Source organism: Streptomyces sp. GbtcB6 (genome assembly GCF_019091475.1).
GTDB lineage: Bacteria > Actinomycetota > Actinomycetes > Streptomycetales > Streptomycetaceae > Streptomyces > Streptomyces hyaluromycini.
This window is the reverse complement of record NZ_JAGXJL010000044.1, coordinates 17070-72716: the sequence shown is the minus strand read 5'-3', so window position 1 is coordinate 72716 and position 55647 is coordinate 17070. Positions and strand designations below refer to the sequence as shown.

Here is a 55647-nt window from a genome sequence, read left to right as displayed (position 1 = left end):
GCCGCCACCGCCGCCACCGCCGCCCTGATCGTCGCCGGCGTCGACAGGAACCTCGCCACCACCACGGTCCGCCACCTGCACGACGACCTCGGACCGACCCACTCCCCCCGATAAAGGACCCCCTATGCACCAGTCCCAGCCGCAACCCCCGTACGAATACAGCGACGAAGCCGCGCACGAGCCGCACCAGCCGCCGTACGCGACTTTCGACACCCACAACACCCACGACCCGCACGACACTTACGACCCGTACGACACTTACGACCCGCACGCCAGCTACGAGCCGCCCGCGCCGCGAAGGAGCCGGCGGCCGGTCGTCGTCGCCGTCGCCGCCCTGCTTCTGCTGGTCCTCGCCCCGGTGGCCGTCGACCGATTCATGGCCGTACAGGTGGAGGCCCGGACGGCGAAGGCGTTCCAGCAGGGCATGCACACCCCGTTGCCGCCCAAGGTCCGGGTGCACGGTTTCCCGGTCCTGACCCAGATCGCCTCCGACAGCCTGCGGGACGTGGACATCACCGCCCATGACATACCCGCCGCCGACTCGACCGGCCCCCTGCCGGTGAGCGAACTCTCCCTGCACCTGGCGGGGTTGACGAAGTCGGACGACGACCAGGAGGCGCGGGCCCGGTCGGCGGAGGCGACCGCCCTGCTGACCTACGCGGACGTGTCCGACGCCCTCGGCCTGGAGGTCTCCCGGGGCAGCCGCCCCGACCGGCTCAGGGCGACCGTCGCCCTCCCCCTCGGCAACAGCGTGACCGCGACGACCACCGTCTCGGCAGTCGCCGGCAACCGCATCGCGTTCAAGGACTTCAAGGTCACGGGCGGCCTGATGTCCGGGGCGGCGGAAACCGTCCTCGACAAGGCCTTCGAGCAGCCCATCCAGCTCCGGAACATCCCCGACGGCCTGCACCTGCGTTCGGTCACCGCCACGGAGAGCGGCCTCACCGCCCGCTTCTCGGGCACGTCGGTCACGTTCCACGCCGACAACTCAGCGCAGGGCACGACGACACAGGACAGCTCGTCGCGCCTGACCGCCCTGACCACGACGACGAGGTTCGCGACGGCCCGAGCGACACCGTGAGAAGCCTCTCGCTCTCACATCGCCCAAGATGGGGCGCCCCACATATCTCGCACGTCTCGGCCGTACCCCGGCCGCATCCCGGCCGCATCCCGGCCGCATTCCGGCCGCATTCCGGCGATGGGCGAACGCCGGCCATCGGTCATCTCCGCGCCGGGGGGCGGAACCCGACACCAGCGGATGAACGTATCCGGCGCACCGATACGGCCCCGGCCCGGACCTCCGATCCCATGTCGACGGGGCATCCCTGCGTGAGGTACCGGGCTCGGAGCCGCTCCTGGAGCCCGGCCGGGCGCTGGAGTTCACGGCCGAGGTCCTCAAGGCCCTCGCGCACTCGCACCGCCAGGGCATCGTGCGCCGGGACATCAAACCGGCCAACGCGATGCTGACCGGCACCATCGACAAGCGGGAGCCCTGCGCCGACCAGGCCGTGGGCCTCGTCTGCCGTCAGACCCCGGCCGGCGGACAGCTCGCGAAGGGCCGGCCGGTCACGGTCGTCGTCTCCACGGGCGCACCGAAGACCGAGGTACCGGACGTCACGGACAAGGACCAGTCCGACGCGCCCCGGACCCTGGAGGAGAAGGGCTTCGAAGTGCGCACCCGACGCATCGACTCGACACGGGCTCCCGGAACCGTCCTGGAACAGAACCCGCAGGCCGGCGAACAGGCGGCCAAGGGCACGGACATCACGCTCACCGCGGCCGAGGCACCCGAGCGCGTCACGGTCTCCGACCTCACGGGCCGGACGGTGAGCGAGGCCAGGAAGCTGCTGACCGAGAGCAACCTGAAACTGGGCACCACGACGGAGGTCACCAGCACCTCCCCAGCGGGTTCCGTCGTCGACCAGAGCATCACGGCAGGCGAGACGGCCGCGGCAGGCTCACCCATCGACGTACAGCTCGCCACCCCACGACACCGCACAACCCCGAACAGCACCCCCACCCTGCCCCCACCACCCACGTTCCCGCTCCCGTGATCTCTCTCCTCCCCCTCCCCCCGAGCCGCCGCGATGCCGTGGTCCCGCCCCGTCATGTGCGCCGCAAGCAAGCCCTCGCGATCACGACCACGGACCAGAGAGGCTCCACCTCAGCCCACCGCCATACGCTGATCCGCTAGGCTGTCAACGACCGCCCTCAACAGCGGTCCCCACCCTTGCGACAACGGGGGCGACTGCTCACCCAGAGTATTCACCCACGCTCCACGCAAGCCCCGCCTTCGTAGCTCAGGGGATAGAGCACCGCTCTCCTAAAGCGGGTGTCGCAGGTTCGAATCCTGCCGGGGGCACCAGGCAAAAGGCCCCGGACCGATCATGGTCCGGGGCCTTTGACATCTACTTTTGACATCAACGGGGGCGGTCAGCCGCGGCTGGGCCGCTTCTTCCTGTTCCTCAGCAGCCGGTCCATGTGGCTCATGGCTTCGCGCTGGGTGTCCTGGACGACGTGGGTGTACACGTCCATGGTGATGCTGATCTGGGAGTGCCCGAGGATTTCCATCACGATGCGGGGCGCGACTCCGGCAGCCGTGAGGAGGGTGGCGGTGCCCTGGCGTGCGTCGTGGAGTCCGATGACGCGGAGGCCGGCGGACTCGGCGACGCGGGTGAAGGAGCGGTAGAGGTTGCGCGGCTCGACCGGGTGGCCGGTGCGGGTGGCGAAGGCGTAGTCGGAGTGGTGCCACTTCTCCCCCGCCTTGGCACGGGCGCCCGCCTGCCGCATGCGGTGCCAGCGCAGGGGGGCGATGCAGAGGGCGGGCTGCGGGACGGCTCGGCGACGGCGGCTCTTGGGATCGTCGTCGTAGAGGACGCCACGGCGGCGAATGGAACGACCGCCACGCCCGAGGAGAGATCACCCTGGAGCTCGCCGAACTCCGCCGCGCCCTCGATGTCGGGCTCGCGCGGATCGACGGCCAACTCGCACTCCTGGTACAGCGTTCCGACCAGATCGACAAGGCCATCGAGGAACTGGACGGCCGCGTCACGGCTCAAGCGCTCCCGTTGGCCCCTCCCGGCCATCAGCGCGATCACGGGTGTCGCAGCGTTCGCTGTCGCCGCCTGGTCGGCACTCGGTCGGTGACCTGGCCGGGCCCACCTGTGTTCGAAACCGCGTCAGTGCGTGGCAGTAATCACGCCCTTGATCGGAGCAACACGTTCTTATGAAGATGCTATGAGATCACCTGTTCGATAAGTTGTGCCGCGACCATCACTTTCAGTCACACGGGGAACAACTTTGCGTACACGCAGGAGACTTGCGGCCCTCTTATCCATCGCAGGCGTGGGCATAGCCATGCCGCTCGCCGGAGCGGCACCAGCCCAGGCGGCCCCTCCAACGACCGCCTGCAACACCATGTACAGCGCCCAGATCACCTTCTGGGCCATGACGTGCAGCCGACCGGGCCAGCCCGTGATCGGCGGCTTCGCGACCTGGCGGAACGTACCGATCACCTACGACCAGGTCAGCACCGACGCGACCGTGCAGACGGCGAACTACCTGCGCGTGACGCCCAACACCGACGGCGACGAGTTCGGCCGGAACATCGAGATCGGCCTGTACGCCGAGAAGACCGGCAAGACCACGATGAAGTACGGGCCCCGCTGGACCGAACTCGGCAAGGACGGCGGACGCACCAAGGCCATCACCGCCGGCGTGAACCCGAGCAAACCGGACAAGCGGAACCACACGTACATGCTGGTTCGCCAGGACACCGGAAACCAGTGGGACGTCCTGTACGACTTCAACACCGTCGGCAGCACCACCGACCAGCTCAAGGTCATCGGGGGCGCCACCAACCGCGTCGACGTCGGTCTCGAGGTGACGGGCCCGCAGCACACGAACGTTCCGGACATCGCCAACCGCATGCAGTTCATGGACGGCAACCAGTCCTGACACCAGGTTGCCACGAACAACGTCGCCAAGGTTCTCTCGCTGCCCACCTGCAGCAGCACGAACAAACCGCCGTACTGCTTCACGAGCAAGCTGACGGACAACACCACGTTCACCCAGTGGACGGCGAGCAAGCCGCGTAAGCCCGCTCCCTCCGCCGCCGCAACGCGGGACGCAGACGACCCGACGTCATGGACCTCTCTGCTGGAAACCGAGGACGTACCAGCCACCTTCAACGGCGTCGACCAGAAGGCCCTGTCCGCGTGCTTGGACCAGGACCCTGACAGCTGCCTCCAGACGGTTCCCGGCCTGTCCGAGTGCGTGCAGACCGCCCACGTCTGCAACGCCGTCGCTCTGGAAGCCAAGCCACAGGTCATGGCCGCCCGCGCTGCCGGCGACACGCCCAGCGCAGCGTCCCTCCGCGAGCGCGCCGCGCACTCCTTCGCCGTCGACCCGCAACACATCGGCCTGGCCCGGTCGTCGACCACCGCGGAACGGTCCCTGGGCACCGGGACGGAGCCGACATGGACCGTCAGCTCCCATCAGATGACGCCGGGACTCGAGCACGACCACCGGCGCTATCGGGGCTTCACCGCCGTGTACTCGGCCCGGACCGGCCAGCTCCTCGAAGCCTGCTGGGGCGGGATGTGCCGTTCCTGAGCGGACGGAACCAGCAAGGCGCCACCCGCGACGGCCGCCACGAGCGATCCCGGCCGATGCCTTCCACCATCCGAGACTTCACCACGCTTCCCAGGGAGCAACTCCGTATGCAGCACCCCAACCACCGAATACGACTGGTCCGCTGGGCCCGCCGAGCGGCAGCCGCCTGCGCCGTGACCCTCCTGACCACTACCGCCGCGACCGCGGCGCCCACTCAGGCGCACACACCGCGACCCGCGACGGCCGCAGGGTTCGTGAACGCCGCGTCCGTTCCCAAGTCCGAGCTCCGAAAGCTGAACCACCCGGTTCCGTTCGCCGCCTACCGGCGCTCGCACAGCAAGCAGACGCGGCAGGGGCACACAGTCCGACGCGCACCCGCGGACGAACAGTCGGACCTGCGCCAGCAGTGCGAGAAGCAGGCGGCGGCCGCGAAGACCCAGGCCGGCTGGATCAAGAGCCGCTTCGAGAGCTGTCAGAAGAAGCCGTACGACCTGATCCTGCGCGACAAGAACGGCACCGAGGCCATCGGACGTCTCTGGTTCGACATGTGGACCCTGGGCTTCGCCTACGACGGAAGCCGCAGGGTCGACTACCTGGCCGGCGTCGAGAACATCCGCGTGCAGACCGCGCCTCCCGAGGACGCCACCAAGTGGAGCATCGCGCAGTCTTTCCGGGACGACGTCAACGCCAGTGCCAGCGACCCCAATCCGCAGGTCACGGCTCCCGGCACGGTCCAGCGCGACGAACTTCTCGGCGTCTGGAACGACAAGCCCACATGGACGCTCACGTACGCCTCTCCAGATCTGGGAGCCCAGTTCAACAACGGCAACCAGCAGAAGGTCGCGGCGACGGTCTTTATGGACCTCGGCGTCTCGTCGCCAAGTGTCTCCCCGTACAGCGAGGTCGACGCCTACCACTCCGGCGTCCGCTTCGACTACGCCGGACCCGTGGCAGGCAAGCACAGGGGTACCGTCTTCACCGGAGCCCGCGTGGAACTCGTGATGAGCCGCAAGGATCCCGAGGTCAACGAGAGTGCTCTACACATCTACGACGCCCTGAAGCACCCGGAGCGCACCTTCCCGTCCTTCGCGGGTAAGACCGTCCCCGGGGAGAAGGAGCCCCTTCACCGGCTGGTCGACCCAACCAAGCAGAACGAGAACCGCGACAAGTCCACCAAGGAGTGCAGGGCGGTGTGGGGCGACTACTCCGGAACCGGCCTGGAATGCGACGAGTACCCCTTCGCCAGTACAAAAGAAGGATCGACCAAGGGTGACAACCGGTACTCCGTCCGCCTGATCAGTGGCACGGACAACGGCGAAGGCGGCAAACGGATCTTGGCGATGTACACCACCAACCGGGTCCTGGACGGCGACCCCTTCTATGTGAAGATCACCGACTGACAGAGAGGCATCCCATGGCGCTCCTCGCCGAACACAGCGTTACAGCAAGCCCCGACCGCCGATTCGTCGAGGTCTACGACACCGACGCCTACCTAGGTGACGGAGCAGCCATGGCAGCCGCTGAGGTACAGGTCGTAGCTGGCAACGGCTACCACCTGTACCTGCTCAGCCTCCAACCCCGCATCAACGTACAAGTCACCGTCCGCATCTGGGACACACCCCCCAAGCCCCCCCGCCGACGCCGAAGGCCACACCCCGGTCAGCATCGAGTCCGAGACCGGCACCCTCGTCGTCAACCAGCTGACCATGGGCCCGGCCGGCGAGATCACCCTGCCCCGCCCGGGGGTGTACGAAGGCTACGCGTGGTGGACCGGACGCGAAGCGGCATCCACCTACTACGACGAGACCCTGACGAGCATCACCGACGACTGGACCCTCGAGCAGATCCAGCACGCCTGGTCCCAGTGCCCCGCTGACGAACGCTACGTCCTCGACCTAGCCTTCACCCGGGAGTCCGAACCGGACGACGATGATGACGAATGACAGCCCGCGCTCGCCGTACACCGCAACTCTTCGCGGAGAGACGAGCCATGCCAAGTAACTCTGCTTGACGCAGCCATAGACAGAGACAGCGGTCAGGATTCGGTGCCCGCTGTCACTGCCCGAGTCGAGCGGCCAGGAACACCGCCGCCACCGAGGGGCGGACCGCGTACGTTGCTCCTGTGCTCCCTTCAGGGGCCTCCCACCAGTAGAACGGGTAGCGCCGCCCACTGTTGTCGTATGCCTTGCTCATCCCTGACACCACACCCGCCACGCGGCGAGCGGGATCGCCCTCGTTCGGCCCGTCCAGAGCCTTGTCCACCAGCTCTGTGCAGTGAATCGCCCGGCCCGGGTTCCTCAGCAAGTAGTCGAGTACCCGCCCGGCCTGCGGCGGGAGTTCGGCCAGGAACACCGCGGCGCGATCCAAGTCCTCCGGGCCCCATTCCGGGGCACTGTAGTGCCCCTGTTCGCCAGAGTGCTCCGTCCATCGCAGATCAGCCTCAGCCAGATACACCGTCACGTCTGCCTCCACGGTCGTTCTTGGGCGCCCCATTCTGCCCGGCCACGAAAACACCTTGGGATGCTGATGCGCCCTTGCGGCACTGGACAAGCATGGTGATGTCAGTGGGATCGAATGACTTCCAGCCTTGGCTGACGCGTACACCACCCTGTGGACCAACGACCTCTGCAAGGCGCTCGTCGCCGACGGCTTCGAGGGTGAACGACTGAGCGTGCTTCGGCGGGCCGCATCACTCCCTGCCCAGCTTCGCGCGAGCGGGGGTCAAAGCCGAGGGATGCCACCTATCCGATACGCGTGTTCCGCAAGCAGTTGTGGATGCTCGGAGGCATGGAGGTCGGACGCCTGGTGGACTACGACACTGTCGGTGAGCACCTGGTAGCGGCGCAGCGAACGGCAGATCAAGCGCGTCGTGGACGGAGAGCTGCGCAGAGCGGCGAGTGTGCACGGGATATACCGCTTGGCGCCGCAGTCCACCCGCGAACTGCGCGCGCTCGTCAGCCAGGGTTTCGCCCGCCTGTGACCGTTCACCGCGATCGGGCCGTCCCACCCAGCAAACGGCATTGGCTGGTAGAACCACGGAGAGAAGCTTTCACAGGCGCACGAAGGACACCTCTTTCAGTGCCTCCCGTGCCAGGAGGGTCCCTGACAGCCTCGCCGACAGTCCTCGCCGGAACGGATTCAGCACACATGGGGACGGGAAATCCCGAGAACACGCGAGAACTACAGAGGGGTGTTTTCCCAAGCCAGGCACCCCGCAGTCGATGTTTCCGCAGGTCACAGCCCCGCCCAGAGAAAACTCCCAAAGCGGGTGTCGCAGGTTCGAATCCTGCCGGGGGCACCAGGCAAAAGGCCCCGGACCGATCGCGGTCCGGGGCCTTTGACATCCGCTTCTGACATCAACGCCGCGCGATCACTGGCCTTCGGGGCGCCTCCTGGGCGGCGTGGCATGCGATCACTCCGGGTCCGCAAACCCCGCATCGGTCACGAAGTCGGCCAGCCGGTCCGAGCAGGTTGGTGCACGCGTCGGAGCGCAGAGATACCGTGCCGGTGCTCTGCCGGGCGACGGTCTACGCTTTGTCGGGCACTACGCAGGTCCGCCCGACTCGTGGCCGGTGCTGCGAAGCGGCGCAGGCGGTGTTGAGCGCGAACAGGAACGCCGTCGGGAACACGCCAGCCGATGACCCTCCGTGAAGGAAGGGTATCCGCTTCGTAGCATGAGCCAATGATCAGGTCGACCGAACGGCGCCCCCGGCAGCGGTACGAGCGGCAGAAGCCGGTGCGCCGTCACCGCCTGCTCGCCCTCGGTCTGGTCGGGACCGGCGTGGTGGTGGTTGCGGCGTTCGTATTCCGCCCCGGCTCCCAGGACGCAGCCTCCATTGGTTCCGCCCGAACTCCCCTACGGACGACGGGGACCACGAGGTCCGGTGCACCGGCGCCACCGCACCACCCTGCCGGCACCGTGCGGATCGCCGCCGTGGGAGACATCGTCATGGGCTCGCTGCCGGACGACCTGCCGCCGGATGACGGCGCCTCGTTCTTCGACCCTGTCGAGGACCTGCTCGACGGCGACGTGGTGCTTGGGAACCTGGAGGGCACGCTCACCACCGGCGGTTCCAGCAAGTGCGACTACATCGACGGCCCGAACTGCTTCGCGTTCCACGTCCCGCCGTCCTATGGCCGCTGGTTGAAGAAGGCCGGGTTCACGGTCCTGAACACGGCGAACAACCACATCGACGACTTCGGGGCGGAGGGGCGGCGCGAGACGTTCGCCGCGCTGCGCTCCGTGAACCTGCCGTTCACCGGCCGCCTGGGCCAGATCACCATCCAGCGGGTACGGGGCATCAGGGTCGCGCTGATCGGGTTCGCTCCCGACCGAGGGGCGAACGACCTCACGGACATCCCCGAAGCACAGCGGCTCACCGCCCGCGCTGCAGCAATGGCGGACATCGTGATCGTCACGATGCATGCCGGTGCGGAGGGATCGGACCGCACCCACGTGGAACCCGGCACCGAGTACTTCCTCGGGGAGAACCGCGGCGACAGCTACCGCTTCAGCCGCGCGGTGATCGACGCCGGCGCCGACCTCGTCGTGGGCAGCGGCCCGCACGTGATGCGGGGAATGGAGTTCTACAAGGACCGTCTGATCGCCTACAGCCTGGGGAACTTCTCCGGCTACAAGGTGCTCGGCCTCGACGGCACACTCTCGACCAGCGGCGTGCTGCAAGTCACCCTCGGCGCCGACGGCACCTACGTGTCCGGGCGCCTGCGTCCGACCCAGATCGTGGAGCCCGGCACGCCGGAGCCGGGCGGCGAGGCGATCGACCTCACCTCCAGCCTGTCGGAGGAGGACTTCGGCTCGCACGCCGCCCACATCTCGGCGGACGGGACGATCCAGCGCCCGTAGACCGTCACGGGATCCTTTGCGCTGTGGGGGCTCGGGCTTGGCTCTGGGAGGGCACGCGGATCGAGGCGGGATGTGGTTTCGGCAGACGGCAGACGGCAGATCCTGGCAGTTGCTCATTTCGGCCCTCCCCTCGGACCCCTCGGAGCGCCTCGTACCGCCCGGCCCACCTCCGTGCGCAGCGCCACCAAGCCGGGAGAGCCGCAAGTGGTGATCTGGTCCCGGTCGCCGGGCAGGGCGATCGGGAGGTCGCGGGTGACGCGGGAGCCTGGCCCCGCGGAGAGGACGACAACGCGGTCGCCTACGTACACGCTCTCGTCGATGTCGTGGGTGCCCGCGTCCAGGGAGCCGAACGGCCCGTCCTTGAGGAGCAGGGAGGGCCAGCCGACGAGGGCATGTCGGCACGCCTGCCCGAATTTGTCACGATTACTAAACGTATGGGAGGAGTTCCAGGGTCTTCGGAGAAAGACGAACACGGCCACGCCCGCGGCGTCCATCAGGGCGTCCCGCACACCGCCCCCGGGGACTCCCGCCGCTACGAGCGCGGCCCCGCCGACCAGGGAGAACGGCACGCCGCTGCCGGGGTCGGTGCAGAGCGCGAGCAGCTCGCCGTGGGTGGATCCGGTGCCCCACAGGGTGTCGCAGGCGAGCAGAGCCGCCGCGCCGTCAGCGCTGCCGCCCGCCATGCCGCCGGCGACGGGATGTCCTTGGCGATGCGGAGGTGGACGTCGGGTTCGATGCCGTGCAGCCGGGCGAGGGCGGTGGCGGCGCGAGCGGCCGGGTTCGTCGCGTCAGTGGGGACCTGCGCGACGTCCGGCCCGGAGACGGTGATCCGCAGGCTCTCGGCGGGGGTGACCGTGACCTCGTCGTACAGCCCGAGGGCGAGGAAGACGTTCGCCAGGTCGTGGAAGCCGTCCGGGCGGAGCCCGCCGACCGCGAGCCGGACGTTCACCTTCGCGGGGACGCGCACGGTGCCGGCGCGGGCGGTGCTGCTCGCTGGCGTGGGGCTCCTTGGGCGGGCGGCGTAGGCAGCGTGGCCCAGGCGGCCGACAGCAGCCGATGCCGAGCCCCCGATGAGCTGATCGGGGGCTCGGCATCCGTCCACTTGGCGCTGGACCTTCGCCGCCCCCAAGGAGTCGGGGCGTTCGCCGCGCGCGCCGCCTCACCCGTCTCACCCAGGTCGAGGTGAGTGAAGGCCCGCACGGGTGAGGTGATCAGGGCAGCAGCTTGGAGATCATCCTCAGAGCTGCCAGGCAGATGTCGCTGCCGATCGTGACCGCCTTCCCGGGCCGGATTGCCGTACCTACGACATGTGCAGCACCTGCTCGCCCCAGATGGTCTTGCCGGTGCGGGTGTAGCGGGTGCCCCAGCGCTGAGTGAACTGGGCGACCATGAACAGGCCGCGGCCGCCCTCGTCGAACACTCGGGCCCGGCGCAGGTGAGGACTGACGCTGCTTCCGTCGCTGACCTCGCAGATCAGCGTCTCGCCCTTGATGAGCCGCAGCCGGATCGGCCCTCCGGCGTGCCGCATCGCGTTGGTGACCAGCTCGCTCACCACCAGCTGCGTGACGAACGCGGCCTCCGCGAGTCCCCACAGGGCGAGCTGTTCCGCTGCGAGCCGGCGAGCGTCGGCGACGACCGCGGGATTGCCGGGCAGGTCCCAGCTGGCGAGGCGGTCCTGGTCGAACATGCGGGGGCGGGCCAGGAGCAGGGTGACGTCGTCGGCGTGCGGTTCGGGGCACAGGGTGTCCAGGACGGTGTCGCACAGAGCGTCGAGCGAGGCGGCCGGGAGGGCGAGGGCACTGCGCAGGTCGGAGAACCCTTCGTCGATGTCGCGGTCCCAGGTGCTGAGGAGACCGTCGGTGAACAGTGCCAGCAGGCCCCCTTCAGGCACGATGACGTCCGCCGCTTCGAACGGCAGACTGCCGAGTCCCAGCGGGGGGCCACAGGGCATGTCGATGACACTGCTGGTGCCGTCCGGGTGGATCAGCACCGGGGCGGGGTGGCCGGCGCGGGCCAGGGAACAGGTGCCGGAGACCGGGTCGTAGACGGCGTACAGGCAGGTGGCACCGATGTCGCCGGGAATCTCACCGGTGGGCTCGCCGCCTTGCTCACCCGCGGTGTGGGTGATGATGTCGTCGAGGTGGGTGAGGAGTTCCTCGGGCGGCAGGTCGATGTCGGCAAGAGTGCGCACGGCGGTACGCAGGCGTCCCATGGTCGCGGAGGCGTTGATGCCGTGTCCTACGACGTCGCCGACTCGTGCCCCGGGCAGGGGAACCACGTCGAACCAGTCACCGCCCACCTGGGCTCCGCCGCCCGCGGGCAGGTAACGGGCTGCCGTCTCCACAGCGGGGTGCACGGCCGACTCCCGGGGCAGCAGGGCCCGCTGCAGTGCGAGCGCGATGCCGCGCTCCCGCGTGAACCGGCGAGCGTTGTCCAGACAGATCGCGAGCCGGTCGACGAGGTCCTCGCTGATCGCCGTGCAGTCCGGGCCGAAGGCTTCCTCGTGCGAGGCCGCGTACCTGACGAACAGGACCACCCCGAGGGAAACGCCCTGAGCACGGATCGGCACAGCGATGAGCGAGTGGGGGCCGAACGACTCCGCGAGTGACGCCTGAACGGGATCCTCGGCCAGCCAGCGGATGACCTCGGGATCCTTGGTGCTGTGGCGAACGGCCCGACTCTCGGCCAGACACCGGGCGACCGGCGACGACCACGGATGAGGGTGCACTTCCGTAGCGCTGATCACCGCATCGAGGGCGGGCACGTGCCCGGCGGCCCACCGGTGTGCCGCCCTGCGCAGGGCAGTGACACCCCGAGGAAGGCCGGGCGCGGGCAGCTCCCCCTGGAAGACGGGCTCCAGAAGATCCACGCTGACGAAGTCGGCGAAGCGGGGGACAGTGAGTTCGGCGAATTCTCGTGCGGTTCCCACGATGTCCAGGCTCGTACCCACCCGGGTCCTGGCCTCGCTGATCAAGGCGATGCGCTCCCTGGAGTCGTACTGCTGGGAGTAGTCGGATGCCGTAACGCCCACCGCACGCACCGAGCCGTCCGCGTCCTTGAGCGGGAAGACGTCCATGGCCCAGGCGTGAGCCTTGGATTCCCCGGGAAGCCTGACGATGGGCTCCGCCACTTCCGCTTTCCCGGTCCGGGCCACTCGCAGGACCCGCCGCTCCACCTCCTCGATGGCGTTGCCCTGGAGGATCTCGGTCAGGCGCCGACCGCGGGCCTCCTCTTCGGAAAGGCCCCCCACTCCGAGCATCGGCTCGTTCCCGCGCAGCAGGCGCGCGTCGAGGTCGCAGATGGCAACGGCAAGCGGCTGCTGTTCGAATATCCACTGCGGGAGCAAGGAATCCCGGGGTGTGTCCGTCGCGGCCTCGGACATGGCCGTCAGCAGAAGCAGGAAGCCGCCATCCCGATCGGTGTCCTGCAGCGGGCACAGGTGCACCTGCGCGTGCAGCGGGAGGCCGTCGCGGTGCCGCAGCGTTCCCTCGGCCGTCAGCAGGTCGTCCACCGGCCTGCCGATGATTTCGACAGGGGCGTATCCGAGCAGTTCCTGCGCACCACTGCTCCAGTGGGTGACGCAGCCGTCCCGGTCCAACACGCCTGTCGCGGCGGACACGTCCAAGCGAGCACCGGTGAATTGGCGAGTGTTCCGCCTGCCCCAGGTGTGCATGGTGGTCTCTGATCTCTTGTCGCAGGCAGTATCCACAGTGCTCCTGGCGCCATGGGATCGCAAGCTTCAGGCGACCTGCCTCGCCCCACCCTCGCCCCACCCGCGCACCATTCGGGCCCGTCCCGAATCCGCCGGCGAGCGGGCGGCCGAGGGCTTTCACGGCCGCACCGGCACATCAGCCGAGAATGCGCGGTATGTCCAAGCAGGCACCCGCTCTGGCCGTGCCTCGCCGGCGAAGCCCTGAACGCCGGCAAAGCGATCTTGCGGCGCCGGGAAACTACGAGCACCGGGACCAAGGAGGCACGGTGCTCGCAGTTCACCCGCACCGTGTTCCCTGGGCAGATCAACGCGTACCGATCACCAGTGGCGCTGCTGCGCAGACGCTCCGCGAACGGATTCAGCACACATGAGGCCGGGAAGCGCCGTGAACACGCGAGAACTACGGAGGAGTGTTTCCCCAGGTCAGACACCTCAACGTCGAAGTTTCCGCAGGTCACAGCCCCGCCCAGGGAAAACTCCCAAAGCGGGTGTCGCAGGTTCGAATCCTGCCGGGGGCACAACTCGTTGCGCTGCTGACCTGGGACTTCTCCGCCAGGGAGGCGCCCTATTCGGCCTCGGACCCCTCCTCCGAGACCGTTTGCGTGAGCGGGCGGGGAGTTGATCTCCCCAATGGCGCCCGACGAATCAGCGCCATCCGGCACGGACTCCGGGCCGGGCACCTCGTGACTGACGCGCTTCGGCCCCGACTGGGCCGCGTCGTTCTCAGAGGCGGCGTCGGCGCGGGGTACAAGCCGGGCGGCGGTCTCGGTGATCGCCCGATCCGCCTCGGGCAGCAGACGCGTACCGAACGGGACGAGGTCCTCGCCGCGCCGTATCCTCACCAGCTGCCGCACTGGGTCAGTGGTGCCGCTGGCCTTGACGAGGCCACCGTGCCGGCTCCTCACTCTTGTCGTGGGCGCGCTGGTCGGATGGCGGCCGGCGGCGAGGGTGCGTGGGCGGGATAAGCGTGCCGGACGGGGGCAGACAGTACGCTGAATCCAGCGGGATCGGGCCCGCAGCACAGTGTCCGGGAGGTGCTTCATGACGGCCGAGATGGTTGCCCCGGCGTGGATGCATGAACAGATCACGGCGGAGGAGTACGAGTCCTGGTCCGAGGAGCAGTGCGCCGGTATCGAGATCGTGGACGGGATGGTCGTCGTGAGTCCGAGTGCGTCCAAGCGGCACAACCGGCTGGCCCGGATTGTGGCGAACGCCCTGGATGCCGCCGCGGGCCCGGAGTGGAACGCCGACACTGACTTCGACGTCCGACTTCAGGACGTCCCGCTCACCAATCGACGCCCGGACATTGTCGTATACCGCGCAGACACGATCGACGTCACCCCCACCCGCCCTGAGCACGTGCTGCTGGTCGCGGAGGTGGTCTCGCCAGGCTCGGAGACCACCGACCGGATCGTGAAGGTCGACCAGTACGCCAAGGCAGGCATCGGCTTCTACTGGAGGATCGAGCAGGCCGCGACAGGCGTTCCTCTCGTGTACACCTACATCCTCGACCCCGCGACGAAGACCTACCGGGACGGAGATGTGTTCACCGGCGTCCTCAAGGCAGCGGCCCCCTTCCCGGTGGAGATCGACCTCGGCCAGATCTGACCCACGCGCTGCTCAGCAGCCGGCAGCGCGTGAGCAAGACGTGAGCGATGCGTGAGCGGACAGTCTGATGCAGGGCGGCGTGAGCCGGAATCAAGTGGCTCGCCGTGCGGTTCTGACCAGGGGAAACAGCATCGCGCGGCAGCGCCGGGCACTACCCGGCAAGGACTCGACCCCACTTCTGCAGCGGGTGTCGCAGTTCCGAATCCTGCCGGGGGCACAGTATTGAGCAGGGCTAAGGCCCCGGAACTCCCAGGTCAGGGGGGCCGGGGCCTTTTTCTTGGGCCGATCAGAGGGAAACCGCAGGTCACTCCGGACGCCCCCGCACGCCGTCAGTGGCGCTGTTGGTCAATTCGAGGCCTTGCGTGACGTCGGCTTCCAAGACCGGGTTGGGGTTTTCAAGGCCGAAGTTGTCCCATGGGGCGGCTGCGAATGTCCATACAGCCAGAGAGGGCCGGGGTTGACCAACGGCATAGAGCACCTCAGGAAGCAAGGTCGCCACACACCCGGCCTTCGACGCCTCATCCTCCCTGGGCTGTGACGTCGGTGATCTCCACGGACACATTGGTGCCGGCCGAAGCAGTGCTGATCATGGACGCCGTGTAGTTCAGGCTCGTCCGGTCCGACAGCTCGGCTGTCTCGATGACCGGGCCGGACTCGTCGCCGTGGATCTCGTAAGTGATCTCGTACACGGCGTCAGGGTCGATCGACCAGCGGAGGGCGCCGGATGACGGCGTTGTGGTTGCGGTCGGTCCGGATCACCGCGAGTGGGGTGCCGTGACCGTACGTGATCAGACGGTGTCTCGATCCGGCTCGGCCATGGGAGCGCCGGGGCTCGTCAGAGCTTCCCGCCGATCTCGCAGGCCCGGCACGGCGGTCGCCCGCAGGTGCACTGCATGATGGCGTCGAGGACCTGGCGGTCGTGGTAGAGGCACTCGTCCTTGCAGGTGTGGCGCGGGATGAATCCTGCCGGGATCTCGCCGGGCCACGGCTCGTGGCCGTCCCGGCAGCGGACGAACCGTTCGGGGTCGGCGGAGTGCAGCTCGTGCATGCTCGACCGTGCCTCGTCCTCCAGCTCACGCACTCGCTCCACCAGAGCCTTGAGCTCGGCGGCGATCCCGGAGTACCGGTCGGCGCCGGTCCTTACGTGCGCGGCCCGCAGTGCCATCGCTGCGTTGCCCAGAAACCTGCCGGCGTCCTGAAGGTCGGTCACGTGGTGCATCTGAATTCCGGTCACGCCCCGGACCCACACTGCGTCCATGCTCACTGATCCACCTTCCCGGCGTTCGCCTGGTTCCCTTAAGAGAGATTAGGCGCGGCGCCGGTATCTCTGCATAATGAAAAGCAATATATTTATGGACGCTAAGGGTTTCACCCGGGCCCGTCCAGTAAATCGTGGGTGAATCGGCTCACAGCCGGGTGGTGGATCTTCTATTCAATCTGCAGCTTATTTCTTGCCCGCCGGGCGTCACCCCTGCCCGTGTCATCTGGCGACCGTGTAGGAACTCGCTCCCGTCCCGGCGAGCGCACCCCCTTCGACGATCAGGTACTCCGGGCGGATGGGGCGACCGTCGAGCCAGCACTCCAGGATCTCCCGCGTACCGGCCGCGTAGCGCGCCTGCGCCGAGAGGGTCGACCCGGACACGTGCGGCGTCATCGCCTCGTGGGGCATGGTGCGCCAGGGATGGTCGGGCGGTGGCGGCTGCGGGTACCAGACGTCACCGGCGTAACCGGCCAGCTGGCCGCTGTCGAGAGCCCGCACCACGGCGTCCCGGTCGACGATGAGCGCCCGCGCGGTGTTGACGATGTACGAACCGCGCCTCATGGCCCCGATCATGTCGTCGTCGAAGAGGTTCTGCGTCTGCGGATGCAGCGGAGTGTGGATCGAGAGCACATCGACCGAGGAGGCCAGCGAACGGGCGTCGGGATGCCAGGTCAGCTCCAGCTCCTCCTCGACCTCCTTGGCCAGCCGGCGCACGTCGTAGTAGTGCAGCCTGACGTCGAACGGCTTGAGGCGGCGCAGCACCGCCTGGCCGATGCGGCCGGAGCCGAGGACGCCGACGGCCATGCCTTCGAGGTCGTAGGAGCGCGAGACGCTGTCGGCGATGTTCCAGCCCTTCTTGGCGGTCACCCACTCGTGGGCCGGCATGTAGTTGTGCACCAGGGTGAGAATCTGCATCACGGCGTGCTCCGACACACTGATGCTGTTGCTGAACGTCACCTCGGCCACGGTCATGCCGTGGGCGATGGCGCTCGGCAGGTCGACGTGGTCCGACCCGATCCCCGCGGTGATCGCGAGTCTGAGCCGAGGGGCCGCGGCGATGCGTTCGGCGGTCAGATAGGCGGGCCAGAACGGCTGCGAGACGACCACGTCGGTGTCGGGAAGCTCGCGGTCCAGGGTGGAGTCCGCCCCTTCCTTGTCGCTCGTGACGACAAGGATGTGACCCCGGTCCTCCAGGAACCGGCGCAGCCCCAGTTCTCCTGAGACGCAGCCGAGGAGCTGCCCCGGGGTGAAATCGACAGCCTGCGGGGTCGGTGTGGTCTGACCGCCCGGATAGCCGCCGATGGTGGGAATCTCGTCGCGGGCGTAGTCGGGAGGATAACCACCCACGGGGTCCGGATAGAGCACCGCAAGGATTTTTGCCATGACGTCCTCCATCGGTGGAACACCGATGATCTTGAATTTTAGTCGAGTGCGCGTCGACACTGCAACGCCTGGGATAATGGGGAGGTGTTCCGGCGGACAGGGATACGGCTATTTCGATGAGGTCCGTGACGGGAGTTCGGGAGCCGTTCCGCGCACGGCTGCCCCCGGGGCGGCGTTCCCGTGGACGACGTTCGCCGTCGATGTGTCCGGGTCGTTCCTGCCGGCACTGCTGCTCGTGTACGTGTTCGAGATCTGGCCGCCGACCCGGTACGTGCGGCCCTTCGCCGCCGTCGGCTTCCTCGGCGCCTTCACCACCTTCTCGACCTGGACGGTCGACACCGATCGGCTGCTGGGCCACGACCACTGCACGGCCGCGGCGCCGAACATCTTCGGGAGCCTCTTCGCCGGCCTGGCCGCCATCGTTCTGGGCCTGGCCATCGGCAGGGAGTCAGCGGCCCGGCGCATTCGGCTCGACGCCCGGCGAGGGCGCTGGGGCTGCTGGTGGGCCTCGGCGCACGGCACGCGCTGCCGGAACAGGTCGTGACCATCGGCGGCGTCGGTTTCTGCGGCGGCCACACCACGTTCTCCACATTCAGTTACGCCGTTTCGAGTATTGCGGTGGGGCTTGCGGCGGCAGCGTCGGCGTTCGCCATCGGGTCGCCAGAGGTCGCCATGAGGTCGCCATGAGGAAGTCCCCAGGAGAAGGTCCACGTCCGGTCGTCCGGTACTTGACACCGGGATTTGCGAGACGTCTCCTTGAAGGTAAGAGATGTGCTGTGGCGTGCGCTGGTCGCGTGTGCGCGCACGCACTCGGGTTTGTCAGCGTCCACCGGCGTCCGGAGGCTGCTGATGGCGACCTACGAATATCTGTGCAGCCGATGTGGGCCCTTCGACGTGAGGTTGGCGATCGGGACGGCGCCCAGGACATACGGCTGTCCTGACTGTGCAGGCGCTGCGAGACGTGTGTACTCCTCGCCCGGCATCACGCAGACCTCGAAAGCGGTAGCCGCCCTCCATGTCCGGGAGGAGCAGGCGCGTGAAGCCCCGGCAGTGGTCTCCCAACTGCCGCCACGCAGAAGGGCGCAACCACACCCCGCACTCTCGCGGCTGCCGCGTCCCTGAAGGCGGTGGTCGGCACGGCAGAACGTCTCATGCGGGTTCGGCACCGGAACACGACGTCGTTCCCGTAGCGGTGTGCGGATTGCGGAATCAAGCAACGCGGGCCGGGAGCCGAGCCGTGTCCTCGGCAGCTCATCGGCGGCTCCGGCGCCACGCGATTCCACTCCCCACGCGGACTGAGGAGGTGTGTCCCCGTGGGAAACGTGGGACTGCTCTTTGTCGGTGCGGTGCTCTTCATGAACGGACTGCTACTGCTCGGGAAGGTCGATACCCGAGCCGGCGCGGTGTTCAACCTTTTCATAGGAGCACTGCAGGTACTGACGCCGACTTACCTTATCTTCACCGCCAACGACGACCCCTTGAAGATCCTGGCCGCATCCGGCATCTACCTCTTCGGGTTCACCTACCTCTATGTAGGTGTCAGCCTGCTCGCCGATCTCGACAGCACCGGCGTCGGCTACTATTCGCTGTTTGTGGCAATTGCCGCCCTGGGATATTCGTTCGCCAATTTCCGGCTCTTGAAGGATTACCCCTTCGGAGTCATCTGGCTCTACTGGGCCTACCTGTGGTTCCTGTTCTTCCTGCTGCTCGGTCTCAAGAAGGACGACCTCAAGATCTACACCGGTTGGGTCACGGCGATCGAAGGCTGGGTCACCGGTGTGATTCCCGCCGGGCTGCTGCTTTCCGGCTACTGGAAGCACCCCACCGAGATCGCCATCGCACTGGCGGTCTTCGGCGTCGTGGTGTTCGCGGGGCTGTGGCCGCGCACCCACAGAACGCCCCGGCCGACCTCAGCGGCTCCGCGGGTCGGAGGTGCGGGCGCACCAACGTGACCGGATCAGAATCTAGGAGTTCTCATGCCTGAAATTCTCTTCAGCGTGGACCAGAGCAAGTCGATGCGTGACCAGGATGTTCCCGGACACAACAGGTGGCACCCGGACGTCCCCACCGTCGCCATGGTGAAGCCGGGAGCAGAGTTCCGCATGGAGTGCCGCGACTGGACCGACTGCCAGGTCGGCAACAACGACACCGCCAACGACGTACGCGACATCGACCTGACCATCCCCCACATGCTCAGCGGCCCGGTAGGCGTGGAAGGCGCCGAACCCGGCGACCTGCTCGTCGTCGACATCCTCGACCTCGGCCCCGTGCCGCAGCAGACCGGGGACGCGGCGGGACAGGGCTGGGGCTATACCGGCATCTTCGCCAAGGCCAACGGCGGAGGCTTCCTGACCGACTACTTCCCGGACGCCTACAAAGCGATATGGGACTTCCACGGACAGCAGGCCGTCTCCCGCCACCTTCCCGGGATCCGCTTCACCGGAATCACCCACCCCGGGCTGTTCGGAACCGCCCCGTCCACCGAGATGCTCGCCCGTTGGAACGCTCGCGAGCAGGCGCTGATCGACACAGACCCGAACCGGGTCCCGCCGCTCGCCGTACCCCCGGACACCGCCAACGCACTCGCGGGCACGGCCACCGGGGACCTCGCCAAGCGCATCGCCGCGGAAGGCGCGCGCACGGTGCCGGCCCGCGAGAACGGAGGCAACCAGGACATCAAGAACTTCACGCGCGGTTCGCGGGTCTTCTACCCCGTACACGTCAAGGACGCCAAGCTCTCCGGAGGCGACCTGCACTTCAGCCAGGGCGACGGAGAGATCACTTTCTGCGGCGCCATCGAGATGGGCGGATTCATCGACTTCCACGTCGACCTGATCAAGGGCGGCATGGAGACCTATGGCATTTCCACCAACCCCGTGTTCATTCCGGGCAACGTCGAGCCGAGGTACACGGAGTTCCTCACCTTCATCGGAATCTCCGTCGACCACGACACGGACACGAACTACTACCTCGACGCGACGCTGGCCTACCGCCGGGCCTGCCTCAACGCCGTCGAGTACTTCAAGAGGTTCGGCTACAGCGGAGAGCAGGCCTACCTGCTGCTCGGCTCCTCTCCCATAGAGGGACGTATCAGCGGCATCGTCGACATCCCCAACGCCTGCTGCTCGTTGTACGTGCCTACCGCCATGTTCGACTTCGAGGTCCGTCCCAGCGCCGCCGGACCGGCGAAGGCCGACCGAGGCCAGTGCGCGCTGGCCACCGCCTGACCTGATCCCGGCTGCGGCCCCGCGGTCCCGGCCGCGACTCGGCCCGCATCAGCGCCGTTCGCCGGATCCGAGACGGCGGGCCGCGGCGTCGGCGCACGGGTCGGGCTGTCCGCTTGCCGGGCAGCCCGACCCGTGCGCCGCGGAGGATCAGTCGGGCAGCCGGTCCAGCAGCCACTCGCCGAGTTCCTGGGTGGTGGCGGTGTGCGCCGTCGTGTCCGAGGAGCAGATGAACTCGCCGAACTCGCTCTCCTCCGGATTCAGGCTGTCGATGTTCGCGTAGAGGTCCTTCTGCTGGTCGATGCCGCGGATCGCGACCGCGCTGACCGACATCAACGCGGGTGATCACTCACGACCGGGGCGCCGCTTCCCGTTCCGAAGCAGCCGGTCCATGTGGCTCATGGCCTCTCGCTGGGTGTCCTGGACGACGTGGGTGCAGACGTCCATGGTGATGCTGATCCGGGAGTGCCCCAGGATCTCCATCACGACGTGGGGAGCCGCCCCAGCCGCCGTGAGGAGGGTGGCGGTGCCGTGCCGGGCGTCGGGCAGCCGGATACCGCGGAGGCCGGCGGACTCGGCGACGACGGACGGGACGAGACGCAGGCCCAGGCAACTCGGAGAACTTACCGATGCGTACGACTTCCTGGAGGAAGTCCGACTCCGCACCACCAACCACCAACTCCGGCCCCAGGCAGGCTCGCCTGCATGAGTGCTGCAGCAGCGACCAGGACTTGAACGTCACCGACGCCCGCGGAACCGGTGTCGAGAACCCGTACACCTGCCGTACGGTCGCCGCATGACTGAACTGGTGTTGCGGGGGCGCCGGGTCACGGCGCGCTTCAAGCGGGACGCCGTGCTGTTGGAGCGGGCGTGGAGACGATCGAGAATCCGTATTCCGCTCGCAGCCATAGAGACGGTCCGTACGCGAGGACGTGCCGGACAGGACTCGCGAGCAAGTACGACGGGTGGGTTCAAGCCGCGCGTCACTGAGATCGTTCTGACCTCCGCCTCCGCGAGCACGGATCCCGTTGTCTACACCCTCAGTTCACTGAGCGCCGAGGCCGCCCAGGCCTTCGTCTCGGCGGTCACGGCGGCACTGCCGGTACGCGATGCCGCGCAACCGCGCACGGACGGCGCGGAGTTGGTGACGACGGAGCCCCGGCTCTCCGCTGAGACACGCAAGGACCGCTGGCAGACAGTGGCCCAGGACCGGGCGCATCTCCTGGGCTTGGGCGCCCTGTTCGTCCTCGGGCTCGCGCTGGCTTCGGCAACCGGAGACTGGGTACTCGTCACGTTCTGGGTGGCCTTCTTCACACCGTTCCTCGTCGGGTGCGCGATCGCCCTGATCGTGTGCCGAACCACGGTGGACTGGTGGCTGCTTCGCCACCGGGGAATCACGGTCGTGGCCACCTTCAAGGAGAAGGTCTACGGGACCGGCACCGACGGCGAGACCACGGTCACCAAGGTCTATACGTTCACCGACGCTTCGGGCACCGAGCGGACGTACCGCGGTGGCCGCGGCAGGCTGGTCGCCACAGACCCGGCCCGCATCGAGGTGACGTACGACCCGTACGACCAAGATCGGATCGCTGCCCGCAACGGGCCCGCGGTCCGGGCCTTCTCGTTCCTCGCATACGCCCTCCTCGGCCTGCCCGCCAGCGCGCTGGCCGTCGCATATCCGCTCGTCTTCTTCGCCGTCATGCTCATGAACCTCTGAGGTCCGCGTGCAGCCGGTACCCCCGGATGCGCATACGGCATCGCACCACAAGCGCACCAGAACGAGTGCCGGCAGGCGTAATGCCGGCTTTGCGAGTCCGACGCTCCTACGGTCAGGCCAGCGCAGGCATGAAGCCGCCGCGGGCCGTGCCCGAGGACAGCAGGGCAGACCAGTCGAGTGTCTCGGGCAGGTGGTCCAAAGACAGAACGACTGCTCCGCCGGCCTGCTCGGCATCCGCGCACCAGTCGCCCATGCCGCCAGATGCCGTGCCGTCGTCGGCCCCGCCGACCACCGGCGCAGCGAGAGCAGGGACGACGAGCCCGTGGTCCCCAGGTCCGTCCACCACGCACAGGGTGAGTCGGGGAACGATGCTCCAGCCCTCGCACAAAGGCACCGCCCCGTCCGGCGCGGTCAGGAACGGCAAGGCATCGTGGACAGGCGCGTCGGCCAGCAGGAGCACGGGCGTGGCACCACGGACGAACAGCGTGTTCTCAGGATCCAGCAGCACGGGACCACTCTCTCAGGGCGGGGCACCGGAGCGGCAGCGGGGTGCCGAGGCGGCCAACGAGTACGCGTCGGCCATGGTCACCGAACCAACGCCCGGCAGCAACGCGCCGAGTCCGCAGAAGTCCGATCGGACCCCTAAAGCGGGTGTCGCAGGTTCGAATCCTGCCGGGGCACAGCAAAACGCCTGGTCAGAGGCCATTTCGTCCGACGGACGGGAGGGCCCTCGTACTCGCAGCACATCTATGGCACACATGCGGCTGCGGGCAGCGGTGGGGAGCTGTGCGAGATGCCCGCGAAGGACGAGCCGGCCCGGCGCCGGTACGAGAAGCTGGTCGACCGCTTGGAGGGCCTGATGCGGGCTTCACTGAAGCCTCGCTACCGGGGGCTACCACGGGCAGTTGATCCTGAACAGCGGCGATCTTGAGGAGATGGGCGAACCGAAGGGCGTCCGTCGTGCTGCACGCGCGGCGGGCCGTCGTCTCGGCTGGCACCCGAAGACCCATGTCGTGGACGCAAGACTCTTCGTGTATGACGACCGCGGGGTCCCCAGGGAGATCAGCGAGCCGGCCGCGCGGGATGCCGCTGACGCCATCAACGCAGAACTCCGAGGCGGCGAGTAGAAGCAAGTATGGTCGGCCGTCGCTGCCCCACCTCTGCTGAAGAGCCTGTGCAGCATGCCGGAAACCTGTCGAACCCGCCCCTGTGGTGGCTCTACCCTTCCCGCATGGCCCATGGAAAGACCTCGTACGTCTGCCTGCCCTGCCGGGCCTCGTACAAGCAGCCCTACCCCGGCTACCACGACCACGACCGGGTCTGTCCACGCTGCGCCGAACAACTGATCCACGTCGGCTCCGCCTTCGCGGCACCCAAGAGGCGGGACGACGCCGCTTGGCGCACCCTCTCCGTGCTGCTGCACGCCGGTGTGCGCTTCCACAAGAGCTGCTGCGGCGGCCCCGGGTACCGCCCACGCACCCTCAGCGAGGTGCGCGAGCGGATGGCCTACGCCCGGGCCACCGGAGAACCGTTCGCTCAGGCGCTGGTCCGCCGCGACCTGCCCTAGCAGCTCGATAGCAGGGGTCGCTCCGCCGCGCCGGCGAAGCGAGGGTGCGAATTCCCGGAGGGGAAGAGGGTTGACCAAGGGGGATTTCGGCGGGCTCATCGTCGCCGCCTGGACACTGTCGATCTTGTTGCTGGTAACGACTGCGACGTCCCAGAGCCACAGTAACCGCACCCTGTTGGAGCGCTTGTGGTGGAAGTGGGCAACCGGCCGGGCGAGAGGACGCCGTGCCGATCTTGAGCGGATGATTGATGCGAGTGACCACGCCGCTCGCCCGGATCCACCCACGCTGGACTACCTGCAACGAGAAGACGTTCTATTTCAGGCATCACAGAGAGTATTCCGCGCGAAGTTTCCAATTCCTCAGCGAGCGCGTCCAGTTCACTCCGGCGAGCCGTGATCCGCGCCAGCTCCTGCATACCCACACCAGACCCACGACCAGCAACTTCACGATCCATACCCCTCAGTGGTCACAGGGGCCGCCGACGACCGTGGACTGCATCGGTGCGAGCCATACCGCGATACGATTGGCAGGGCTTCTCGCATCTGCCGCACAGGGCAGGCGGGCGACGGCAGCGGACAGCGTCCGCCAGAACGGATTCAGCACACAGGGGACCGGGAAACGCCGTGAACACGTGAGAATTAGCGACGTGGGCAGACAGTGCGCTCTCGGGGATGCGCACATGCCGCCCCGCCTTGACGAAGGTGATCCGGCGTTCCTCGATCAGGCGCCGAGGGAAGCGAACGCCCGTCCCGAGCACTTCGTGCGCGGAGGTGCTCCCATGCCGCCTGCCATCGCCCCAGGCGGAGCCGAGCAGACGCGGCCGACGGCAGACGAGGTGAGGCCGCGCCCCGGAAAGAGAGGACGTGCCGAGAGTGGCCATGGCCCGGATTCGAACCGGGGTTTCCACATCGGGGCGAACCCGAGTGCGACGTCCTGGGCCGCTGAACGACTCATGGCCAGGCGGATCGTACTGACTCAGAGACCGGCGAGCCCACCTCTTTTCAAGGGGTGGCGCCTCAGGGCTCCGGCCCAGGTCGAGCCCGTCGCCGCTCCTGGATGGCCACTGCACCCATGATCCTCAAATGAGGCTAAATCGCGATCTACTACGACCCGGTCACATTCGCTCACACTCGAATGCATGGGGGCGACCGGCGATCGTGACGAGCACTTATGCCAGCGCTGCGGGGAGTCCGGGCCGACGGTCCGCAGCCGAGGGCGCATTGATCTCATGGCCGTGTTGTGCGACGGCTGTTGGAATCGGTTCGCCAACGAAATGGCGGAAAGAGAGGGCGCGACGGCGGCGCCCCGGCCCGAGTTCGACCCCGACGACGTGACGTTTGTGGAGCCGCCGACCTGCCGCCTGTGCGGCGCTGACGTGCGGGTCTATCCCACTGTCTATGATCGATGGGTCCATTTGGCCATGACGGACCTACCGGCGAAGGATGTTCCCCGTCCTTTCCGGTGGCGTCTGGTCAAGATCACACCCACTCACTCTCCCGTCGTGATCGATATCGTGGCGGTCCGAGTGCGCGGTATTGAGCCGATTCCGGGTGAGCTGGTGACACCGGCTCATCAGTTCCTGTGCGCCGCGGAGCAGGCCGAGCGATCGGTTGTCAAGGGATCGCTTGATCGGTGACGTCAACGGTTGAACACCAACAGCCGCGAACGCGGCTGGATTCCGGCGTACTTCAACGGCCGGCGGCGTTGAGCCGCTTTCCCGGCGGAATGCAGGGTCCGGAAGGCGCCGTGATCGACCTGACAAGGATGAGGCCACATCCTCAATCTCTGCTTGCCGTGCCGGCGCGCCCCCCTGAGGGGCGTCTTGAGCCACCTTGAGCGCCGCGTTAGCATCCCGCATGCCCATTCCATGGAGTGCCGGCTCAGACGCGTTCTCGCAGATCTTGAGACGGCGTGCGATCGAGCCCGATGCAGTACGCGACGTCGCCGCCGCCTGGGATGCCTTCGGCGAGTTTCTCCAGATCGAGGTCGAGGGGATCGAGAACGATGGCGACGGCTTCATCGTCGAATGGGGCAAGTGGGATTGGAACGCCGACCAGCCCTCGCTGTCCTTCGGGCGACTGCTCGCGGTCAACGATGCCGGCGACCGTGATGCCCCCGACTGGCAGCCGGAGTACTGGAAAGTGGAGCTGCAACTCGTCTTCGCCGAGGACCCGGCATGGGCAGATCTCGACACCCTCGGGCATCAGGACACCGGTTTCGACTACGACGAGATCGGCGCGCCCAGGATCGCCGCGTTGGGAGAGACGCGCCGGTTCATCGAGTCCTACCCCCAACTGGCGGCCATGTGGCGAGCCGAGCCCACTGGCAGCCGCTTGACTCTTGAGCGAGCGGGGTAGCTGCCGTGCCCCGTACAGCGCGGAAGACAGCAACCGCTGCGACCGCAGCCGACCGTCACCGGTCCCAGTCGACCACCCGACCAGCCTGACCGACCTCAGCGAGCGCCCCGCCCGTAGTTCGCATCGAGGGGATGTGGCACGGTCCGCGGGCCGTGCCACTCTCGTGCCGGAACGGACGGCGAAGCACGGCGAATCACGGGGAATCAGGGGGAACCGCGGTGCGCCACGGCACTCGGCGCCATACGCGCGTGAGACGGCAAAGTCGCTGGTCACCCGGGCGCCTGCCCACCCTCGCTCCTGACGCGGTGTTGTTCCCGTCCCGGCCGACGCCGGGCGGGACGGTGCCCCAGCCCCAGCCCCAGGCGACGCCCCGCTGTTGGGGCTGCGCAGCGCCGCGCAGGGCGCGGTGGCGGTCCGGGCTTCGGACGCACAGGGTCATGGAGTCGGCGCCGCTCGGGAGAGCAGGCTGAGTGTGGCCGAATCGCCGGGCCGCAAAAACAGTTGATCGCTTTGCGGTCAACTCGTAGAGTCCTCGCGGTAGTTGATGCTTCTAGGGAGGTTCCGTGGAAGAGCAGACAAGCGAGCCGTACGTCCCTCCGATGCTGGTCGAGGTCGGCGAGTTCAGCGAAGACACGCTCGGGTTCGGCGGCTTCCATCTCGACTCGATCTTCGGGCTTTACACCTGATTGACGTGTCGGCGTTTGTGATCTTGCCGGATACGGCAGCTGCTGCGGCGATGCGGGCGCGGATCGCGCTCGCATCGCCGCGGGCGGTTTCGCACGTATCAGGTCGGCCGTGGTTGGTGGGTTCCTGGGCGGACGACCAGATCACGGTGGCCACGGCGGGCCCGTTACGCGTAGCGGTGATCGGTGAGTGCCCGATCGGCGAGGAGCGGCTCGCGGAGCTGTCCGCGGCGATCACGACCGTCGCGGACGTGGACAGACTGGCCTCGCTGATGCCGGGTTCCGCCCACCTGATGGCGTCGATGGACGGGCAGGTGCGTGCGCAGGGCAGCATCAGCGGGCTGAGCCGCATTTTCTACGCTCGTCTCGACGGCGTCGATGTGGCGTCCGACCGGGCCGATGTACTCGCCGAGATGCTCGACGCCGCGGTCGACGAGCAGTCCCTGGCCGTGCGGATGGCCGGCGGTATCGCCCTGGCACCTCCGCTGAACGAGCGGTGCCTGTGGGCAGGGATCTCCTCGCTGTCGCCGGAGCGGTGTCTGATGTGGACCCGGGATCGGGCCGGCGAGAGAGTGTGGTGGAACCCTCCTGCGCCGCATCTGTCCCTGCGGGACGGCGCAGCCGGCGTGCGAGAGGCGCTCACCGCGGCGGTTGGGGATCGTCCACCGGTCAGCGGGCGTATGAGCGCCGATCTGTCCGGCGGAATGGATTCGACGTCGCTGTGTTTTCTGGCTGCCCGCCACACACCGAGGTTGCTGACACTGCGCTGGGCCGAGGCCGATACGGCCAACGATGACGCCGACTTCGCGAGCCAGGCCATCAAGGCACTGGACCGTGCCGAGCACCTGGTGGTCACGCAGCGCGAACTTCCCTCGATTTTCAGCGTCGAGGGCATACCGGTCGAGACCGAACAGCCCGTGGTCACCACCCGCGCGGTTGCCCGATTGCGCCACAACGCGCAGCTGCTGGCCCACCGCGGATCTCGCCGGCATCTGGCAGGTCACGGCGCAGACGAGTTGTTCGTGCCCTCGCCGGGCCACCTGGCTCCGCTGCTGCGGCACCACCCCGTGCTCGCGCTCCGGCGGCTGCGCCAGAACCGGGCGCTCAAGCGCTGGCCGCTGCGCCCGGCGCTCGCGGGGTTGCTGCGGCCGGGAACCGTGGCCGACTGGTGGCACGCCCAGGCGAACAACCTCGGCATGCCCCGCGCACAACGGGCACCGGCCATGGGCTGGGGCCTGCACGCCATACACGTTCCGGAATGGATCACCCCGGCGGGCCTCGACCTGATCCGCCAGGCGCTGAGGCACACCGCGCAGCAGGCCCAACCGCTGAGCGACGACCTCGGCCAGCACCAGACTCTGCTCGCGGTGCGCACCACCGCAGCCCACTACCGGTTGATAGCGCGGATCTTCGCCGACGCCGGCGTGCACCTGGACCTGCCCTACTACGACCAGCGCGTGATCGACGCCGTCCTACGGGTTCGGATTCATGAACAGGCCGATCCACAGCGCTACAAACCACTGCTGGCCGAGGCGATGCACGGCATCGTCCCGTCGACGATCCTGGGCCGGGCCACCAAGGGCGAATTCGGTCAGGACCTGCGCCGCGGACTCGCCGACAACCTTCCCGCGATCCTGGACCTCTTCGCCGACTCCGCACTGGCCGAGCGCGGACTCATCAATGTCGACACCCTCCGCAACCGCCTCCTGGCGCCCCAACGCGACCTCACCGCGGTCTTCGCGCTGGAAGCGCTGATCGGCTGCGAGCTCTGGCTGCGCGCTCTGGCTGCGCGCCATCAACTGCCCCGCCACCCAGCCTAGGGAACACGATGCCCCTGCACCTGCACCCTGACGTGGTCACCACCGAAACCGACGACGGCACCGTCCTGTTGAACCTGCACACCGGACGCTACTTCCAGCTCAACACCACCGGTGCGGGCGTGCTGCGGCGGCTGCTCGACGGCTGCGCGCCCGACGGCATCGCGGCCGAACTCGCCGACCGTCACAAGATCCCGTCCGAGCGGGCCGAACACGATGTGCGCGCCATCCTCGACCAGTTGAGTGCGGCGGGCCTGGTGGTGGCCTCGTGAGCGTGCCTGTCACCCTGGCGGAACGGCGACGGCTCCCCCCGCACCGACGAGCGCTGCCGCTGCTGGCCGTCGCTCTTGCCCGCCCCTTGGGCACCATCCGACCAGCACGGTTGCGCCGGATTCTGGAGTTCACCCGCCGCGGCGCCAAGCCCGCCACCGCCGACCAGGCACTCGCCGCACGCCAGGCGGTGGTATCGGTCAGCCTGCGCTGCGCCGGGCAGCACTGCCTGCAACGCTCCATCGCCACTGCCCTGCTCTGCCGGTTCCGGGGCGTGTGGCCGACGTGGTGCACCGGGGTGCGTACACAGCCCTTCGCCGCCCACGCCTGGGTGGAAGCCGAAGACCAACTCATCGGCGAGCCCCATCCCAAAGGCCACTACCGGCCGCTTCTGACCATCGGCCCCGCACCCAGCAAACGCCGCGATCTCTGAGAACGCCTGACAAAAAGACGCTTCCGCCCTCGGGATGCCGGCATCTGACGGAGTGCCTGCCTTCATCTGAGAAGTGGTGGGCAGCCGCCATCGCGAACGAGGCCGCACTCCACCCGTTCGCGGTCACCGGGTGTCGGGCTGTACGACGGCGGCCGGGAATCCGGGGCGGCTCCTACTGCCAGCCACCGGTGAAGTCGCTGCTGAGCTGGGCGTCGCAGATGTTGTAGCCGCCCGACGCGTGCGCGGACTTCGTTTGCCCGTCCACGGTCACGCTGCAGTTGATGTCCCCCGAACCCTGCAGCTGGGCGTTCAGCGTGTAGTACATCGCCCCCTTCTTGAGGGGCAGGGTGGCCTCGAACTCGCCGTCCCTGAACACGCCCTTGCGGGTGTCGCTGTCGGAGCCGTAGTTGATGTCGAGACCCCCGAGCGCTCCGGCCGGGGCGGTCCCCCAGACTCTGAAGACGACGGTCTTCGGGGCGCCGGCCTTCTTGTTTTCGTCCTTGGCGCCGGCGGCCGCCTTGTCGCCGGTCGCGGTGGTGGACGTGGTCTTCGAGGCACTGCTGCCGGAACCGTTCGAGCCGCTGCCACCGACGGCCGCGGCGGCGATGCCAAGGACGACGGCCACGCCGACAAGGCCGAGACAGCCGAGACCGATGACCTTCCCTGCGCCAGGCCCCTTTTCCGGCGGCTGCGGCGGGAACGGCGGCTGCCCGTAAGGCTGTTGGCCGTACGGTGCCTGGCCGTGGGGCTGCTGCGGGCCGGCCCATCCGGGCTGCTGCGGCTGCTGGTTGCTCATGAGTCCCCCAGATGCGTCTGCTGCCGAAAGCGATATGTGTGACATGCAGAGATGGCGTCCGGTTGCCGCTGATCGGAGGGATTCACCCGATCGGGCCCCTGACAGCCTCGCCAACAGTCCTCGCCACACAACGGATTCAGCCCGCACGAGGACGGGATACACCCGAGTCCTGCCGGGGACCGGGGAATGGAGAGAAGGCCCGGCTCGGGAGGGGGTTTCCTCCCGAGCCGGGCCTCAGTCGTGTGGGCTTGACTCGACCGTGCGTGCGGTGAGGGTCCGCGAGGGGCCTGTCACGGGCGCCCGTCGTGTACGGGCGGATCCGCGCGGTTTGTGCGCCGCCGCGGCTCCCGCACCTTGCCGGCTCAGGTGACCGTGAGGGTGACCGGTCCGCCGGGCGTCGGCTGGCTGCCGCTGCCGCTGCCGGGCAGGCCGTAGCTCACGGTCTTGTAGCCCTGGTCCTGGAGCCGGAATCCGATGGTGTACTGGCCGGGTGCGGTGCCCTCCGGCAGCGTGAAGTACTCGTCGATCGGCCCCGAGAAGGTGACGGGCACACCACCGAACTGGATCGAGGTGGCGTGTCCGGAGGCGTCGACCAGGTACAGGTCGAGGGCGTTCACCCCGGCGGTGGAGGCGGACACGTCGATCGTCAGCCTGATCGATGTCTGGGTGTCGCCGGCCGCGATCGTGTCCGGGGTGACGGTGACCGTGTCCACCGTGGGCAGCACGGTGTCGGGGATGTTGGTGAGCGTGGCATCGATGTCCGGGGCGCCCAGCGACGAACCGTAGACGGCCTGGTCGCCGTGACCGTCGGTGATGATCACACCGGTGAGCTGGCAGCTGAACTGGCCCCGCAGCCCGCGCACCGGCACGGTGATCGTGCCGTCGTCCTGCACGGTCGGGGTGGTGGACAGCTGGGTGCACTCGTTGGCGTTGTTCCCCCAGTTCGTCAGCTGAACGGAGCTGACCCCGCCCACGGCACCGGAAGGCCGCAGCGAGAGCTGTGCGGTCGGGACGGGCGAGTGCCAGCTGTCGATCTGGCCCGGGGTGAACGCGAAGCCGGTCGCCGACAGCACGCTGTCGGAGGTCACGTGCACCGCGGCTCCGGTCAGCCCGGTGTAGGCATGGGTGACTCCGGCGTTGCTGGTCAGGTCCACCTCGGTGGCCTTCCAGTCGCCCTCCGGCAAGCCGGCCGGCAGCGGCACGGTCACGGCGCAGTCGAGCACCTGCCGTTGCATCCAGTCGATGTAGCCGCAGCCCTGGTAGCCCTCGCTCCAGTCCCAGCCGATGGCGAACGATCCACGGGCGGTACGGCCGTCCGGACCGGTGATCACGACCGTTCCGCCGTACACGCCGGACCTGCTCTCCTGGCTGTCGAGCCGGTAGCTCAGCGTGGCCCCCTGGCCGGGGGCTTCGTAGACGGTGGCCTGCGTTCCCTGCGCCAGGGCGATCTGGTCGAGGCTCGGGGTGCCCTGGTCCGCGGTGGTCTTGGCGGTGAAGGTGCGTGGGAACGCGGACAGTTGGGGCGCGGTCCAGTCGATCGAGTCGCCGGCGCCGTCGGCACCCCGGATCTCCGAGACCGCCCAGGTCGTCTTCGTCGTGGCTCCGTACTGCGGCACGGCGACGGTCCATGTGTAGGTGGTCGAGGCGGGGGTGGCTCCGGACCCGACGGTGACGCCGCCGGACGGCGAACCCTGGGAGTCGAAATCCACGGCGAGTTCGGTGCCGAGGTAGGCGCCGGTCTTCGGATTCATCCGGCGCAGGTGGATGTCGCCGCCGAAGCCGGAGGCGTTCGGGTTGGACGAGGTCATCGTCCAGTCGAGATCGATGGTGGCCGACCCCGAGGTGGCATCGACCGACTTGGCGCTGAACGACAGTGCCGAAACGCCCACCGCCGACGCGGCGCCCGGGGCCACCGCATGGTGCTCTGCCGCGGGGGCCGCGGGGGCCGCAGCGGCCGCGGGAACCGCGCCCAGCAGGCACGCGACTCCGGCGGCGGTCATCGACGCCAGCAGGCGTCTGAGTACGATCACTCTCTTCTCCTCTCCAGATGCTGATGTGCGAGGTCACTAGACATCAACTCCCCTGCTCCGGCAACGGAGTTATCGACCGGCGACGGCAGAGTTCTCCGGTGCGCGGCCGGGGAACAGGCCGGTGGGCTCCGGTACCCGGACCGCAAGCGGATCCGCCGGCAGGAGGCGGTGGCCGGATCCGGTGATGGCGTGGCGGCGGGCGGGGAGTTGATTCATGTCTGGGGCGTGGGCGGCGGGGCGGGCGGCCCGAAGGGGTTCGTAGCGGGCCGGAAGCGGATCGGAAGCAGCTCGGTTCTGGCCACGGAAGCGGTGGCGCTGGTCGCATCGGAGGCGTCAACCGCCTTGTCGCGCACCGCTGTTCACCATCGACCCAGGACAGGTCCGGCACCGTGCGGACCTGCTGCCAGGCCGGCCGGAGCGGAGCGCGGTGCACTGCCGTGACCGCTGGAGAACCCCATGACCGACCCAGGGCTGACGCCGCCCGCCGAGCGTCCCGACCCGCCGTCCACCCACCGTGCACCGCCCTCCTACAGCGCTCCGGGGCTGATACCGCCGGGCGGCCCCGCCCGTACCTGGGGGCTCGTGGTCATCGCCACGCCCCTGCTGCTCGCCCTGCTCCTGACCCTGATCGGCAGCCTGGCCGGCGGCTCCGGATCGTCCGGATCCTCCGGCGCATTCGGGTCGTCCGGCTCCGGCCTGTACGGCTCGGGCACCTCGGGGTCGGACAGCGGCGGCACGGGCGGCCAGCCGACCTATGCGGACCCGACGACGGCGTCCGCATGGCCGTACGGCGACACCGCCACACCGACGGACGCCTACGGCACACCCGAGACCACCACGACCACGACCGACGGGTTCGGCTACCCGTCGGAGACCGCCGCCGGCACTCCGAGCGCGAGCCCGAGCGGTGGACCGGGCGGAGTCGTCACCGCCTACTTCGCGGCGATCTCCGCCCACGACTACCAGACCGCCTGGGTCCTCGGCGGCAAGAACCTCGACTCCAGCTACGACAGCTTCGTCTCGGGTTACTCCACCACCGAGCAGGACACCGTCGCCATCGTCTCCGTGACCGGCACCAAGGTGCGGCTGACCATCGAGGCCCTTCAGACGGACGGCACGACGCACTCGTACGACGCCACCTACACCGTCCAGGACGGCGTGATCACCAGCGGCACGGCCACCCAGACCGGCTGACACCCACCGGGGCGTGCCCGCAGGGGTGCGCCCGCACGAGCGGAGCGCTGAACCACCATGGCCACACAAGTTCTCGACCCCAGTCCACCCGGCCCGGCACCGCAGGAGCCGCCGGAGCACCGCGCGTACGCGCGCACCAGAGCCACCCGGCTGCTGTCCGCCGGCACCTACCTCCATCCCGGCTACCGCCGCGCCGTCATCCGGGAGCTGCTCCACCGGCGGTGGCGGGTCGTCGCGCCCTCCTACGGCTACGACGCCGTGTCGGTCCTCGCCCACGCCCTCGCCGCACGCCGGCTGCGCCGCATCCAGTGGGCGGTCGCGGTCGGCGTGGACGTCCTGGTCCTCGTCCTGCTGGGCAACGGGGTGCTCAACCCGTTCCTCGGCGTCGTCCTGCTGTTCTGGGTGCCGTGGGCTGCGGCCTATCTGCGCCGGATCGTCACCCTGCACGTGCTGATGACCCGGGTGCGGGAGAGCGGCCCGGACGGCGGCTTCGACGGCGCCTGCCCGTCGCACCCCAGGCTGACCGACGCACTCGCCCGCAAGATCGACCACGAGCAGGCCGGCCGCAGCGGACTGGTCTTCTACGGCGGCTACCGGCCGTTCGTCGGAGCGGGCCTGCCGCTGCGGGACTGGTCCAACGCGCAGTTGCTGCTCGGCGCCCCGAAGACCCGGATCATGGCGCGCAAGAGCACGGACGGCACCCCGCCCGACCTCGACACCGTCGAGCGCAGGCGGGTCGTCCCGTTCACCGTGGACGAGATCACCAGCGAGGTCGCCGCCCGGCTGCGGGCCGTCCTGCGCGACGAGATCCGCCCCGACGAGCGGATCGAGGGGCTGACCGTCGAGCAGCGCCGCTACACCACCGCGATCCGCACCAACGACCGCACCACCGGCGCCGGCTGGTCCGAACTGCCCGGCGCGGACGACCTGTCCGGCATCCACTGGCGGGAGGACTACGACGCGGCCCGCGAGTACCTGTGCGTGCGCGTCGGGTCGTGGGACGAGGAGCTGGTGACCTCGATCTTCGTCGGGTTCGACCTCAAGGGCGACACGCTGCACACCGAGTTCTACACCTATGTGCTCGGGCCGCTCGTGGCGGACTTCCATCTCGTGGACCAGCTGCCGAGCGCCGTCGACGGCCGGCTGGCGGTGCGGGTGGCGTGGGACATGTTCACAGCCATGGTGCGCTGGTGGATGTCGCTGTGGCTGTGGCCGCTGCTGCTGGTCCCGGAGCGGTTCCTGCCGGGGTGGGCGGTCCGGTGGACGCAGCCCTGGCGGGTCAGCAGGGCCAGGCGGGCCGCGATCGCGCTGCTGCTCTCGGACCGCGCGACGGACACCAGCGAGTTCCGGATCGGCCGTTACGTCAACCGCTGGCGCAACTGCGGTGCGCTGGCGAGCGTCCGGGAACTGGCCACCAGCGAGACGTACCACCACTTCTTCCAGCAGTCCGACGCGGTGAAGTACATGCAGATCGTCGAGCGCCGGCTGCTCGAGACCATCGGCGCATTCCTCTACGAGCACGACGTGGACCTCGTCGAGCACAACCGCGCGCAGACCAACATCCTGCTGGGCGACAACAGCCAGAACATCTTCGGCGGCGAGAACAGCGGGTTCGGGTACAACTACCAGCCGTCGGACGGCGGTTCATCGGGAAAGGCGGGTAAGTGACCATGAGCCAGGGCCACACCTTCGGCGACAACAACCAGAACATCGTCGACGGGCAGAACAGCGGCTTCGGGTACAACGTCTACAACACCCCGCCGCAGGACCGGGCGGCCGCCGAGCAGGAGGCGGCGGCGCTCGCGGACCGGGCGCGCGCGGAGCACGGCCGCAGGCGCAGCGTCTTCGTCGTGCACGGCCGCGACGAGGAGGTCCGCACGGCCATGTTCGGGCTGCTGCGCCGGCTCGACCTGCGCCCGCTGGAGTGGGAGCGGCTGGTGCGGAGCACCGGGGGGACCGCGCCGTTCCTCGGCGAGGTCATCGAGACGGCGCTGTCGCAGGCGCAGGCGGCGCTCGTGCTGCTCACCCCGGACGACGTCGCCAAGCTCCATCCGCACCTGCTGGGCGACAACGAGCAGCCCTACGAGACCCAGTACACCGGCCAGCCCCGCCAGAACGTGCTGATCGAACTCGGCATGGCGCTGATGGCCTACCCGGAGCGGACGATCATCGTGGAGGTCGGCCAGGTGCGGCCCGCCGCGGACCTCGGGGGGCGCAACGTGATCCGCTTCGACGGTTCCGAGACCGCCGTCTCGAAGATCGTCGAACGGCTCAAGGGCGCCGACTGCGACCTCGACGACACCCGGCCCGACTGGCGTGACACCTCGTACTTCACGAATCTGGCGGCCTACCGGCGGCTGGCCTGACGGACGGCACGGGTGAGGGGGCGGGGGCCGCGGGCCGCCCGCCCCCTCACCCGTGCCGCGCTACCGTTCCGGGCCCGACGCCAACGCGTCCAGGAACGCGGCCAGTTCGCGCATGTCGATGCCCTCCAGTTCCTCGGGCCGTATGACCAGGCGCAGTTCGCGGCAGATCGCGCCCTCCCGGGAGCGGGCCACGAAGGACATCAGGATCAGCCGGAGCAGGCTGTCCCGGTCGAGGTGGCCGAGCCGTGCCAGCCCGGAGCCGACCAACGGCATGGCCACCCTCTCCAGTTGGGCGTGCGCGCGCAGCGCGTCCCACAGTCCGCCCAGGCCCCGCCACAGGTCCTCCACGCCGGAGGAGGCCACGTAGTCGTTGCCGATCCGGCTGTAGGCGACGCCGAACACCAGCCGGGGCCGGGTGCCCAGCACCGCCACCGTGCCGACCGGGTAGCGGTCGAGCTTGCCGAGCGGCTTGTCCGCCCGCTCCTCCCGCGCGACGGGCCGGGCGGAGGCGAGCGCCGCGCCCAGCTCCGCGTCCAGGCGGTCCACGTCGCCGCCGTAGCGGCGGTCCAGCAGTTGCGCCTGCACACTGTCGCCGTTGATGACCCGGCCGCCGGCCGACAGGGTGTCGAAGGTGTCGCAGAACCCGACGACGAGATGGGCCGGCTGGTCGAACACGTCGCCCGTCTCGACGACCACCGTCATGTCGGGCCGCCGGAACACCTGCCGTACCCGGGCCGCCGGACGTGACCGCAGCAGCCCCCAGCCCAGGCAGGCCCCCACCGACAGCCCGACGACCGCGCCGGAAGCGCTGTGCGGCACGAACGGGCCCACGACCTGGGACACGGCGGACAGCCCGCCGAACGCCACCATCGTGTCGCGCACGAAGACCTGCCGGGCGCGCCGCGTGCCCCGTGGCAGACGCAGACGCAGACGCGGGCCCGGGTGGGGGTCGGGGTGGGGGCGTGGGGGGCGTGGCCGGATCGCGTCCGGGGGCCGTATCGGGCTCATCGGGTCCAGCCCGCCGGAATCACCCGAACTCATGGATTCCCCAAGGCATCATGATAATCTTTCAGTCACTATGGCTGACGCAGAGTGACGCAAAACCGCCGGGGGGCGACGCGGATGGCCGGTGCAAGAGCACGTATCCGGGTGAAGGTACTGGGCCCGGTCCAGCTCGAGGTCGACGGGGTTCCGGTCCGGCTGACCCCGCTGACGGTACGGCTGCTGGTCCGTCTGGTGGCGGCCGAGGGCGAGGCGGTGCCGGTACGGCAGCTGCGCCGCGACGTGTGGGGACTCGCGGACGAGCCGCGCCATCTGGACCAGCGCAACCGCAACGAGGTGCAGAAACGGGTCCTGGAGCTGCGGCGGGCGCTGGCCCCCGGCCAGGACAGCGCGGGAACGCATGTCCTGCGCACCGAGCAGCAGGTCACCGTGCAGGGCCCGGAGACCGCCTACCGTCTGGTGCTGCGGCCCGAGGAGCTGGACAGCGCGCGCTTCACCGCGATCGTCGGCGAGGCCCTGCACGCACCGCCGGCCACCGCCGCGCACCGGCTGGCCGAGGCGCTGTCCCTGGTGCGCGGCCGGCCGCTGGCCGAGGTCAACGGCGAGGGGTTCGCGGCGCCCTTCGTACGCCGCCTGACCGCCCTTCAGGACTCCGCGCGACGCGAACTGGTCCGCGTGCAGACCGACCTGGGACGGCCCGAACTCGCCCTGCCGGTCGCCGAACTGATGGCCCACGAGCATCCCGACGACGCCGAGGCCGCGCGTGTCCTCGACGCGCTGCGCGCGGAGCTGCGCGCCCGGCACGGGGCCGAACTGCTGCGGCACCGGGTGCCGTTGCCCGGCCAGCGGGCCGATGTGGTGCTGGTGCGCGGCGACTTGTTCGACCAGGTGGACTGCAACCTGGTGATCGGGTTCTCCGACACCTTCGACACGGAGACCGCGGAAGACCTGGTGATCAGCCGGGAGAGCCTGCAGAGCCAGCTCGTCGACCGGCTGTTCGCCGGGCGGCGACGCCTGCTGGACGACCGGCTGCGGGCGGGGCTGCGGGCGGTGAAGGCGGCGGGCACCGAGACCGTGCGGACCAAGCCGCTGGGCCGGCGGGTCCGTTATCCGGTGGGCACGACCGTGATGGTGCCGGTCGAGGGCCGCCGGGTGTTCGCCACGGCCTATTCGCGGCTCGGCAACGATCTGGTGGCCAGGTCCAACCACCTCGACCTGCGGCTGAGCCTGGAGCACCTGTGGGCCTCGGTGGCGGTGCACGGCCTGTTCAAGCCGGTCGCCGTCCCGCTGATCGGCTCCGGCCTTGCCCGTGTCACCGACCTGGACCGGGGCCAGCTGGCCGCGCTGATCGTGGACTCGTTCATCGACGCCTGCGGCCGCTACCCCGCGCTGACCCCCGAACTGCGGATCGTCATCCTGCCCCAGGAGCTGGCCCGGACCGACCTGGCCCCGGTGGAGAAGCGGTTCGAGGACCTGGTGCTCGGGCTGCGCGCGGCGGACTGACGGCGAAGGTGGGGCCGGGCGGAGGCCCGGGCGTGTCCCCCGGGCCGGCGGGCTGCTCCGCATCTCTCCGTTCCCCCTTCGCGGCATCGTCCCGCCGGCCACGCCTCGCGCCGCTTCGCCCGGCCTCACCGCTGTCCACGAGACCACCCCGGGCGCTTCCGCCGGTACCCGCCAACCGCTTCCGATCCGATTCCGGGACGCCCCCGCCGGCGGGCTCAGTGATGGACCATGGTGCAGGCGACCGTGGCCTTCCCGTCGGCCGTGTTGACGACGAACCTGCTTCCGCTGAGGCCGCCGATGTCGAACCGCCCCGTCCGGTCCGTGGAGACGGTGCCCGAGGCGGAACCGGAGTAGGTCACCTTCGCACCGCCGGGGAACCCCACACCCCAGAGGTGGTAGTTGCCGTCGGACTCCGTTTCGACATGGCACACCGCGCGGGACGGGGCGTGCGGCGCGGCGGCGGCAGAGGCGTGTGCGGTCATCGTGGGGCCCACCGCGAGCGCGGGGGCGGCAAGGAGGGCGAGCGCTGCGAGACGACGAGTTCGGTTCATCATTCAACCTGCTTTGGATGCCGTTCTTTGGATGCCATGGGATGCCATGGCATCCCATGGATGCGACCGGTGGGACGTGACGGCTCCGCCACGTCGCGCACATGTCGCCCCGCAGGGGGGATCCATCCCGCCCACCATGCGGGCAACTGTGCGTAGCCTGACAGCATTTACACCGTATCGTCCTTCATTTCGCACGGCATCTCACCGGTCAGGACAGCGAGCGGGCCGGGGGCCGGGAGCGGCTTCGGCGGCCCCGTCCCGCCGGCCGGGCGGCCGATGGCGCAGGACCGGTCCCCCCTGACCGTTGGGTCCCGCACGGAACGGGTCTATCGTCGGAATCATCGGGCCAGAACGAGGGGGAACGAGGAGGACGGCCGGTGATGCCGCAGGACGAGGCCGTGATCGGCTGCACGGGGACGGTGCTCATCGGAACCCGCGGTTCCACAGGACCCGGCGAAGTCCTGGTGCGGGTCAGAGGCGGTTCGGAGACGTTCCTCGCCTGGTCGGAGGAGCCCCTGCCGGTCGGCGCGACGGTGCTCGTGATCGAATCACGAGGATGCCGCGAGGTCGGCGTCATCGAGTGGGTGGATCCATTGGACGCGCTCGGCGACAGCGCCGAGGCCGGCTGAGGAGTAACAGGAATGTTCGGATACCGCGTACCCGCTCCCGACGAGGCGATGTTGATCTCGGGGGGCAGGCGGGGACTGGGGGGCGCGCCGTTCCGAGTGGTCACGGGGCATGGAAAGTTCGTGCTGCCGGTCTTCCGGAAGGTCCGGTTCCTCACCCTGTCCATGTGTGAGTCCGAGGTCACCGAGACCTGCGTGACCAAGCAGGGCATCGCGTTGCACGTCCGCGCGGTCATCGCCTTCAAGGTCGGCAACGACCACGAGAGCATCATCAACGCGGGCCAGCGGTTCCTCTCCGACCAGGAGCAGATGTCGGTGCTCACCGGCCGGATCTTCGCCGGGCACCTGCGGGCCATCATCGGCTCGATGACGGTCGAGGAGATCGTCACCGAGCGGCAGAAGCTCGCCGCGGAGGTGCTGGACACCTCGAAGACGGAGATGGCGAAGATCGGGCTGATCGTCGACTCGCTGCAGATCCAGTCCATCGACGACGGCGACACCGGCTACATCGACGCCATGTCCGCCCCGCACAAGGCGGCCATCCAGCGGCAGGCGCAGATCGCCCAGGCCCAGGCCACCCAGGCCTCGGTCGAGGCGGAGCAGGTGGCGGCCCGCAACCAGGCCGAGTACGCCCGGCAGACCGCGATCGTCAGGGCCGAGTACTCGGCCGAGGTGGACCGCGCCCAGGCGCAGGCCGCGCAGGCGGGACCGCTGGCGCAGGCGCACGCCCAGCAGGAGGTGCTCGCCGCCCAGACGGAGCTGGCCCAGCGCCAGGCCAAGCTGCGCCAGGAGCAGCTGGTCGCCGAGATCGTGCGGCCCGCCGAGGCCGAGGCCGAGCGGGTCAGGATCCTCGCGGCCGCCGAGGCGGAGCGGATGAAGATCCAGGCGGAGGCGGCGGCGTCGTACGACCGGGTCGCGCTCGACCGGATGCTGATCGACCAGCTCCCGCAGATCGTCAAGGAGGCCGCCGGCGGTCTCGCGGGCGCCAACGTCAACGTCCTCAACGGCGCGGACGGCCTCGGCGAGCTCGCCGCCGGTCTGGTGTCCCAGGGCCTGACCATCCTCGACTCGGTCCGGCAGAACCTGGGCGGCCAGGACTCCGACGGGCAGCGCCCCGACGGCCGCCGCTCCGGCGAGAGCGAGAACGGCGGCCTGCTCCAGCTGCCCACCAGCAAGGGGCGGAAGTCGGACGACGGTCCGGTGGACGTCGACTAGTCCGCCTACGGGCACCTGCCAGACCGACCGGACCAGCGCGTTCGCCCTCGCGAGGGCGGGCGCGCTGGTCTTCAGCCCTTCCGCGGTGCGTGAGTCCGTCGGCTTACAGGCCGCTGACCTTGACCGGGAACTTCTGGATCGTCGCGACGACGGTGTCGGGGTTTCCCAGGTCGCTGAGGTCGACCGGATTCTGTAGCTGGAACTCGTCGCCCTTCGGGGGGTACTGGGTCAGCTGCCCGATGAGCGTGAACTGGTTCTTCGTGTACAGGACCAGCGGCTCGCTGCCCGGCTGTTGGATGACCATGGTGAAGGGGCTCATGACCAGGGAGCACTCGTACCCGAGCTGGGACCGCTTCAGCAGGCTGACCGCATCGGCTTCGCCGTCACTCTGCTCGATGGTGATGGTGCCGCCCTTGGCCTTCCCCTCCAGCGCGGGGAATTCCGCGGTCATCTGGAAGCCGATCAGCCGCAGCCGGACGCTGTTGATCGGGTCGTTCGGGTTGGGTTCGACGCGGTGCTGCCAGCCCCCGCGGAAGTCCACGGAGACGGGCTTGTTCCGGATCTGCAAGGGGACGTTGATGGCAAGCGAGTTGCACGGGATCTGGGCGCCGGTCGGGGGAAGAGCAGGCATGCGGCGTTCCTTCGGGTAGCGGGGCGGGACGGGGATCCGTCACTCCCACCCTTGGGCCGGGGACGCCCCCACGCGAGCGGTGCCGTCCGTACAGACCACAGGCTCCCCCAGCGCACACCTGGGAGCGGAGGTCTGCCTGTGACGCGGCCTGAGTGCTTCAGTCGGCCGGCCGCGCGGTCAAGCTGCGCCTGCCAGGGCTGAGGGTCGCCGGCGACGCCGATACGGCCGCCCGGATCGAGGGGTCTTCGGGAAGCGATACGGGGCCGCTGGTGGTGCAGGACGGGCGACATCGCGAGCACTCCGAGTAGCCGTCTGCGCACATTCTGCGACCATGGTGTCGGGCGGTCGCCATCTCGCGATGACGGCGTGACGGGACCGGCCATCCGGCGAACCCGTGAAACACGCAAGGAGTCGATCGATCATGTCCGCACCCGTCGTTGACGTCTGGGGCCCGGTCGCCCCCGGGGCCCGCTCCTCGTATCCCCCCGCTCCGGAACCCCATGACGAGTGGCCCCTCGCCGGCGGAACGGCCTGGGTCTACTACAGCCCGCTGAACCGCAGGCAGCTCATCAGGCCCGTCATCCTCTCCGACGGCTTCTCCAGCGGGTCGAGCAACCTCGACCAGCTCTGGCACGGCCTGGAGGAGAGCGGCGACTACCGCTTCATCTCCGAACTGCACGCGGCCGGCCGGGACGTGATCATCCTCGGCTACCACGACCGGACGGCCTCGATCACGGCCAACGCCGACACCGCCATCGAATGCATCCGCCGGGCCGTCGCCGAGCGAGCAGGCAGGGCGAAGCTGGTCGTGGGCGGATTCAGCATGGGCGGACTGGTCACCCGCTACGCGCTGGCCAAGATGGAGCAGGACCCCGAGCCTCCCGGCCACGAGACGTCGGTCTACCTCTCCTACGACACCCCGCACAACGGTGCGTGGTTCCCCATCGCCCTCCAGGCGTTCACGCACTTCGCGACGGACAAGTGGGGGGACGCTCCCGCCGTGGGCCCCGTCCTGCGCCAGTTCTCCGGGCTGCTCAACAGCACCGCCGCGAAGCAGATGGCGCGGTGGCACATCGAGAAGGTCGGCGACACCCCGGAGCAGGCACCGGAGCGGGTGGCGTTCCTCCGGGCGCTCGACGAGGTCGGGGGATGGCCGCGGACCGTCCGCACGATCGGTGTCGCCAACGGCGTGGGCACCGGCGCCGGCAACGGTGTCAAGGCCGGCGCGACCGCGGTGAGGTGCGACGGTGACACGCTGCACGACACGTGGCTCAAGACCCAGGCACAGGGCGAGCAGGTCGTCGCACGCCTGCAGAAGGCAGGCGAGGAGCCGGTGTCGGTTCGCACCAACGGGCTGCCCGAGATCGACGGTGCTCCCGGGGGCCTGTTCACCATGCCGTCCCCTGCGGGCGACACCGGCAGCTTCGGCCTGGCCGCCCTCCTCATGGCCCTCATCGGCAACGAGGTGGACCAGGACGCCATCACCACGTCCTGCTTCATCCCCAGCATCAGCGCCGTCGCCGCCGGTGACATCAAGGACCCGAAGGCGCTCTACCGGCCGATCACACCGGACCACAGCGCACTCGACGCCTTCGCGTGCGCCAGCCGCAACGAAGGACACACCACCATGACCGAAGAACTCGGCACGTGGATCGTGAACGAGATCGTCGCGGCCGGGTGACCATCCGGGGCGGGCGGGCCGTACCGGCAGAAGCCCGCCCGCCCCGGTACCTCGGCCCACGTCTCCGGGAGTCAAGCCGAGGGTTTGCGCTGGTACCGGATAACGTGACTGCCTGACAGCCGTGCCTCCCTTTGGAATGAAGTTCAGGATGCACATCCTGGAAGACCCGTCCGAGCTCTCGGCGCGCGCACAGGACCTCCTGCGTCGGACAGGCCGTCGTGAGTGCCCCTCGCGGTTCTCGCTGCCGATAGAGCTCTGGCAAGTGCACGACCATGCCAGGAACCTCGTCCCCGCCCCCATGGATCTCATCATCCGATGCGAGGGATTCGAGAGGAAGTTCGGAGGCCTGCGCTACGAGGTACGCCGTAGCCGGGTCGTGAACGGGGACCGGTACGAGACCGTCCGCGGGTGGGAGTACGACCACCTCGGTATGAAGACGCGCGCATGGCAGGACCCCGCAAGAGGTGGCTGGTATTTCGAATGGACCGGCGAGCGGGTGTCGAAGCCGTGCCGGGACTTGATCCACACCGACGGCAGTGTGGGCACCGACGTCGATGGCGCCAGTCCCTACCTGCCCATCGCGCCGTCCCTCCTGCATCTGATCGAATCGCATGCCCTCACGGACACCGTCGCGACGTGGAAGCCATGGCCCGCAGGCAGTCTCGCGGCCTCGGCCGTCACACTCCTCGACGGCCTGGTGGAAGTGCCTGAAGCCTCGTGGAGTTCCTCGCGGTGGCGGCTGTCGGACACCGTTGCCGTCATGGACCACGACACTTGGGATCGCGAGAACCCGCGCCGCCTGACGCTCGTCTGGTCTCGCGAAGAAGCCGGTCACCGCCAGGTGCAGGCGGTCCTGGACGGTTTGCGGCATGTGCCCACGATCAGGGAGACGCCGTGACCGGCGATGGCACGACTTCGTAGAGGCGCCGGGCGACCAGGTCGTCAGGGGGCACCGGGCGACCGAGCCACTCCGGCCACGGACGGCAGCCCATCGCCGCGAGTCACACGCCCCCGTCGTCGATGGACTCAAAAATCGAACACGTGCTTGAATTCGGGCATGCGATCGTTTCCCGCGGACCTGGCCCGGGCGCAGCAGGAATGGAGCGCCATCTACCGGCAGCTCGCCGAGCGGCCCGGGCGTACCGAGCTGCGCCGGCGGCTGCACCTGCTGTCGGCGCAGGTGTTCTTCCATCCCTACTGGCAGCAACGGCGCCCGAGCCCCGCCGCATGGTGGGAGCTGCGTGCCCTCGGACGATCGGACAGGGCAGGGAGCGGAGGAGCCTCGGATGACGGGCTGGAGTGCGGGACCGTACGTCCCGGATGATCCTGAAGGCATGTCCGGACCGATACGGGTGACCGTGCATCCACCGTCGCCGACGGGTGGCCGGCGCGTGCGTGTGGACGGCGAGATCCTCGGGCTGGCGCACAGCGTGACCGACGTCGCCGAGTTCCTTCGCCGCGCCGGGCTGGAGATCGACCCGGCGGAGGTCGCGCAGGCGCCGTGGATCGACTGGCGGGGCGGTGGGCCGGAGCGCTGGGGGCCGGAGATGTGAGGGCCCCGGCGCCGGGCAACGCGCGAGGCCCGTCCACACAGTGGACGGGCCTCGGGATGGAGCGCCGGGCAGGCCTTGCACCTGCATTTCCCCGCAGGAAGCGGGGCGTCTTTCCTTGGACGACCAACGCAGCACCGGGCGACCCCGATCGGGCCGGCCAGCTCTGAATTGATCATAGCCCATGCGGGTGGGGCGTGCCCGCACCGGACGGTGACCTGGTCGCGAAGCCCGGGGGCCGCGGGGAGCGGGGGCGGAAGCGGTCCAGGTAGTAGGCGCGGCGGGTGTCCGGCTGTCCGTCCGGGGTGCCGGCGGTCCGGGCGGCGGTGACGGTCCGCCAGCAGACGGCGACCGCCGCCTTGAAGAACGCGGACGCGGATTCGGGTTCGTGGTCGGCGGCGGTGACCTCGACCAGCAACCGCTCGGGTTCGTGGACGTTCTCGGGGGCCGGGGCGCGCTCGGCGGCGGCCTCCGGCGCGGAATGGCCGGGTGACGCTGGCCGGTTGGGCAGGGTCGTGCCCGGTTCGGCCTGCGGGCCGTGGGGGGCACGCAGGGTGGTCGCGGCGACGATGATCTCCAGGTGTTCCGCGAAGTTCGGTCCCGGTACCGGGATTTCGAGGTCCGGGTGGAGGTCGTAGCCGATGGCCACGGCGGTGGCCACGAAGTCTATGACCGCGGCCGCGGTCGGGGTGTGCCGGCGGGGGGTGGCCCGGGTGAGGCGGCTGAGTATGCGCAGGACCGTGGGCAGGCTGGTGTCGGCGGTCACCATCCGGTACGCCGGGGCGTCCCCGCAGGCCGCACCGTCGCCGTCCGGCGCGTGGGATCCCGCCTGGGCCTGCCACAGGGCGGCGGCATGGGTGTCACCGCGGGCGAGGTGCTGCAGGTAGAGGCAGTACGACGGGGGCTCGTCCCCGGCGCCGGCGGCGTACTGCCACCAGAAGCGGGCCCCGTCGTCGGCACCGGCGAGCTGGAGGGCGCAGCCGAGGATCCAGGCGGCCCGCGGCTGCGGCAGCTGGTCGGTGAGGAAGTCGGCGAGCTGGTCCGGCGTGCAGTGCGCGACGACGGCCTCGCACAGGGCGGCGAGGCTCTGTGCGGCGGCGTTGTCGGCCAGGTCGGGTCCGTCGCCGTCCCACAGCAGCCGGCCGTCGTCGGTGAAGGCGGGGTAGGCCATGTCGTCGTACGGCACGACGTCGGCGGGGACGTGCGGATCGGGCAGCAGCAGGGACTGGGCGAGAAGGTCGTCGATGATGCTCATGGCCGTGGTGATCACTCCAGGGTGTCGGTGCGGAGGTAGAGACCGGTCAGCGCCCCTCGGGCGTGGTGGTCCAGGGTGTGGGTCATGGCCGGGGTCAGGCCGACGATGCCGGGCACGGCATCGGGACGGACGCCGCACAGGTGGCGCAGCACGATGACGTCCATCTGGTCCTGGGGCAGCCGGGCGATCGCGCCGAAGAAGTCCGCCATCGTGTCGATACGGGTCTTGCGCTCGCCCAGGTCGGCGATGCCCGCCTGGGCGACGGTGGCGAAGGCCGCCTGCCGCAGGTCGGGGTGCCCGTCCTGCTGGGCGGCCCGGGACATGACCCGGGCGCGCAGCAACTGCCAGGCGTGGCGCGGGGTGTCGGGGACGGCGATCGCCTCGTCCCAGGTGAGCCAGAGGATGTCGAAGGTCTCCCCGACCGCGCGCTGGGCCCGGTTCTCGGACTGCAGGAAGGCCCGCGCGTAGGCGGTGTAGGGCCGGCGCATGATCTGGGTGAGGCCCAGGTGCGCGACGGGCGGCTGCTCGGGGCCCAGCGGCTGCACGGCGCGGATGCGGTTCTCGATCCAGCCCTGGTTCTTGTCCGCCTCCCGGGCGGCCGCGGTCCACAGCCGGCGCAGCGGCCACGGCGGCAGGTCCAGGGCCTTCACCACGCTGTAGGTGATCTCCCAGCCGGGGTAGTAGCCCTTGCCGCGCAGGAGTTCCGACAGCCGTGTCTTGGAGTAGCCGGAGCGGCCGACGAGTTCGTCGAGGGTCAGCCCGCTGGCGACGAGCCGGTCGCGGACCGGCTCCAGCCAGGTGCGGTGGGCGACGCCGACGTCCTCGCCGATCGGCTCCGGCGGGCGGCCGCGGCGACTGGGAGGGTCTCCGCCGGGCTGTTCGGGCACCTCTGGCTTCTTCACCGCGACGGCTCCTCGCTCCCGGCCGGGACCGCCGGGGAAGGGGCCGCCGGTGCGGGAGGCGTCGGCGCGGGGAGCACCGATGCGGGGAGCACCGATGCGGGGAGCGCCGGTGCGGGAGGCGTCGGGCCCTGTCCGGGGTTCGTGCCGCCGGGGCCGCCCAGCGCGGCGCCGATCTGCTGGACGAGGAGTCCGAGCGAGGGCAACAGCGCGGCGACCGCCGCGAGTTGCCCCAGCACGGTCATCACCGTGCTCCACACGAGGACCGCCGCCAGTACGGCCACGGTCATCATCTGCCTGTTGGTCATCTCACCTTCCCTGGAAGGAAGAAGCGTCTGGAAGCCGCTCCCCCGCGGCGGTGCTGAGGCGCCGCGGAGGAGTTGGACGACAGCATGGTGGGACGACCGGTCGACACTCAATGTGATCATGGGATTACGGAACAATCACACCGCAAGCCTCATGGGGTCCGGTGCGCCCGTTACTCCATGACGGCCGCCCGCGGGGGCAACTCGGCGCCTAATGAACGCCTTTGGGGGCGAACCCGTACGTGACGTTGCGGCGCGGGCGGGATGGCGCACCATGGAAATCGGACGCCTCCCCCGGCGTCGCACCTTCCGGTCTGGAAGGTCACGCGGGCCCCTTGTGCTGAGGAACGACCGAAGGGGACCGCCTCCGCTTCCGTCCGGCCGAGCACGCGCCGGACGGAAGCCGGGGGTGATGGCGACCAGGCCAGCCCGGCGCGGGCTAGGCGGTGTCCGGGCGGCGGGGTGCCTTGGCCAGGTCGCGGGCCTGAGATCTCTCCTCGGGGGAGGAGAACAGGGGTGCTTCTGCCCCGGGCGACGGCTCGGCCCCGGAGGCTCGCAGGGTCCCCGGGCTCGGCAGGCCCTGTCCGCCGCCGGTGACGGGCAGGGGCGGGCGGTGGCCGGGGACGCCGGGGGGCGGGGACGCGGGGCCGCCGGGGAAGGCGGGTCTGGTACGCGGGCCCCTGGCACCGGTGACCGCGTCCAGCAGGGCGGCACGCGCCTGCTGCTCGTCCAGACCGTGCAGGGTCCTGCGGATCAGCGGGGCCAGCAGAGCGGGCACGTCGGTGTCGTCGAGCGGCTCGATCACCAGCGGGACGAGACGCTCGCGCCGCGCCACCACCGACGACCACTCCTCCCGGGTCCACCGCGAGTCGTCGAAGTAGTGCCGGGAGAACAGGGCCACCACCGCGGTCGCGCTGTTCAGCGCCTCGTCCATGCGCGCCACGAAGTTGTCGCCGGCCGACCAGTCCCATACGTCCAGCACCACGCGATGGCCGGCATCGTGCAGATGCCAGGCCACCCACTCCGCCCAGACCCGGTCCGGTCCGGCGTAACTGATGAAGACCGACCCGCCGCCCGCCGCAGTCACTCTGCCTCCCCCACCGACGTCCCGTCACCCCCATGATTCCCCAAGTGCGCCGAGTACCGTGCGCTGGTTTTCTTTACGCACTCCTGACGCCGGCACCCGCATCCCGGGAGGGCCGGGAAGTGTCCTCATCCTTGTCCGGATTCTTGTCCGGATCACGTCGAGAATGGAGTGTGTGCCCATGGACGGCGCCGTTGTAGGGGTCGTGCTGGTGGTCGTGGCGGCCCTGCTCGTGCTGCGCAGCGGGATGCGGGTGGTCAACCAGGTCGAGCGTGGGGTCGTGTTCCGCCTGGGCAGGGCGCAGCCGGAGTTCCGGCGCCCCGGGATCACCTTCCTCATCCCCTTCGTCGACCGGATGCGCAAGGTGAACGTGCAGGTGGTCACCATGCCGGTGCCCACGCAGGAGGGCATCACCAAGGACAACGTGTCGGTGAAGGTGGACGCCGTCGTCTACTTCCGGGTCACCGACCCGGTCCGCGCGGCCATCGAGGTGCAGGACTACATGTTCGCCGTCGGGCAGGTCGCCCAGTCCTCGCTCCGCTCCATCATCGGCAAGAGCGACCTGGACGACCTGCTGACCGACCGCGAGCGGCTGCACGAGGGGCTCGCCCTGATGATCGACAGCCCGGCCGCCGAGTGGGGCATCCACATCGACCGCGTCGAGATCAAGGACGTACAGCTCCCGGAGTCGCTGAAGCGGTCCATGTCCCGGCAGGCCGAGGCCGAGCGGGAGCGGCGGGCCCGGGTCATCACGGCGGACGGTGAGTTCCAGGCCGCGCAGCAGCTCGCCAACGCCTCCAGGATCATGGCGGAGACCCCGGAGGCGATGCAGCTGCGCCTCCTGCAGACCGTCGTCGAGGTCGCCGCCGAGAAGAACTCCACGCTCGTCATGCCCTTCCCGGTGGAGTTGCTGCGCTACTTCGAGCGGGCGACCAAGCGGCTCGACCAGGAGGTCGAGAAGAACGAGCGGACGGCGGCGGACGAGCTCGGCACGGGTCTGAAGGCCGGGATCGAGCAGATCGCCGCCGTCGCCGACAAGTTCGGGCCGGCCGCGGAACTCACGGCTTCGCCGGAGCCGTCGCCGGAGCCGGTTCCGTCACCGGCGACGGAACCCTCCGCTCCCGCCGAGCGGCCGTAGCCAGCGACAGCGTCACCGCGAGGGACGCGGCCGCGACGATCGTCATCGCGCGGGCGGGCGAGGTGAGTTGCGCCACCGAGCCCGCCAGCGTGGCGCCGACGCCCTGCATGGTCAGCATGCCGGCCGAGTGCAACCCGAGGGCGTGGCCGCTGAGTTCGTCGGGGGTGAGAGACATCAGCCGCTCCTGCAGGACCAGGCTCGCGGCGAAGCCGACCGCGGCGAGGGTCACGCAGACCGCGGCGAGCGCGACGGGCGGGTGCAGGGCGAACACCAGGTACGGCGCGGCCAGCAGCAGCCGCAGCGGGATGTCGAGGCGGGGCCGCAGCGCGGGCGGCACGAACCGGCCGACGGTCACGTCACCGGCGAACATGCCGAGCGCCCCGCAGGCGAACAGGGCGCCGGCGGCGTGCGGGTCGTAGGAGACGTAGAGGGAGTCGCAGCCGACGACGAGCCCGTTGGGCACCCACAGGCCCAGGTAGGTGAGGCGGCGGGGGCGGGAGGACCACAGGAAGGCGTTGGTGCGCCAGGTCGCCGCGACGGACGGGCGGCCCGCGGCGCGCGGCGGCCGGGCGGTCAGCCCGAAGCGGGTGCCGAGGGCCGACGCGGCGTACAGGGCGGCCGACAGGAGCAGACAGGACCGCGGGGACAGGACCGCCAGCAGGGCACCGCCGGCCGCGAAGCCGGTGATCTGCATCAGCCCGTTGGCCATGTTGAACACCGAACGGCCCAGCAGGTAGCCGTCCTTGGAGAGGATCTCGTTGAGCAGTCCGCCGCGGACCCCGCCGCCCAGCGAGGCGACCAGGCCCTGCAGGACGACGACGCCGAAGACGGCGGCGACCGGCAGACCGGGCAGCGCCAGGGCCGCCGTGACGGCCGCGTAGGCGAGGCCCATGCCGGTGAGGGTGGCGCGCGGCGGCAGCCGGTCCGCGCCGGAGAGCAGGAACGTGGCGCCGAGGACCTGCGCGAGCTGCGGTCCGAACATGCTCACCGCCGACAGCAGGGGCGAGCCGGTGAGCCGGTAGACCAGGGTGCCGAGGGCCAGGGCTCCGATCGTCTGGGCCGCGGAGAAGGCGGCGAAAGTCAGTAAGAACGGGGGGAATTCGGGGGTGCGGAAGAGCTCGCGGTAGCTGCGCATGCAGGGAGTCTCGGAGCGGGCGGCACCCGGTCGTTAATGTTTCGCGCAGGCGCGAAAGGCCGATGCGGAGGGCCGACACGAAAGGGCCGGCGCCAAGGGCAGAAACGGGAGGTCGTCGTCATGGGCTGGTGGCTGGTCAACGCCGACACCCTGGCGCGCAGCCGGTTCGTGCTCTCGCCGTTCGCCGAGACCTTCGCGGCCCTGAAGCTGCTGCACGCGGGGGCCGGCGCGCACCCGGGCGAGGAGGCCTGGCTGCGCACGCACCTGCCGGGCTACCGCGCCTTCCTCGCGGCCGACCCGGTGACCGCGCGGCTGGTCCGCGCCGGGCTCGGCAGGGCCTGGATCGCCGACTTCCTGTCGCCCGCCCCGCGCGAGGGACAGACCGTCGCGGACGCCGCCGCCACGGTGCGCGCGACCGACCCCGCGCAGGCCCGCGCCGACCTGCGCGTCTCCCTCGCCGGACCGCTCCCGGCCGCCCTGGACCGCGACGACCTGCCCGAGCGGGCGGCCACGCTGCTGGAGTACGTCTGGGCCGAGACCGTACGGCCGGACTGGGACCGGCGCCGGCGGGTCCTGGCGGCGGACGTGGCCGCCCGGACCGCGCGGGCCAGCCAGGCGGGCTGGGCGGCCGTACTGGACTCGCTGAAGCCCGGCCAGACCCGCTGGCTCGGCGGCAACCGGCTCCAGGTGAACATGCACGAGTACCCGCCCCGCGAGATCTCCGGCGCCGACCTGCTCCTGGTCCCGGTCACACCGCAGCGCGGCTGGGTCTCCTGGCAGGAACCGGACCGGTACGCGCTGATCTACCCCTGTGCCGGGGCGCTCGCCGACCCCTCCGGGCGGGCGGTTCCGGCGGGTCTGGAGGCGCTGCTGGGGGCCGCGCGGGCCGGGGTGCTGGTGCTGCTGGACGCCCCGCTGAGCACCACCCACCTGACGGCGGTGACCGGGCAGGGCCTGGGTTCGGTCGGCCGGCATCTGCGGGTGCTGCTCGACGCCGGGCTGGTGGAGCGGCGGCGGGCCGGACGGTCGGTGCTGTACGCGCGGACGGCGGCCGGTGACGTGCTCGTGGAGGCCGGAACCCGGACCGCCACCCGGCGGGGTTAGCATCCGCTCATGACGACTTCTGAGAACAACGGGTCCGTGCTCGACGTGGAGATCGGTGCGCTGCAGGGCGGCTCCGCCGACCTGCCGGGCTACGGCGGCAAGGCCGTGCTCATTGTCAACGTGGCCTCCAAGTGCGGCCTGACCCCGCAGTACAACGGCCTGGAGAAGCTCCAGGAGCGGTACGCGGCGCAGGGCTTCACCGTGCTCGGGGTGCCCTGCAACCAGTTCATGGGCCAGGAGCCCGGCAGCGCCGAGGAGATCGCCGAGTTCTGCTCGGCGACGTACGGCGTGACCTTCCCGCTGACCGAGAAGGTCGAGGTGAACGGGGAGGGCCGGCACCCGCTCTACGACCGTCTGGTCGGGTTCGCCGACGGCGAGGGCCACACCGGGGACATCCGCTGGAACTTCGAGAAGTTCCTGATCGGCCGGGACGGACAGGTCGTCGCCCGGTTCTCGCCGCAGGCCGAGCCGGAGTCGGCGGAGGTCGTGGCGGCGGTGGAGCGCGCCCTCGGCTGAGCCGGGGCAGGGTGGCTGTCGGGGCGGTGGGCACAAGCCGAGCCCCCTCGGCAAGGACGGCGGGCTGGTCGAGAGGGCTCTGGGTAACGCTTGTGCAGTTGTGGTAGTCGGGAGCGTGAGCGGTGGGTCAGCGAGTGCCCCCCTACGCCTTGACCGAGGTCACGAAGGCGTTCCACGCGCCGGCCGGGAATGCGAGGACCGGGCCCTCCTCGACCTTGGAGTCACGTACGGCGAGTCCTGCGGTCGTCGGCGACTTGACCTCGACGCACGCCCCGTTCCCTGCGGAATAGGAGGACTTCGTCCACGTCTCCGTGGCGCCCTGAAGCAGTGCCATGTCCACTCCTGTAGCGAGTTGCTGTGGTGCTTGCTGTAGTGCGAATCACGCCAACCTTTCTGACCGGTTGGCGTGATCGACGCTACTAGCCAACTTCCTCGCCTGGAGTACCCGTTCACTCGTCCGGATGGCATATTCCGTTGGAGACTTCCGCTGGACCGTGTCCCTGCTGTACGATCCGGCGCTTCCTGCCCGAGAGGGCCGGAAGACGGCTCAGCGGGCGTACTCCTTGGCCGCGTCGGCGATGAACTGCCGGGACTGCTCGACGTTCAGCGACTGGGCGCGCAGGTGCTCGTACATCACGGCGTACTTCTGCACGTCGTGGGCCTTCTCCAGGTAGAGGTCGCTGGTCACGCCCTCCAGGTAGACGACGCTGGAGTCGGCCGCGTCGGCGAACTCCAGGATCGCGTACTGGCCGTTGAGGCCGGGATGGGCGCCGCACTCGAAGGGCAGCACCTGGACGGTGATGTGCGGCTGCTGGGACATCTCGATGAGGTACTCCAGCTGCTCGCGCATCACGAGCCTGTTGCCGACGAGCCGGCGCAGCGCGGCCTCGTCGAGCACCACCCACAGCCGAAGGGGGTTGTGTTCTGCGGTGATACGTTCCTGTCGCCGCATCCGGACCTGGACCCGCTTCTCGATGTCGGCGGCGGAGGTCTCCGGCAACGCGCCCTGCACCAGGGCCTCGGCGTACGCCCGGGTCTGCAACAGCCCGGTGACCAGCTGGGGTTCGTACACCCTCAGCGACTCGGCATCCGTCTCAAGACCGATGTAGACGCTGTACGGAATGTCCCCGAACGCATGCCACCATCCTTGCTGCCGCGAATCCCTGGCCATCTCCATCAGGGACTCGACGACCCGCTGGTCCTCGACCTCGTACACCCCGCACAGGTCGCGGACATCGCGCTGACTGATGCTCCGGCGCCCGTTCTCCAGCCGGCTGATCTTCGACTGGGAGACGAGCAACCGCTCCGCCACCTCCTCCGCCGTCATGCCCTTGAGCTCGCGGAGCCTGCGCAGCTCCTGGCCCAGCCGGCGTCGCCTGACGGTGGGATTGACATTGGACGCCACGGGACGTGCACCTCCGGCTGCCTGCCTGTAACTACCACTTTGCGTATCTGCTGTTGAGCAGACTGCCACCAAGGTGCTTCCTACCGCTGGGAAACAGTGGATATGCGGCGCGTACGCGTCAGTTCGGGCACGTTCCGGATACTCCGGACCCGGGGCGGACCCGGCGCGGACACGGCCGAGCGGGGCGACGAGGCGCGTACTGCTGCGTACGCCTCACCGCCCCGCTCGGACCAGCGGCTCCCGGAACCGGGTCTCAGGGGTGCTGTGTTGCTGCCGTGGAACTGCGGCTCAGTGCACCACGGCGCGGGCCATCGCACCTCGCCGCGGCTGCATCGGAACCCCGCGAGCGGGTTCCGGCGCACCGGGCCTGGTGCCTGGTCCGGCCTGCCGCCCGGCAGGGGCGGCGGGGTTGCGGCGTGGCTGTGCGGCCGCGCCGTTCTGCACGTCCATGACGGCGTGGGCGACGAGCCCGCCCATCGGGTCGTGCCGGATCAAGTCCCGCAGCCTGGAACGAGAGGACCGTCCCTCGTTGCCCGGATACAGGTGCTTGCCGAGACCGACCGCGTGGGCCAGGGCGGCGAGCGCGGCGGTCCGCGGGTCCGGCGGTACGCCGGTGCGGATCGCCGAATCCAGCCGGCCACGGATCTCCCGGGTGACGGCGTTGTCCGTCGCCTGGTACCGAGTGGTCGGCAGCACCCCGCACATCTGACCCGCTACGGCGGCGACCATGCCGCACCGCTCCAGATGCGCGAGATAGATCTGGCGAAGGCCCAGACGCGGCCCGCCGATCCAGTGAACAGCCCGTACGGGAGCGCCACGCCTTCGCAGCAACTCCAACGCACAGTCCAAAGTCGGATCTCCAGTCGGCCGTGGCTGCACCACGGCGATACGATCCCCGTCTGGGGCTATCCGTCCGGCCAGCGCCAGCTCTACTAGCTGTGCTCCGGCCAGACCGAGGTCGAGCGACTGCGGCTGTGCAGTGGTACCCGTGGCCGGGTCCAGTGCCAGCAGCAGAAGCTCCTCCGGAAGTGTTCTGCGGCTCCTGCCCATCCATGCCTCCCCGCGTGGATGAATGACAGGGTGACCCCTCTCACATTGGTCTGTCGAGGGTGCGTGACCGGTTCGTAAGGGAACCGGTAGGTATGTCGTTCTCGTCTACCGCAGGGGCTAAGCCCGCACACAGGACACTGGTACATGGTTCGGACAGCGCACGGCAACGTGCGAAGCGTGGAGGAGGCATCGGTGGCGGGCGAGTCCCCCGACAGGTCGAAGCAGCGCGAGTCGTCGGCAGAACCGACGTCGGGGAGCGCGGATTCGGTTCCCGAAGCACGCGATCCGCGACTGGCGGTGGCCGCCGGGAAGGAGACCGCCGGCGGCGTGGACACCGCCACCCGGGTCTTCTCGGTACGGGACCTGAAGACGGCCGAGGAGACCGGCGAGGACGACACGAAGCTCCGCGACGCGGTGGCGGCGTGGGTCCGCACGGGCGAGCCGGCGGAGGGCGCCACGGACCCGGAGGCCCCCGAGGCGGCCACGGAGGCCGAGGAGGGCCCTGAGACGCCCGAGGAGCGCCAGGAGACCCCGGAGGCCCCGGAGAACGCCGGCAAGACCGCTACGGCGCCCGAGGCAACGACCGCCCCGGAGACCGATCCGGACCCGGCGGACACCAACCCCGGCGACCCCGCCGAGCCCGAAGACGCCGCCCCCCAGGGCGAGTCGGCAACCACCACCGAGCCCGAGGACGCCAAGCCGACGACGACGGCCGAGCCCGAGGACACCAAGCCCGAGGCGACCACCGAGCCCGAAGACGCCACCCCCCAGGACAAGTCGGCGACCACCGAACCCGAGGACGCCGCACCCGAGGACAGGCCGAAGGCGACCGCCGAACCCGAAGACGCCGCACCCCAGGACGAGCCCAAGGCGACAGACGAGCCCCAGGACGCCAAGCCCGGCACCGAGCCCAAGGCGACCACCGAACCCGAGGACGCCAAGCCCGGCACCGAGCCGAAGGCGACCGCCGAACCCGAGGACGCCAAGCCCGGCACCGAGCCCAAGGCGACCACCGAACCCGAAGACGCCAAGCCCGGCACCGAGCCCAAGGCGACCACCGAACCCGAAGACGCCAAGCCCGGCACCGAGCCCAAGGCGAC

The 55647-nt window shown here is 69.5% G+C and carries 54 protein-coding genes, 3 tRNA genes and 7 pseudogenes; 38 read left to right on the top strand and 26 right to left on the bottom strand.

Going from position 1 to position 55647, the window contains the following annotated elements:
• Nucleotides 1-124 precede the first annotated feature (124 nt).
• From KVT45_RS43310 to KVT45_RS43300, 3 genes are all read left to right on the top strand, one after another.
• Entirely contained in the window at nucleotides 125-1081 is a 957-nt protein-coding gene (locus KVT45_RS43310; RefSeq protein WP_217555006.1) for a DUF2993 domain-containing protein, read from the top strand.
• Between the two features lie 349 nt (nucleotides 1082-1430).
• Nucleotides 1431-2054 carry a PASTA domain-containing protein gene (locus tag KVT45_RS43305; RefSeq protein WP_308311039.1) on the top strand — a complete coding sequence of 208 codons (624 nt, stop codon included), beginning with the start codon at nucleotides 1431-1433 and terminating at the stop codon, nucleotides 2052-2054.
• 235 nt (nucleotides 2055-2289) lie between these two features.
• Nucleotides 2290-2365: transfer RNA gene (locus tag KVT45_RS43300), tRNA-Arg, on the top strand.
• A gap of 68 nt (nucleotides 2366-2433) precedes the next feature.
• On the opposite strand, the pseudogene KVT45_RS43295 reads toward KVT45_RS43300, so the two are convergent.
• Nucleotides 2434-2898 (bottom strand): annotated as a pseudogene (locus KVT45_RS43295) (tyrosine-type recombinase/integrase); the annotation flags it as partial.
• Nucleotides 2899-2918: 20 nt separating this feature from the next.
• Between KVT45_RS43295 and KVT45_RS56945 the strand changes: the two are divergent.
• The 5 genes and pseudogenes from KVT45_RS56945 to KVT45_RS56930 all read left to right on the top strand — a co-directional run bounded on the left by KVT45_RS56945 (nucleotide 2919) and on the right by KVT45_RS56930 (nucleotide 6557).
• Nucleotides 2919-3147 (top strand): annotated as a pseudogene (locus KVT45_RS56945) (hypothetical protein).
• 198 nt (nucleotides 3148-3345) lie between these two features.
• Nucleotides 3346-3957 carry a hypothetical protein gene (locus KVT45_RS56940; protein ID WP_254648196.1) on the top strand — a complete coding sequence of 204 codons (612 nt, stop codon included), beginning with the start codon at nucleotides 3346-3348 and terminating at the stop codon, nucleotides 3955-3957.
• A gap of 264 nt (nucleotides 3958-4221) precedes the next feature.
• Nucleotides 4222-4614: a hypothetical protein gene (locus KVT45_RS56935; RefSeq protein WP_254648195.1), complete on the top strand. Its 393-nt coding sequence runs from the start codon at nucleotides 4222-4224 to the stop codon at nucleotides 4612-4614.
• Nucleotides 4615-4721: 107 nt separating this feature from the next.
• Nucleotides 4722-6014 (top strand): NucA/NucB deoxyribonuclease domain-containing protein, encoded by a 1293-nt coding sequence (locus tag KVT45_RS43285; protein ID WP_217555005.1) that lies wholly within the window; start codon nucleotides 4722-4724, stop codon nucleotides 6012-6014.
• Between the two features lie 306 nt (nucleotides 6015-6320).
• A complete protein-coding gene (locus KVT45_RS56930) occupies nucleotides 6321-6557 on the top strand; it encodes a hypothetical protein (protein WP_254648194.1) in 237 nt (78 codons plus the stop codon).
• 112 nt (nucleotides 6558-6669) lie between these two features.
• Here the strand turns inward: KVT45_RS56930 and KVT45_RS43275 are convergent, their stop codons facing one another.
• Nucleotides 6670-7074, bottom strand: coding sequence for a DUF6416 domain-containing protein (locus tag KVT45_RS43275; protein WP_308311038.1), 405 nt, complete (start codon nucleotides 7072-7074; stop codon nucleotides 6670-6672).
• A gap of 1222 nt (nucleotides 7075-8296) precedes the next feature.
• Here KVT45_RS43275 and KVT45_RS43270 point away from each other — a divergent pair.
• Nucleotides 8297-9478 carry a CapA family protein gene (locus KVT45_RS43270; RefSeq protein WP_217555003.1) on the top strand — a complete coding sequence of 394 codons (1182 nt, stop codon included), beginning with the start codon at nucleotides 8297-8299 and terminating at the stop codon, nucleotides 9476-9478.
• Between the two features lie 536 nt (nucleotides 9479-10014).
• On the opposite strand, the pseudogene KVT45_RS43260 reads toward KVT45_RS43270, so the two are convergent.
• Both KVT45_RS43260 and KVT45_RS43255 read right to left on the bottom strand, forming a co-directional pair.
• A pseudogene (locus KVT45_RS43260) lies at nucleotides 10015-10445 on the bottom strand (4-(cytidine 5'-diphospho)-2-C-methyl-D-erythritol kinase); the annotation flags it as partial.
• A gap of 333 nt (nucleotides 10446-10778) precedes the next feature.
• Nucleotides 10779-13097 (bottom strand): SpoIIE family protein phosphatase, encoded by a 2319-nt coding sequence (locus KVT45_RS43255; RefSeq protein ID WP_308311037.1) that lies wholly within the window; start codon nucleotides 13095-13097, stop codon nucleotides 10779-10781.
• Nucleotides 13098-14231: 1134 nt separating this feature from the next.
• Between KVT45_RS43255 and KVT45_RS43250 the strand changes: the two genes are divergently transcribed.
• Complete coding sequence (locus KVT45_RS43250; protein WP_217555001.1) at nucleotides 14232-14798, top strand: Uma2 family endonuclease; 567 nt, start codon at nucleotides 14232-14234, stop codon at nucleotides 14796-14798.
• 518 nt (nucleotides 14799-15316) lie between these two features.
• On the opposite strand, the gene KVT45_RS43245 is transcribed toward KVT45_RS43250, so the two are convergent.
• From KVT45_RS43245 to KVT45_RS43235, 4 genes and pseudogenes are all read right to left on the bottom strand, one after another.
• Nucleotides 15317-15487, bottom strand: a complete 171-nt coding sequence (locus KVT45_RS43245; RefSeq protein ID WP_254648192.1) for a hypothetical protein — start codon at nucleotides 15485-15487, stop codon at nucleotides 15317-15319.
• Nucleotides 15488-15500: 13 nt separating this feature from the next.
• Nucleotides 15501-15614, bottom strand: a pseudogene (locus tag KVT45_RS56925) (IS5/IS1182 family transposase); the annotation flags it as partial.
• A 19-nt stretch (nucleotides 15615-15633) separates the two neighbouring features.
• On the bottom strand, nucleotides 15634-16056 hold the full coding sequence (locus KVT45_RS43240; protein ID WP_217555020.1) for a hypothetical protein: 423 nt from the start codon (nucleotides 16054-16056) through the stop codon (nucleotides 15634-15636).
• A gap of 222 nt (nucleotides 16057-16278) precedes the next feature.
• Nucleotides 16279-17442: an NAD-dependent formate dehydrogenase gene (locus KVT45_RS43235; protein WP_217554999.1), complete on the bottom strand. Its 1164-nt coding sequence runs from the start codon at nucleotides 17440-17442 to the stop codon at nucleotides 16279-16281.
• A gap of 76 nt (nucleotides 17443-17518) precedes the next feature.
• Between KVT45_RS43235 and KVT45_RS43230 the strand changes: the two genes are divergently transcribed.
• The 4 genes from KVT45_RS43230 (at nucleotide 17519) to fmdA (ending at nucleotide 20669) form a co-directional block, all read left to right on the top strand.
• The gene (locus KVT45_RS43230; protein WP_217554997.1) at nucleotides 17519-17986 is read left to right on the top strand and encodes a CrcB family protein; all 468 of its coding nucleotides are present in this window, start codon (nucleotides 17519-17521) and stop codon (nucleotides 17984-17986) included.
• Between the two features lie 305 nt (nucleotides 17987-18291).
• Nucleotides 18292-18564: an FmdB family zinc ribbon protein gene (locus tag KVT45_RS58525; protein WP_217554995.1), complete on the top strand. Its 273-nt coding sequence runs from the start codon at nucleotides 18292-18294 to the stop codon at nucleotides 18562-18564.
• Nucleotides 18565-18755: 191 nt separating this feature from the next.
• Nucleotides 18756-19394, top strand: a complete 639-nt coding sequence (locus KVT45_RS43220) for an AmiS/UreI family transporter (RefSeq protein ID WP_217554994.1) — start codon at nucleotides 18756-18758, stop codon at nucleotides 19392-19394.
• Nucleotides 19395-19418: 24 nt separating this feature from the next.
• Nucleotides 19419-20669 carry a formamidase gene (gene fmdA / locus KVT45_RS43215; RefSeq protein ID WP_217554993.1) on the top strand — a complete coding sequence of 417 codons (1251 nt, stop codon included), beginning with the start codon at nucleotides 19419-19421 and terminating at the stop codon, nucleotides 20667-20669.
• 147 nt (nucleotides 20670-20816) lie between these two features.
• Here the strand turns inward: fmdA and KVT45_RS43210 are convergent, their stop codons facing one another.
• Entirely contained in the window at nucleotides 20817-20999 is a 183-nt protein-coding gene (locus KVT45_RS43210; protein WP_217554992.1) for a hypothetical protein, read from the bottom strand.
• 12 nt (nucleotides 21000-21011) lie between these two features.
• Nucleotides 21012-21248 (bottom strand): annotated as a pseudogene (locus tag KVT45_RS43205) (site-specific integrase); the annotation flags it as partial.
• 214 nt (nucleotides 21249-21462) lie between these two features.
• Between KVT45_RS43205 and KVT45_RS43200 the strand changes: the two are divergent.
• Nucleotides 21463-22383, top strand: coding sequence for a hypothetical protein (locus KVT45_RS43200; RefSeq protein ID WP_217554991.1), 921 nt, complete (start codon nucleotides 21463-21465; stop codon nucleotides 22381-22383).
• Nucleotides 22384-22495: 112 nt separating this feature from the next.
• On the opposite strand, the gene KVT45_RS43195 is transcribed toward KVT45_RS43200, so the two are convergent.
• Nucleotides 22496-22891, bottom strand: a complete 396-nt coding sequence (locus KVT45_RS43195; protein ID WP_217554990.1) for a hypothetical protein — start codon at nucleotides 22889-22891, stop codon at nucleotides 22496-22498.
• A 103-nt stretch (nucleotides 22892-22994) separates the two neighbouring features.
• Between KVT45_RS43195 and KVT45_RS43190 the strand changes: the two genes are divergently transcribed.
• The 3 genes from KVT45_RS43190 (at nucleotide 22995) to KVT45_RS43180 (ending at nucleotide 23950) form a co-directional block, all read left to right on the top strand.
• Nucleotides 22995-23063: transfer RNA gene (locus KVT45_RS43190), tRNA-Phe, on the top strand.
• A gap of 225 nt (nucleotides 23064-23288) precedes the next feature.
• Nucleotides 23289-23510: a hypothetical protein gene (locus KVT45_RS43185; RefSeq protein ID WP_254648191.1), complete on the top strand. Its 222-nt coding sequence runs from the start codon at nucleotides 23289-23291 to the stop codon at nucleotides 23508-23510.
• 104 nt (nucleotides 23511-23614) lie between these two features.
• On the top strand, nucleotides 23615-23950 hold the full coding sequence (locus tag KVT45_RS43180; RefSeq protein ID WP_217554989.1) for a deoxyxylulose-5-phosphate synthase: 336 nt from the start codon (nucleotides 23615-23617) through the stop codon (nucleotides 23948-23950).
• Nucleotides 23951-24591: 641 nt separating this feature from the next.
• On the opposite strand, the pseudogene KVT45_RS56920 reads toward KVT45_RS43180, so the two are convergent.
• Nucleotides 24592-24765: pseudogene (locus tag KVT45_RS56920) on the bottom strand (excisionase family DNA-binding protein); the annotation flags it as partial.
• Between the two features lie 59 nt (nucleotides 24766-24824).
• Nucleotides 24825-24909, bottom strand: a tRNA-OTHER gene (locus KVT45_RS43170).
• Nucleotides 24910-25089: 180 nt separating this feature from the next.
• Here KVT45_RS43170 and KVT45_RS43165 point away from each other — a divergent pair.
• The 6 genes from KVT45_RS43165 (at nucleotide 25090) to KVT45_RS43140 (ending at nucleotide 29511) form a co-directional block, all read left to right on the top strand.
• Entirely contained in the window at nucleotides 25090-25587 is a 498-nt protein-coding gene (locus tag KVT45_RS43165; protein ID WP_217554987.1) for a DUF6083 domain-containing protein, read from the top strand.
• Between the two features lie 220 nt (nucleotides 25588-25807).
• Nucleotides 25808-26308 carry a hypothetical protein gene (locus KVT45_RS43160; RefSeq protein WP_217554986.1) on the top strand — a complete coding sequence of 167 codons (501 nt, stop codon included), beginning with the start codon at nucleotides 25808-25810 and terminating at the stop codon, nucleotides 26306-26308.
• Between the two features lie 563 nt (nucleotides 26309-26871).
• Nucleotides 26872-26994, top strand: coding sequence for a lasso RiPP family leader peptide-containing protein (locus tag KVT45_RS43155; RefSeq protein WP_308311036.1), 123 nt, complete (start codon nucleotides 26872-26874; stop codon nucleotides 26992-26994).
• Between the two features lie 5 nt (nucleotides 26995-26999).
• A complete protein-coding gene (locus tag KVT45_RS43150; protein WP_308311035.1) occupies nucleotides 27000-28811 on the top strand; it encodes an asparagine synthase-related protein in 1812 nt (603 codons plus the stop codon).
• An 8-nt stretch (nucleotides 28812-28819) separates the two neighbouring features.
• Nucleotides 28820-29080: a lasso peptide biosynthesis PqqD family chaperone gene (locus KVT45_RS43145; RefSeq protein ID WP_217554985.1), complete on the top strand. Its 261-nt coding sequence runs from the start codon at nucleotides 28820-28822 to the stop codon at nucleotides 29078-29080.
• A complete protein-coding gene (locus KVT45_RS43140; RefSeq protein ID WP_217554984.1) occupies nucleotides 29077-29511 on the top strand; it encodes a lasso peptide biosynthesis B2 protein in 435 nt (144 codons plus the stop codon). The genes KVT45_RS43145 and KVT45_RS43140 overlap by 4 nt, the downstream gene beginning before the upstream one ends.
• 172 nt (nucleotides 29512-29683) lie before the next feature.
• Here KVT45_RS43140 and KVT45_RS56915 read toward each other — a convergent pair whose 3' ends face one another.
• Together KVT45_RS56915 and KVT45_RS43130 are read right to left on the bottom strand one after the other, a co-directional pair.
• Entirely contained in the window at nucleotides 29684-30307 is a 624-nt protein-coding gene (locus KVT45_RS56915; protein WP_254648190.1) for an MmpS family protein, read from the bottom strand.
• A 362-nt stretch (nucleotides 30308-30669) separates the two neighbouring features.
• Nucleotides 30670-32337, bottom strand: a complete 1668-nt coding sequence (locus KVT45_RS43130; protein WP_217554983.1) for a hypothetical protein — start codon at nucleotides 32335-32337, stop codon at nucleotides 30670-30672.
• Nucleotides 32338-32793: 456 nt separating this feature from the next.
• Between KVT45_RS43130 and KVT45_RS43125 the strand changes: the two genes are divergently transcribed.
• The 3 genes from KVT45_RS43125 to KVT45_RS43115 are packed head-to-tail and all read left to right on the top strand — an operon-like array spanning nucleotide 32794 to nucleotide 35897.
• The gene (locus KVT45_RS43125) at nucleotides 32794-33531 is read left to right on the top strand and encodes a hypothetical protein (RefSeq protein WP_254648189.1); all 738 of its coding nucleotides are present in this window, start codon (nucleotides 32794-32796) and stop codon (nucleotides 33529-33531) included.
• Between the two features lie 57 nt (nucleotides 33532-33588).
• Nucleotides 33589-35199 (top strand): hypothetical protein, encoded by a 1611-nt coding sequence (locus KVT45_RS43120; protein WP_217554982.1) that lies wholly within the window; start codon nucleotides 33589-33591, stop codon nucleotides 35197-35199.
• A 2-nt stretch (nucleotides 35200-35201) separates the two neighbouring features.
• A complete protein-coding gene (locus KVT45_RS43115) occupies nucleotides 35202-35897 on the top strand; it encodes a TIR domain-containing protein (protein WP_217555014.1) in 696 nt (231 codons plus the stop codon).
• Nucleotides 35898-35957: 60 nt separating this feature from the next.
• Here KVT45_RS43115 and KVT45_RS43110 read toward each other — a convergent pair whose 3' ends face one another.
• Nucleotides 35958-36779, bottom strand: a complete 822-nt coding sequence (locus tag KVT45_RS43110; RefSeq protein WP_308311034.1) for a macro domain-containing protein — start codon at nucleotides 36777-36779, stop codon at nucleotides 35958-35960.
• Between the two features lie 240 nt (nucleotides 36780-37019).
• On the opposite strand from KVT45_RS43110, the gene KVT45_RS43105 reads away from it, so the two are divergent.
• Nucleotides 37020-38402, top strand: coding sequence for a macro domain-containing protein (locus KVT45_RS43105; RefSeq protein WP_254648188.1), 1383 nt, complete (start codon nucleotides 37020-37022; stop codon nucleotides 38400-38402).
• Between the two features lie 215 nt (nucleotides 38403-38617).
• Here the strand turns inward: KVT45_RS43105 and KVT45_RS43100 are convergent, their stop codons facing one another.
• On the bottom strand, nucleotides 38618-38956 hold the full coding sequence (locus KVT45_RS43100; protein WP_217554981.1) for a hypothetical protein: 339 nt from the start codon (nucleotides 38954-38956) through the stop codon (nucleotides 38618-38620).
• 377 nt (nucleotides 38957-39333) lie between these two features.
• On the opposite strand from KVT45_RS43100, the gene KVT45_RS43095 reads away from it, so the two are divergent.
• Nucleotides 39334-39582, top strand: a complete 249-nt coding sequence (locus KVT45_RS43095) for a hypothetical protein (protein WP_089102112.1) — start codon at nucleotides 39334-39336, stop codon at nucleotides 39580-39582.
• A gap of 12 nt (nucleotides 39583-39594) precedes the next feature.
• Entirely contained in the window at nucleotides 39595-40794 is a 1200-nt protein-coding gene (locus KVT45_RS43090; RefSeq protein WP_217554980.1) for a flotillin family protein, read from the top strand.
• Nucleotides 40795-40897: 103 nt separating this feature from the next.
• On the opposite strand, the gene KVT45_RS43085 is transcribed toward KVT45_RS43090, so the two are convergent.
• A complete protein-coding gene (locus tag KVT45_RS43085) occupies nucleotides 40898-41425 on the bottom strand; it encodes a hypothetical protein (RefSeq protein WP_217554979.1) in 528 nt (175 codons plus the stop codon).
• 421 nt (nucleotides 41426-41846) lie between these two features.
• Here KVT45_RS43085 and KVT45_RS43080 point away from each other — a divergent pair, with 421 nt between their 5' ends.
• The 4 genes from KVT45_RS43080 to KVT45_RS43065 all read left to right on the top strand — a co-directional run bounded on the left by KVT45_RS43080 (nucleotide 41847) and on the right by KVT45_RS43065 (nucleotide 44659).
• Entirely contained in the window at nucleotides 41847-43106 is a 1260-nt protein-coding gene (locus KVT45_RS43080) for a triacylglycerol lipase (RefSeq protein WP_217554978.1), read from the top strand.
• Nucleotides 43107-43254: 148 nt separating this feature from the next.
• Nucleotides 43255-44004: a hypothetical protein gene (locus KVT45_RS43075; RefSeq protein WP_217554977.1), complete on the top strand. Its 750-nt coding sequence runs from the start codon at nucleotides 43255-43257 to the stop codon at nucleotides 44002-44004.
• Nucleotides 44005-44163: 159 nt separating this feature from the next.
• Nucleotides 44164-44430: a hypothetical protein gene (locus KVT45_RS43070; RefSeq protein WP_217554976.1), complete on the top strand. Its 267-nt coding sequence runs from the start codon at nucleotides 44164-44166 to the stop codon at nucleotides 44428-44430.
• A gap of 10 nt (nucleotides 44431-44440) precedes the next feature.
• Nucleotides 44441-44659, top strand: a complete 219-nt coding sequence (locus tag KVT45_RS43065) for a hypothetical protein (RefSeq protein WP_217554975.1) — start codon at nucleotides 44441-44443, stop codon at nucleotides 44657-44659.
• 172 nt (nucleotides 44660-44831) lie between these two features.
• Here the strand turns inward: KVT45_RS43065 and KVT45_RS43060 are convergent, their stop codons facing one another.
• The 4 genes from KVT45_RS43060 to KVT45_RS58225 form a co-directional block, all read right to left on the bottom strand.
• Nucleotides 44832-45911 carry a hypothetical protein gene (locus tag KVT45_RS43060; protein ID WP_217554973.1) on the bottom strand — a complete coding sequence of 360 codons (1080 nt, stop codon included), beginning with the start codon at nucleotides 45909-45911 and terminating at the stop codon, nucleotides 44832-44834.
• An 11-nt stretch (nucleotides 45912-45922) separates the two neighbouring features.
• Nucleotides 45923-46813 (bottom strand): helix-turn-helix transcriptional regulator, encoded by an 891-nt coding sequence (locus KVT45_RS43055; protein ID WP_217554971.1) that lies wholly within the window; start codon nucleotides 46811-46813, stop codon nucleotides 45923-45925.
• Nucleotides 46810-47118 carry a hypothetical protein gene (locus KVT45_RS43050; RefSeq protein ID WP_217555024.1) on the bottom strand — a complete coding sequence of 103 codons (309 nt, stop codon included), beginning with the start codon at nucleotides 47116-47118 and terminating at the stop codon, nucleotides 46810-46812. The genes KVT45_RS43055 and KVT45_RS43050 overlap by 4 nt, the downstream gene beginning before the upstream one ends.
• Nucleotides 47119-47554: 436 nt before the next feature.
• Nucleotides 47555-48202, bottom strand: coding sequence for a toll/interleukin-1 receptor domain-containing protein (locus tag KVT45_RS58225; RefSeq protein WP_217554970.1), 648 nt, complete (start codon nucleotides 48200-48202; stop codon nucleotides 47555-47557).
• Nucleotides 48203-48380: 178 nt separating this feature from the next.
• Here KVT45_RS58225 and KVT45_RS43040 point away from each other — a divergent pair, with 178 nt between their 5' ends.
• Nucleotides 48381-49337 carry a slipin family protein gene (locus KVT45_RS43040; protein ID WP_217554969.1) on the top strand — a complete coding sequence of 319 codons (957 nt, stop codon included), beginning with the start codon at nucleotides 48381-48383 and terminating at the stop codon, nucleotides 49335-49337.
• Here KVT45_RS43040 and KVT45_RS43035 read toward each other — a convergent pair.
• Nucleotides 49258-50472 (bottom strand): MFS transporter, encoded by a 1215-nt coding sequence (locus KVT45_RS43035; RefSeq protein WP_217554968.1) that lies wholly within the window; start codon nucleotides 50470-50472, stop codon nucleotides 49258-49260. The genes KVT45_RS43040 and KVT45_RS43035 overlap by 80 nt on opposite strands.
• Nucleotides 50473-50592: 120 nt before the next feature.
• Between KVT45_RS43035 and KVT45_RS43030 the strand changes: the two genes are divergently transcribed.
• Together KVT45_RS43030 and KVT45_RS43025 are read left to right on the top strand one after the other, a co-directional pair.
• Nucleotides 50593-51576, top strand: a complete 984-nt coding sequence (locus KVT45_RS43030) for a winged helix-turn-helix domain-containing protein (RefSeq protein WP_217554967.1) — start codon at nucleotides 50593-50595, stop codon at nucleotides 51574-51576.
• Nucleotides 51577-51585: 9 nt separating this feature from the next.
• Nucleotides 51586-52092, top strand: coding sequence for a glutathione peroxidase (locus KVT45_RS43025; protein WP_217554966.1), 507 nt, complete (start codon nucleotides 51586-51588; stop codon nucleotides 52090-52092).
• 142 nt (nucleotides 52093-52234) lie between these two features.
• Here the strand turns inward: KVT45_RS43025 and KVT45_RS43020 are convergent, their stop codons facing one another.
• The 3 genes from KVT45_RS43020 to KVT45_RS43010 form a co-directional block, all read right to left on the bottom strand.
• Nucleotides 52235-52426 (bottom strand): DUF397 domain-containing protein, encoded by a 192-nt coding sequence (locus tag KVT45_RS43020; RefSeq protein WP_089102095.1) that lies wholly within the window; start codon nucleotides 52424-52426, stop codon nucleotides 52235-52237.
• 213 nt (nucleotides 52427-52639) lie between these two features.
• Entirely contained in the window at nucleotides 52640-53497 is an 858-nt protein-coding gene (locus KVT45_RS43015; RefSeq protein WP_217554965.1) for a helix-turn-helix transcriptional regulator, read from the bottom strand.
• 288 nt (nucleotides 53498-53785) lie between these two features.
• Nucleotides 53786-54547, bottom strand: a complete 762-nt coding sequence (locus KVT45_RS43010; RefSeq protein WP_089102093.1) for a GPP34 family phosphoprotein — start codon at nucleotides 54545-54547, stop codon at nucleotides 53786-53788.
• Nucleotides 54548-54724: 177 nt separating this feature from the next.
• Here KVT45_RS43010 and KVT45_RS56905 point away from each other — a divergent pair.
• Nucleotides 54725-55647, top strand: a pseudogene (locus tag KVT45_RS56905) (D-alanyl-D-alanine carboxypeptidase); the annotation flags it as partial.

Coding starts and splice junctions, on each gene's coding strand:
- KVT45_RS58525 (WP_217554995.1), top strand. CDS start 18,292: ATGGCGACCTACGAATATCTGTGCAGCCGATGTGGGCCCTTCGACGTG.
- KVT45_RS43040 (WP_217554969.1), top strand. CDS start 48,381: ATGGACGGCGCCGTTGTAGGGGTCGTGCTGGTGGTCGTGGCGGCCCTG.
- KVT45_RS43240 (WP_217555020.1), bottom strand. CDS start 16,056: ATGGACGCAGTGTGGGTCCGGGGCGTGACCGGAATTCAGATGCACCAC.
- KVT45_RS56930 (WP_254648194.1), top strand. CDS start 6,321: ATGGGCCCGGCCGGCGAGATCACCCTGCCCCGCCCGGGGGTGTACGAA.
- KVT45_RS43080 (WP_217554978.1), top strand. CDS start 41,847: ATGTCCGCACCCGTCGTTGACGTCTGGGGCCCGGTCGCCCCCGGGGCC.
- KVT45_RS43180 (WP_217554989.1), top strand. CDS start 23,615: ATGGCCCATGGAAAGACCTCGTACGTCTGCCTGCCCTGCCGGGCCTCG.
- KVT45_RS43095 (WP_089102112.1), top strand. CDS start 39,334: ATGCCGCAGGACGAGGCCGTGATCGGCTGCACGGGGACGGTGCTCATC.
- KVT45_RS43060 (WP_217554973.1), bottom strand. CDS start 45,911: ATGAGCATCATCGACGACCTTCTCGCCCAGTCCCTGCTGCTGCCCGAT.
- KVT45_RS43025 (WP_217554966.1), top strand. CDS start 51,586: ATGACGACTTCTGAGAACAACGGGTCCGTGCTCGACGTGGAGATCGGT.
- KVT45_RS43165 (WP_217554987.1), top strand. CDS start 25,090: ATGGGGGCGACCGGCGATCGTGACGAGCACTTATGCCAGCGCTGCGGG.
- KVT45_RS43050 (WP_217555024.1), bottom strand. CDS start 47,118: ATGACCAACAGGCAGATGATGACCGTGGCCGTACTGGCGGCGGTCCTC.
- KVT45_RS43310 (WP_217555006.1), top strand. CDS start 125: ATGCACCAGTCCCAGCCGCAACCCCCGTACGAATACAGCGACGAAGCC.
- KVT45_RS43285 (WP_217555005.1), top strand. CDS start 4,722: ATGCAGCACCCCAACCACCGAATACGACTGGTCCGCTGGGCCCGCCGA.
- KVT45_RS43090 (WP_217554980.1), top strand. CDS start 39,595: ATGTTCGGATACCGCGTACCCGCTCCCGACGAGGCGATGTTGATCTCG.
- KVT45_RS43100 (WP_217554981.1), bottom strand. CDS start 38,956: ATGATGAACCGAACTCGTCGTCTCGCAGCGCTCGCCCTCCTTGCCGCC.
- KVT45_RS43200 (WP_217554991.1), top strand. CDS start 21,463: ATGACTGAACTGGTGTTGCGGGGGCGCCGGGTCACGGCGCGCTTCAAG.
- KVT45_RS43010 (WP_089102093.1), bottom strand. CDS start 54,547: ATGGGCAGGAGCCGCAGAACACTTCCGGAGGAGCTTCTGCTGCTGGCA.
- KVT45_RS43115 (WP_217555014.1), top strand. CDS start 35,202: ATGAGCCAGGGCCACACCTTCGGCGACAACAACCAGAACATCGTCGAC.
- KVT45_RS43270 (WP_217555003.1), top strand. CDS start 8,297: ATGATCAGGTCGACCGAACGGCGCCCCCGGCAGCGGTACGAGCGGCAG.
- fmdA (WP_217554993.1), top strand. CDS start 19,419: ATGCCTGAAATTCTCTTCAGCGTGGACCAGAGCAAGTCGATGCGTGAC.
- KVT45_RS43235 (WP_217554999.1), bottom strand. CDS start 17,442: ATGGCAAAAATCCTTGCGGTGCTCTATCCGGACCCCGTGGGTGGTTAT.
- KVT45_RS43030 (WP_217554967.1), top strand. CDS start 50,593: ATGGGCTGGTGGCTGGTCAACGCCGACACCCTGGCGCGCAGCCGGTTC.
- KVT45_RS43020 (WP_089102095.1), bottom strand. CDS start 52,426: ATGGCACTGCTTCAGGGCGCCACGGAGACGTGGACGAAGTCCTCCTAT.
- KVT45_RS43120 (WP_217554982.1), top strand. CDS start 33,589: ATGGCCACACAAGTTCTCGACCCCAGTCCACCCGGCCCGGCACCGCAG.
- KVT45_RS43250 (WP_217555001.1), top strand. CDS start 14,232: ATGACGGCCGAGATGGTTGCCCCGGCGTGGATGCATGAACAGATCACG.
- KVT45_RS43125 (WP_254648189.1), top strand. CDS start 32,794: ATGACCGACCCAGGGCTGACGCCGCCCGCCGAGCGTCCCGACCCGCCG.
- KVT45_RS43075 (WP_217554977.1), top strand. CDS start 43,255: ATGCACATCCTGGAAGACCCGTCCGAGCTCTCGGCGCGCGCACAGGAC.
- KVT45_RS43065 (WP_217554975.1), top strand. CDS start 44,441: ATGTCCGGACCGATACGGGTGACCGTGCATCCACCGTCGCCGACGGGT.
- KVT45_RS43105 (WP_254648188.1), top strand. CDS start 37,020: ATGGCCGGTGCAAGAGCACGTATCCGGGTGAAGGTACTGGGCCCGGTC.
- KVT45_RS43210 (WP_217554992.1), bottom strand. CDS start 20,999: ATGTCGGTCAGCGCGGTCGCGATCCGCGGCATCGACCAGCAGAAGGAC.
- KVT45_RS43085 (WP_217554979.1), bottom strand. CDS start 41,425: ATGCCTGCTCTTCCCCCGACCGGCGCCCAGATCCCGTGCAACTCGCTT.
- KVT45_RS43145 (WP_217554985.1), top strand. CDS start 28,820: ATGCCCCTGCACCTGCACCCTGACGTGGTCACCACCGAAACCGACGAC.
- KVT45_RS43230 (WP_217554997.1), top strand. CDS start 17,519: ATGGGGAGGTGTTCCGGCGGACAGGGATACGGCTATTTCGATGAGGTC.
- KVT45_RS56915 (WP_254648190.1), bottom strand. CDS start 30,307: ATGAGCAACCAGCAGCCGCAGCAGCCCGGATGGGCCGGCCCGCAGCAG.
- KVT45_RS43035 (WP_217554968.1), bottom strand. CDS start 50,472: ATGCGCAGCTACCGCGAGCTCTTCCGCACCCCCGAATTCCCCCCGTTC.
- KVT45_RS43160 (WP_217554986.1), top strand. CDS start 25,808: ATGCCCATTCCATGGAGTGCCGGCTCAGACGCGTTCTCGCAGATCTTG.
- KVT45_RS43070 (WP_217554976.1), top strand. CDS start 44,164: ATGCGATCGTTTCCCGCGGACCTGGCCCGGGCGCAGCAGGAATGGAGC.